Raw genomic sequence first — 56,962 nt, forward strand, 5'->3', positions numbered from 1 at the left:
CCCGACAGGGTGAGCAGGGCGAAACTGGCCAGCCAGGTTCCGGACAGCACCAGGAAATCCCAGGCCACACTCCAGCCCGAGCGGTCCGATGGCTGGTTGACCAGGCGCCCCACCTCATCGGCGGCGCGGTCGGCCCGCAAACGCCAGGCATCGATCAGGTTCTGGTTGAGATCGAGCTTGTCCTGGACTTCATCAATGCTCGAACTGATGGCCCCCAACAGCCCGCCCTCCACCAGCAGCTCCGGCTTCTGCGGGGCTGGTGCCGGGTCGGTTGCCGCAGGAGCGGCATCCAGCTCGCTGCTGCCCAGCAAGAGCAGCACCCCGAGCAGAATCGCGGTCTTGAAATTCAACACGACGCGGGGCTCCTTCAGCAGGGTCTGTAAGGAGCTGATCAAGAAATGGCCAGCAAGTTCGCATTTTTTTGCCCGGCCAAGTTCACCCCGGCATCACCGCCCCAGGGAAATACTTGATCAATACGCAAATATCTTGTGCTGATAGGGCTATTTTTCCGCACGAGTCAAAACCGGACACTGCGCGCCATTCAACTTCAACCGGAGTCGCAGTGATGCCCATTGCCTTGCTCGCGCTGACCCTCAGCGCATTCGCCATCGGAACGACCGAGTTCGTCATCGTTGGCCTGTTACCCACTATCGGCGCCGACCTTGGGGTCAGCCTGCCATCCGCCGGGCTGCTGGTCAGCCTCTACGCCCTGGGAGTGGCCATCGGCGCCCCGGTGCTCACCGCGCTGAGCGGCAAGGTTGCGCGCAAGCTCCTGCTGCTGTCGCTGATGGTGCTCTTCACCCTTGGCAACCTGTTGGCCTGGAAAGCCCCCAGCTATGAATCCCTGGTGCTGGCGCGCATCGTCACAGGCCTGGCCCACGGGGTGTTCTTCTCCATTGGCTCGACCATCGCCACCAGCCTGGTGTCCAAGGAAAAGGCCGCCAGTGCCATCGCCATCATGTTCACCGGGCTGACGGTGGCCCTGGTCACCGGTGTGCCCCTGGGCACCTTTATCGGCCAGCACTTTGGCTGGCGCGAAACCTTCCTCGCCGTTTCCGCCCTGGGGGTGATCGCCTTTGTCGGCAGCCTGCTGTACGTGCCGAAGAACATTGCCCACAGCCGCCCGGCCTCGTTGGTGCAGCAGTTGCAAGTACTGAAACAGCCACGCCTGCTGCTGGTGTATGCCATGACGGCGGTGGGCTACGGCGGTTCGTTCATCGCCTTCACCTTCCTGGCACCGATCCTCCAGGACATCTCCGGCTTCAGCGCCAGCACCGTCAGCCTGGTGCTCCTGATCTACGGTGTCTCGGTAGCGGCAGGCAATATCTGGGGCGGCAAGCTGGCCGACCGTCGCGGTCCGATCGGCGCGCTGAAGATCATCTTCACCCTCTTGGCCGGCGTATTGCTGTTACTCACCTTCACCGCCGGCAACCCGTGGCTGGCGCTGCTCACCGTGCTGGTATGGGGGGCAGTGGCCTTCGGCAACGTGCCTGGCTTGCAAGTCTATGTCGTGCGCCAGGCCGAGCATCACACGCCGCAAGCGGTGGACGTGGCCTCGGGCTTGAACATCGCGGCCTTCAACCTGGGGATCGCTGGCGGTGCCTGGCTGGGTGGCCTGATCGTCGCCCACCTGGGACTGATCCATACCGCCTGGATCGGCGCACTGGTGGTACTGGTGGCCCTGGCCCTCACCGCCCTGAGCGGGCGCCTGGATCGCCAGGACCCGGCATTCACCGCAACCGCCGACAACGCCCGGGGCCTGGCCAGTCACTGAGGCTGCAGGCCGGTCACTGGCCCCGGCTGGCGCCGAAGCGATTGCGGTATTCGCTGGGCGCCAGGCCGGTGATCTTCTTGAACAGACTGCGAAAGGTCGCCGGGTCCTGGTAACCCACGGTCCAGGCGATATGGTCGATAGTACCGTTGCTGAACTCGAGCATTTCCCGCGCCTTGCCCACCCGCAGGTGCTGGCAGTACTGGGTGGGCTTGAGGCCAGTGGCGGTGCGGAAACGCCGCAGCAGGGTGCGCTCTTCAAGTCCCGCCTCCCGGGCCATCGCCGCCAGCGAAACATCCACCGCACCGTTGGCCTGCAACCAGTGCTGCAGCTTGAGAATGGCGGCATCGCCATGGTTGAGGATCGGGGCGAAGTTGCTACCGCACTGGCTGGCGCTGTCGCTGTGCTCCATCACCAGAAAACGCGCCGTGGCCCTGGCCACACCCGGACCCAACAGGCGATCCACCAGGCGCAACCCCAACTCCGCCCAGGCCATCAGCCCGGCCGTAGTGATCAGGTCGCCATCGTCGACTATGGGTTGGTCAGCCTCCAGCCGCACCTGTGGATAACGCTCGGCAAAAGCCTTGGCCGAGGTCCAGTGGGTGGTGGCGCTGCGCCCGTCGAGCAGGCCGCTTTCGGCCAGCAGGATCGAGCCCACGCACACGCCGCCCAAGGTCGCCCCGGCGGCATGTTGCTGGCGCAGCCAGGTGGCCAGCCCCACGCCGGACTGGCTGGTGCAAAAGCCGCCCAGCGAAGGAGGAATCACGACCGCCAGCAGACTTCCAGGAGGATGCACCAGGCTATCGTAGACCCGTACCGGAGCGTGCTCGCCGTCGGCCTGCCAATGGCTGACCCGCAACCTCGGCAATGGTGCCTCGGCTTGTTCGGCGGCCACGCGATTGGCCACTTCGAACAGATCGGTCAAGCCATGCACCGCCGCCATTTGCACACCTGGATAAAGCAGTACGCCCAGTTCGGCGACCGTACCGTGAATGCCCACTGTCAGTTTTCCCCCTGTTTATGTCGGTGCGGCCAATCCTCGAAGCCACACGAGGTGCCGATACTGGCCTCCACATCGAACACTCACTTGGAGGCAACATCCATGGCCAGACAGGCGCTCATCGTAATCGATATCCAGAACGACTACTTCGCCGGCGGCAAATGGCCGCTGGTCGGGGTCGAGGCGGCGGCGGACAACGCCGCCCGGCTGATCCAGGCCTTCCGGCACAGGAGCACACCGGTGGTGCATATCCGCCACGAGTTCGGCTCCGACGACGCGGCCTTTTTCACCCCCGGCTCCGTGGGGGCGCAATTGCATGCCAAGGTCCGCAACCAGGGAGATGAACCGGTGGTGCTCAAGCATTTCGTCAACGCGTTTCGCGAGACCGAACTGCAAGCGATCCTCCAGCAAAGGGAAATCGAGGAACTGGTGATCGTCGGCAACATGAGCCACATGTGCGTGGAGGGGACCGCCCGGGCCGCCGCCGACCTTGGCTACCCGGTCCGGGTGATCCATGACGCCTGTGCCACCCTGGACCTGGAGTTCAATGGGCAACGAGTACCGGCGGCCCAGGTCCAGGGCGCCGTGATGTCGGCCCTGGCCTTTGCCTATGCCAGCGTCCAGTCCACCGAGGAATTCCTCGCAGCGAATTGAACCGGCACGTCCTGCCGCTCAACTTGCCACACGCTTCGAAGGTTGCCTGGTAGTCGACGGGCAACCTGGCTCGAACACTCTCCCAACGCTCCTTGAACCGTCACTGGTCTAAGGATGGTCTGAAGTAGCCATGTATTTCCCCGGCATACCACCTAGCGCAACTTTTAAACTCGCCAAATGATCAAAAAACAATCAATTCGACGAGTATTTCTTACGTTTTCGCCACCCGGACCCCACTCCGGTGGCCATTTCCCGCATTACAGGCGCACCTCTCCTGCATTCGTCAGTAAATGTCGGCGCGCCATCCACAGGTTCGACAGAGCGAACAGTGTCACCAGTTGCGCCGTGTTTTTGGCCAAGCCGCGAAAGCGCACCTTGGTGTAACCGAACTGGCGCTTGATTACCCGGAACGGATGCTCGACCTTGGCGCGCACCTGAGCCTTGGCCTTTTCAATCTTGCGCTTGGCTTTGTACAGCACGCTGCGCTTATCGAGTTTTTTGTAGGTGCTGCGGCGTGCCGCCACCTGCCAGATAACTTCACGTCCTTCATGCTCGGGCCGCTTTTCGACACCGGTGTAGCCTGCATCGGCGCAGACCACGTTTTCGTCGCCATGCAGCAATTTGTCCACCTGGGTGACATCCGCCACATTGGCCGCCGTGCCCACTACGCTGTGCACCAGACCCGATTCGTCATCGGCGCCGATGTGGGCCTTCATGCCAAAATAATACTGGTTTCCCTTCTTGGTCTGGTGCATTTCCGGGTCGCGCTTGCCGTCCTTGTTCTTGGTCGAACTGGGCGCATTGATCAGCGTTGCATCGACGATGGTGCCCTGGCGCAGCGACAGGCCGCGGTCGCCCAGATAGCCATTGATGACAGCGAGGATGCCGGCCGCCAGCTCGTGTTTCTCCAGCAAGCGGCGGAAGTTGAGAATGGTGGTTTCGTCGGGGATGCGCTCCAGGTTCAGCCCGGCAAACTGGCGCAGGATCGTGGTTTCGTACAGCGCTTCCTCCATCGCTGGATCGCTGTAGCCGAACCAGTTCTGCAGCAGATGCACACGCAGCATCGCCATCAACGGGTAGGCCGGACGGCCACCTTCACCTTTCGGATAATGTGGCTCGATCAAAGCAATCAAGCCCTTCCACGGCACCACCCGATCCATCTCGATCAGGAACAACTCCTTGCGGGTTTGCTTGCGCTTGCCAGCGTACTCGGCGTCGGCGAAGGTCATCTGCTTCATCGGGAAACTCGGTGGGTGGGGTCGCGGTATTTTGCCAAATCAGAAAGTCTTTTTCAGAGTTTCCCTAATGCTCATTGAACGCGCGATCAACTAACCGCAAACATTGCGAATGCTTCGCATTTATTTGAAGTGCAACTATAAACCAACATATTAGTTGGCAAATGTTTTCCAAAAAAATCAATCGAATAGCGTAAATACAAACAACAAACTCAATAGCCGACTAATAGTTAGTTAGGCCTGGCGGTTGCAGGAGCTGAGTGCAACACGGTCATTGAATTGAAACTGGAGCATCATGCCGCATAGCCATGGCCTTCTGCATCACCTCGTCCATAACTTCGATTGGGCATTTGAAGTCGAAGCGCTTACGCGGTCGCATGTTCAGTTGCAGCGCAATGGCGTCCAGCTCCTCCTGGCTATGTACCGACAGGTCTGTGCCCTTGGGCAAGTACTGGCGAATCAGGCCGTTGATGTTTTCGTTGCTGCCGCGCTGCCAGGGGCTGTGCGGGTCGCAGAAGTAGATCGCCACGCCGGTTCTTTGGGTGATCTCGGCGTGTCGCGCCATCTCCCGGCCCTGGTCGTAAGTCATGCTCTTGCGCATCTCCAGCGGCATGCTATTGAGCGCGGCGCTGAAGCCTTCCAGCGCCGAAGTCGCCGTCGCGTCGTTCATCTTCACCAACATCAGGTACCCACTGGTGCGTTCCACCAGCGTACCGACGGACGAGGCGTTGGCCTTACCCTTGATGAGGTCGCCTTCCCAATGCCCCGGCATCAGCCTGTCTTCAATCTCCGGCGGGCGCACATGAATACTGACCATCTCGGGGATCTGGCCGCGCCGATCCACGCCACCAGAGCGCGGCCGGCGCGTCGTCTTGCCTTGGCGCAGACAGATGATCAGCTCCTTACGCAGCTCACCCACTGGCAGGGCATAGATCGCGTTGTAGATCGTCTCGCGACAGACGTAGGCATCTCTGAGGCTAGGTATGTTCATGTGGCGCAGCTTGCCGGCAATCTGTTCGGGAGACAAACGCTCACGCAGCATATGAACCACCAGTTCGAAGCGCTCGCTCCCCGGCAGCAGCTTTCGGCTCGGTCGACAGACTTGGCGGCGGGCCTTCATCTGCTCCTGGGCCGCGCGGGCCGAGTAGCTGCCACAGACATCTCGATTGCGGCGCAGCTCTCGACTGATGGTCGAAGGAGACCTATTGATCAGGCGAGCAATCCTGCGCAGGCTGAAGCCCTGGGCGTGGCCGATTTGGATGGTGGCGCGTTCTTCAACGCTGAGTTCGGTATATGACATAGGGGCAGCACCGTACCGGAAAGGTCAGGTGTTGCACTCAGTTTTTGCCGCCGCCCCTTAATTCGCTATTTTAAAACTATCATTTGAATTCACTCCCCTCTGCCAAGCCAACAGGCCCAAGGCACTTGTAACACTGGTGATACACTTTCCCAACAGGCCAGAAAAGTGCATTACGAGCCAGGTAGCGTGGCTCACTTGCAAAACCCGATGCCTTGACTAACTTGATAGCTACTCGCCACTGAAGTGCTCTTCAGCCGCCAGAAAACCAATAAAAAAACAGTCGAGGGCTCAACTAACCGCACGCCTATCCGCCTTACTACGCTGACACCGACACGGAACTTGTCATATCAATCAAGAGGGATACTTGATGAAGCGCAGTGCGTTGCTTCGTGCCTTTTCGTTGAAGGGTACAGCCGAGAACTATTGGCTCTCGTTATTATTATTTACAGCACTGGTCATCAGCAGTTTCCTGCTGTTCGAACAACAGATCCAACAGTTGCTCGAACACTTGGCCAACTTCCTTCCCAGCGATCCCCTGCAACGCACCAGCCTGGCCTTGCTCCTGGTCACTTTGTTGGCACTGGATGTACTGCTGCCAGTGCCATCCAGCCTGGTGGCCTTGCTGGCCGTCGCCGCCCTGGGTGCCGTTGGAGGTTATCTGGTGATCTTCGTCGGCCTGTGCCTGGGTGCCATCCTGGGCTATTGGCTGGGGGCCGGGTACTTCCGCTTGCTGTCCAACTGGCTCGGCCTGCGGAGTTGGCAACCCGGGCAGCTGGCTTATCGCCTCAGCACCCTGTCGCTGATCTGCCTGCGTGGTGTTCCGGTCCTGGCGGAAACCTCGGTGCTGGCCGCCGGCATGCAGCGCTATCCACTGCGCCAGTTCCTGTTGGTCACCACCCTGGCCAATGCCGGTCTGGCCCTGGCCTACGCGGCCATCGGCAGTCTTTTGGTGGAACAGGACGCCCTGCTGGCAACCCTCCTGGCGAGCATGGTGCTACCGGGGTTGTTCCTCGGTGCCCGCAGCCTGCTCAAGCCTCGCGCCGCACGCCTCTGCGCCGACCAGACACAGGCACTGCAGGGGCGCTTCGAAGTCAGCTACCACTACCCGGTGCTGTTCACTGAGCACATTTTCCAAGTCGATAACCCCTGCCTGTATCACCAACTCCTGCAGCCCTCCGGGCAGGCCACGGTGCTGGTCTTCGCCGATGAGCAACTGCTGCTCTGCTGCCCACAATTGTCCCAACAGATCGACGACTACTTCGCCGCCCATGCTGGCGAGCTGCACCTGAAAGCAGCGCCGATCCCGGTTCCGGCGGGCGAGCTGAGCAAGACTCCCGAGGTGCTCCAGCAACTGTATGCACAGATGCTCGAACACGGCCTGGATCGCCACTGCCATGTCCTGGCCCTGGGGGGAGGCGCCGTGCTCGATGCCGTGGGTTATGCCTGTGCCACCTTCCACCGGGGCATGCGCCTGATCCGCATCCCCAGCACGGTCCTGGCGCAAAACGACGCGGGCATCGGGGTGAAGAACGGCATCAACGCCTTCGCCCAGAAGAACCTGCTGGGAGCCTTCTACCCAGCCACCGCCGTGATCAACGACTTCCAACTGCTGCGCAGCCTGGGGCAACGCGACCAGATTGCCGGCCTGGCCGAAGCGGTGAAGGTCGCGGTGATCAAGGACGTGGCCTTCTTCCAGTGGATGGAGCAACACGCCACCGCCCTGGCAAGCTTCGAACATGAGGCCAGCCGCTACGCCATCCACCGCTGCGCCGAGTTGCACCTGGGCCATATTACCGGGGCCGGCGACCCCTTCGAACGCGGTAATGGCCGCCCCCTGGACTACGGCCATTGGGCCGCCCACAAACTGGAGAATCTCAGCCAGCACCGGTTGCGCCACGGCGAGGCGGTAGCCGTGGGCATGGCCCTGGATGCGCTCTACGCCAACGCCATCGGCCTGCTGAGCGACGGTGAGGCCCAGCGCCTGCTGCGACTGCTCGAACGACTGGGCTTCAACCTGTGTCCTCCGGAACTGGGCCTGCGGGACACCCAGGGTCGCTCGCTGGTCCTGCAAGGGCTGGAGGAGTTCCGCCAGCACCTGGGAGGGCAACTATCGATCCCGATGCTCAAGCGCCTGGGGCAATCCATCGACCTGCACCAGATCGAGTTGCCAGTGATGGAGCAGGCGTTGCTGCGCCTGGCCAGTTTCGGCGGGCCGGATTTCATCTGGACCCAGGAGTGCGCGCGATGAGCCAGGCCTCGCTGAACACCTGGCTAACCCTGGGACGGGTCTCCAACTTGCCGACGGTGTGGACCAATGCCATCGCCGCCGCCCTGCTGGCCAGCAGCGCCACCACCCTGGCACCGCCCTCTCCGCTGGTCTGGACCCTGCTGCTGGTAGCACTCTCGGCGTTGTACCTGGCGGGCATGTTGCTCAACGACCTGCTGGACGCCGATTGGGATCGGCGCCATCAGAATCCACGCCCCATCGTGCTGGGCCTGGTCAGCCATGCCCAGGTACGCCTTGCCACCCTGGCCCTGCTGTTGCTGGCGAGCCTGTCGGTGCTCGGGCTCAGCCAGTTGATCAGCCAGCCCCACTGGTTGCTGGCCAGCGCCGGGTTGCTGTTGCTGTTCATCCTGGCCTACGACCTGCTGCACAAGAAGTACCCCCACAGCGTATGGCTGATGGGTGGCTGCCGCTCCGCCCTGTACCTGACCGCCGCCGCCAGCCTGGCCATGCCGCCCCAGCCGCTGTGGCTGTGCGCCGCCTTGTTGGGCACCTACATCGCCGGCCTGACCTACCTGGCCCGGCTCGAGCATCGCAACCAATTGCTCAGCCGCTTGCCGCTGCTGCTGATGCTCAGCCCACTGGCCCTGGCCGCCTATGCCGACAACGGCGCGTTCTGGCTGGTGCTGCTGCTCTGGCTGGGTTGGCTGGGCTGGCACTACCAGCGCCACCTGGCCAACCCGCGGGAACGGCAGATCCGCGCCTTCATCGGGGCAGGCCTGGCGGCCCTGCCGTTGTTCGACGCCCTGGTGCTGGCCCTGGCCAACCAACCGCTGGGCAGCCTGCTGTGCGTACTGGTGTTCTTCCTGCTTCCCCACCTTCAACGCTGGATCAAGCCGACATGACCATGGACGTCGCCGCCCCCTCGCCAACCCTCGTCATTCGCCATGAGGCCTTTGCCGAGCGCCGCCGGCTGCTGGAGCAGCCGTTGGACACCGATACCCGCGCCTGGTGGCAGCAGGCTCTGGAGCAACTGGCCGCCCAGCCATCGGCCAATACCCTGGTACTGCTCAGCAGCCAGTGCCGGCGCCGCCTTGGCGATATCCCTGTCAGCCCCGGCTGGAACCGCACCCAGCTGGCTCGCGCGGTACTGCTGGCCGAACTGCTGGAACACCAAGAGGTTGCCGGGCAACAGCCGCTGCTGCGCCAGCTGTTCCTGTGGGGCGACGATCAGGAAAAGTGCGTCCTGCTCAAGGTCCTGGACGACCTCGACAGCCAGGGCTGCTGCCTGGAGCTGGCTTTGCAGGCCGGGCGCACCAACAACCGCGAGGTGTTCGCCGCCATCGCCCTGGACAACCCCTTCGTCACGCACCACTACCAGGACCGGGCCTTCCACCAACTGCTGCTCAAGACCCTGGGCATGGGCCTGGACTGCGGCCGCATCGCCGGCCTGGAGCAGCGGCTCAGCGTCGACCTCAACCAACTGGCCCTGGAACACATGGAAGAGCACCTGGCAGCAGGGCGCAGCGTCAGCGACAGCCTGCCCCAGGCCATCGCCTTCGATTTGCTGAGCCAGGCCCAGCACCAGCGCCTGCGCGGGTTGTGCCAGCAACAACGCTTGCCGGCGCACTGGCTCGGGCATCTGCAACCCGGCACTTGAAACGCTCGCACCCGCGTTCAACGACATTCCACTACCACTAGCGCAAGGACTCACCATGGCGAAGTACTTCGATCCGCATATCCATATGGTCAGCCGTACCACCGACGACTACCAGAACATGGCCGCCGCCGGAATCACCGGCGTAATCGAGCCCGCCTTCTGGCAGGGCCAGGCGCGTACCAGCGTTGGCAGCTTCATCGATTACTTCGACACGCTGCTGGGCTGGGAGCGCTTTCGCGCCAGCATGTTCGGCATCCACCATTTCTGCACCATTGGCCTGAACCCCAAGGAAGCCAATGACCTGTCGGTGGCCAACGAGGTGCTGGAGATCCTGCCGCGCTATCTGGTCAAGGACGGCGTGGTGGCGGTTGGGGAAATCGGCTACGACGACATCACCCCGGAAGAGGACCGTTTCCTCGCCGCACAGCTAGAGCTGGCCAGGCAATTCAACCTGCCGGTACTGGTGCATACCCCGCACCGCGACAAGATCGGCGGCACCAAGCGCACCCTGGCGGTGATCCGCGAGGTAGGCATCGCCGAACACCTGGTGATCATCGATCACCTCAACGAACTGACCTTGCCACTGGTACTGGACAGCGACTGCTGGCGCGGACACTCCATCTACCCCAACACCAAGATGTCCGAGCAGCGCATGGTGGCCCTGCTGCAGCAGTACGGCACCGAGAAGATGGTGGTCAACAGCGCCGCCGACTGGGGCATCAGCGACCCGCTGAAGGTGCCCAAGACCGGGCAGGCGATGCTCGCGGCGGGCTTCAGCGAAGCCCAGGTGGAACAGGTGCTGTTCCATAACCCGGTGGACTTCTTCGCCCAGAGCGGACAGTTGGACAAGCAACTGGTAGGCACTGCGCTGCCCATCGACCAGCGCCGCCAGTGGCAGGACAACTCGGCCCTGCGCGGCCAGGAACCGGTGGTCAAATGAGTCCCCAGGCTGGCTGGAGCGCCGCACAACTGGGCTACTGCGGCAACGTGCACCCGGCCCGGGACGTAGCGGCACTGCGCGCCTCGATCCAGGAGCAGTTCCAGGCCGTGCGCCGCCAGCGTGGGCTGGCGGTCCAGGACAGCGGCCTGTGGATCAGTGCCCAGGCGGCCGCCGAGTTGCAGCAGCCGGAGGTCCGCGAGGACTTCCTCGATCTGCTGCACGATTGCGGGTTGCGCCTGACGTCCCTCAATGGCTTTCCCTATGGCCAGTTCCATGAGGGCGCGGTCAAGGCCGCGGTCTACCGACCAACCTGGGCCGAACCACAGCGCCTGGAATACAGCCTGCAATTGGCACATCTCTTGGCCGCGGCCCTGCCCCTGGACTGCCACCAGGGGGTGATCTCCAGCGTGCCCCTGGGGTATGCCGCCACCTGGGATTCGACCCAGCAGCGGCTGGCCGAGGAGCAGCTGCGCCAACTGACTGCACAGCTTGCCAGCCTGCACCAGCAGACCGGCAAGAAGATCCAGGTGTGCCTGGAGATGGAGCCGGATTGCGTGCTGGAGAATACCGCGCAGGCCATCGCCTTTTTCAAGCACTGGCGAGCCAGCGATCCCCACCACGGCTACCTGGCCTTGTGCTTCGATGTCTGCCACCAGGCCGTCATGTTCGAGGACTGTTTCCAGTCCCTGAAACAACTGCTGGAAGCCCGGGTCCCGGTGGGCAAGATCCAGCTGTCCAACGCCCTGATCTGCCAGTTGCCATTCGCCGACCGCCAGCGCCGCCGGCAGGTACTGCAAGCATTGGGCACCTTCGCCGAGGCCACCTACCTGCATCAGGTCAAGGCCCTGGATGCCCAGGGCCGGTTGCAGGCCTGGGACGACCTGCCCACGGCGCTGATGGCCGTGCAGGAGCACTGCGCCGAACTGCGGATCCACTTCCATGTGCCGCTGTTCAGCGAACAGTTCCTCCTGGACGAACTCAGCGGCAGCCAGCAGGCGTTGCTGCAAACCTTCGACTTCCTGGCCAGGCACCGGTACTTCCAGCCAGTGCTGGAGGTCGAGACCTATAGCTGGAACGTGCTACCCGGCAACCTGCGTCCGGACACCCAGCAAGCCCTGCTGCGGGGGATCGCCGCCGAGCTGCAGTGGGTCGAGGAACAGTTGCGCCAGCGCCATTTGCTGCGCACGCAGAACACCACCCTGGAGGCGTCTGCCCATGTCTACTAGGACCGTGCGCCAACCGTTGCTGCTGATCAACGTGGTCGGCCTGACCCCCAGCCTGCTGGGAGAGGCCACGCCGCGAATCAACGCCCTGCTGCAACGGGCGCAGATGGCCAGCCTGCTGCCGGTGTTCCCGGCCGTGACCTCAACGGTACAGGCCTCGATCCTCACTGGGTTGCCGCCTTCGCAACATGGCATCGTCGGCAATGGCTGGTACTTTCGCGACCAGGCCGAGGTGCGCTTCTGGCTGCAACCCAATGCCCTGGTCCAGGGTGAGAAAGTCTGGCAAACCCTGCAGCGAGAAATCCCCGGCCTGCGCTGCAGCCAGTTGTTCTGGTGGTTCAACATGTACGCCGGGGTGGACGCAGCGATCACTCCGCGCCCCCACTACCCGGCCGACGGTCGCAAGCTGTTCGGCCTGTACTCCTCCCCCGCGGACCTGCACCAGCGCATCGAACAGCAGATCGGCGAATTCCCCTTCCCGGGCTTCTGGGGACCGGCCGCCGGGATCGCCTCCAGCCGCTGGATCGTCGACTGCGCCATGGCCGAGTTCCAGATCACCCGCCCCGACCTGCAACTGGTCTACCTGCCGCACCTGGACTACAGCCTGCAACGGGTAGGCCCCGAACATCCGTCCATCGCCGATGAAGTACGGGCCATCGACCATGAGGTCGGGCGTTTGCTGGACTTCGCCCAGGCCCAGGATGCGGCAGTGATGCTGATCTCCGAATACGGCATCGAGGCGGTGCAGCAGTCGATCTCCATCAATCGGGTGCTGCGCGAGGAAGGCTTGCTGCAAGTGCGCCACTCCGTGGCCTGGGAGCTGCTGGACCCCGGCGCCAGCGCTGCCTTTGCCGTGGCCGACCACCAGGTCGCCCATGTGTATGTGCGCCGTCCCGAAGACGTGGCTCGGGTCAAGGCCCTGCTCCAGCGCCAGCACGGTATCGAGCAGGTCCTGGACAAGACCGAACAACGGGCCTGGCAGCTCGACCACCCGCGCAGCGGCGAGCTGGTGGCGGTGGCCGCAGCGGGGTTCTGGTTCGATTACTACTACTGGTTCGACGACCGCCTGGCCCCCGACTTCGCCCGCACCGTGGATATCCACCGCAAGCCGGGCTACGACCCGCTGGAGCTGTTCGTCGATCCGGCAATCCGTTTTCCCAAGCTGCGAGTGGCGCGCCGCCTGCTGCAGAAGAAGCTCGGCTTTCGCTACTACATGGACCTGATTCCCCTGGACACCGGACTGATTCGCGGCAGCCATGGACGCTTGCCGAGCCACGCGCAGGTCGGGCCCCTGTTGATCACCGATTGCGATTTACCACTGCCGGAGCAGTTACCGGCCACTGCGGTAAAGCACCTGCTCCTAGCGCATTTCCTAGGGCGCCTCTATGACGATACGGCTCAGGCCAAGGAGATTCCATGCGGCGAACCATCCCTATAGCAGTGCTCGGTATGTTGGGTTGCCTTGCGCAAACCCAGGCAGCGAGCGCCTTCGACTGCAACGACTTCCTCAACTTCTCAGGTGACACGGCGGGCACCTACAAGAGCTTCCAGCAGAACCCGGACGCCATGGCCTGGAACTGGTTTGTATGCCTCAACAAACCCAATCCGTCGAAGAGCTCGCAAGTGGTCTGGGAGTCCTTCAAGCCGTCCGATGAGGTGTACCTGAGCAACGGCGGGCCACCCCTGCCGTACAACATGCCTGCCACCGTCCCGATCCAGGTGACCCAGGCAGCCCAGGGCATCCCTGGAATGGACCCCAATGGGCTGTTCCTGAACCTGGGCGACGACCGCGACGGCAGCACCAACAACGGTGTCCAGCAGGTCGATGGCCTGGCTCTCCACATGGGCAACAAGGTGCCGCCGGCACAGAATGGCCAGCCGGTGCGCTTTCACTTGTTGATGGGCGAGCAGACCTACGACTACATCCTCAAACAGAAGGTCTACAACCGTAACGGCCTCTCCGAGCTGACCCACGAACTGAGGTTCCCCGACACCGCTTGGGAGCTGAAGACCTCCTGGTTGTGGATCGGTAGCGACGCCGCCTTCAAGCAGCAGTTGATCGACCAGGGTTACTACATTGCCCAGGGCTATTACATCGACAAGGACAACAACTATCACACGGGGTTTGCCGGGCTCAGCGGCATGCATGTGATCAACCGGCTGACCGAAGGCTGGGTTTGGACCACCTTCGAAAACCGCCACAACCCCGACTACACCGTGACCAACCAGCCCAAGCCCCAGCCGATGACCAACAGCACCGGTCCGACCGAGGCCGCCAGCAAGGTGAACCCGCAGTTCCAACAGCAGAATCCGACCCTGGCCAACTACGAGCTCATCGGTGTGCAGTACAACCCTGACCAGCCAGCGCCCAAGCTGCTGGCCAACTCGCAGTTGGAATCGGCGTTCCAGGACAGTTCGTCGTGCCTGGCCTGCCACAACACCGCGGCCTATTCGCCGAAGAGCAACAGGTTCTTCTCCTTCAACCTCGATCAAAACGGCGGAATCCTTTACCCCACCACCGTACTGCCGGAATCCAACTTCATCGGTTATCAGAAACTGGACTACGTCTGGTCGCTCAAACGCGCCCAGTGGAAACGCTAAGGAGAGCAGATCATGAGCGTCTTGAACTTTCCCCGGATCTACCTCAACGGGTTCATGTACTGGAACCCACCGACCTTCAACAACAACGATTTACTGCCGCTGTACGACGCGGTGCAGATGCAGATGAACTGGCGCTTCCTGAACAAGTACGGGATCAACGAGCTCAATGCCTCCGAGACATTGATGCCGTGGGCCATCACCCCACTGGCCTATGACCAGATCCCGGACTATGTGCTACAGGTGCCGACCAACGGCAAGAAAGGCAACTTCCCCATGTTTCCCGCCGAATGGGACCTGTTCGGCGACAACTCCTGCGGCACCATCAACTACCAGCAGGCCCGCTCGGTGATCATTGGCGGCGAGACCACGGTCAACAGCTACATCGACACTGATCCACTGGTGAACAAGACCTACCAATTGCTGGGCAATCCGTTCGGCAACCCGGCCCCCACTCCGGCACGCTTTGTCGATATAAGCCCCTGGCAGAACAACTTCACCGCGCTGTACTTCGACAAGATAGTGCTGGGCGATGCCGCCTGCGGCGTGACCCTGAAAAACGGCTGTCGCATGCTCAACCGCTTCCTGGACTTCAACTGGGCGGCGACATTCCACGGCCTGGTCTATGTAACGTGCACCTGGCAGTCCTGCTTTACCAAGGACCAGGTGGACTGGGTGATTGGCGGCTCACAGTTGCTGCAGAGCCTGCAGGATGAAATGAACAGTAATCCGGATGCCCAGGGGCTGATGCTCAGGTTCACCACTTACCTGACCGTCTATGACAAGAACGGTGTGTTCAATGACTACAAGGTGGTCGATAGCCACTCCCAGGCGCCCTGGGACATGTCCAGGCTGCAGATGCTGTACCAGATGGGCCTGGATAAGCCGACCGAGATCTTCTACAACCCGGCCCATAGCCGTACCTCCGGCATCCTGGGCCTGTGGCTGAAAAACGAGTTCCCCACTGCGCCAGCCGGCCAGCGCCTTGCGCCCAACAAGGATGTGAAGGTGCCGTACTGCAAGGTGAAACAGGGAGACATGGGGGGGACTCCCGACAATCCGGCCACGGTCAACCTGGGAGTACTCAGCGCCGAGCTGCATGGCAATACCCTGTCCCTGGACCTGGGCAATACCTTTCCGATCTACCCGACGCCCCATGACGGGGCGGTCGACCCTGACCCGCAACGGTTGAACACCGGCCTTCCGGTGGCGGGCAAATTCAACGTTGGCGACTATGAACTGGGCGTACTGGCCTCGGACGACAAAACGTTCACCCCCCTGGCCCGCTTCGGCTTCGAGCAGTATCAGCAGACGGCGTTCGACAAACGTTCCGGCCTGCTGGACCTGCCCCTGGACGCCGCGGCCCAGGCCAAGCTGCAACAGGGCAACCTGGCGCTGCGCCTGCAAGACACCGACACCATCGCCGCCAAGCAGCAGCTGTGGACCGCTGAAGTGATGGAAAGCGGCAGCTTCATCGATGTGGGTGACAGCCGCACGCTGAACATCATGGTGCAGAAAAATGGCCAGCCCGCACCGGCCGGGACCACCTTGTGGGTCGCTGAGTACAACAACGCCTACATGCTGACCACCAGCGACTATTACCTGGCGTTCAGCAACAAGGCGGACTTCTACCTGTTCAAAAACTATCCGGAGGACATGGGGCTGAACGAGTCGATCAAGCCGCAGTTCGTCGGAGCCCCACCGCAGGCCAATGTGCATCGGGTGGGCAGCGGCCGGACCCTGAACACCATCACCCGGAACCTTGCAAAGGCAGACCCACCGGGCATGGAGCCTGTCAGCTACCAGAGCTACCTGTCATGTGCGGCGGCGGTGAATCTGCGACCCTGCCTGGCGTTCGATCAGGCCCAGGACAAGATCGGCAAGATCAATGACGATCTGGGCAGTACCGTCAGCTACACCGTGACCAGCATCCAGACCAACGCCGCCGGCATCGCCCAACTCACGGTGAGGGCGGTGGCGGCAGGTTTCCCCACCGTGCGTTTCTTCATCCAGGAAAACTCGCAGAACCCACCGCCCATTCCGTTCAGCTTCTCCTACACCGACGCCTTCACCGACTTCCTGTCGCCATTGCGGGTGCTGCCGCAGGATCCGCTGATACTTGCGGACTTCATCAGGACCTGGAACCAGATGTGCAAGGAAACTAACGCCAGTACGCGGATCTGGAACGAGTTCATCTTCCCGAAAATCCTCCGGCCCTTCTATTACCTCTACCCGATCATGAACAAGTTCATGCCGCTCGATTCCCTGCTACGCATCGAGGGCGCCATTGGGCAGTTCATCACCCTGATCAGCAAGGAATACCAGGAGGCCAGCACCCTGGCCATGCCCATCACCCGGGACCTGCCACAGAGCCGTCGGCAGGTACTGGAGATCTGGGCCAAGGACCTGGTGAGTGCTGGTTACCCACCCATGCCGCTGGATATCAACAACTACTCACACAGTTGAGCAACCGCCCTGTAACGGCACGCCGGACGCCCCATGGCGCCCGGCTTTGGCCAAGGAGAGTCAGATGAACGCCAGTTTCCTCAAGCGCCTGCTGCTATCGGCCCTGCTGCTGTGCAGCAGCCAGGTACTGTGGGCCGACCAGAACAGCGACAACGTGTATTTCACCATGGGCGTGCACAACGACAAGGGGTGCACCATCGCCAACAACTATTGCGTCGCCAAGCGCAAGACCGGCGAGCCTAGCGATCCGTCGTTCCCGGCCACCTGGATCAGCGACTGGACCATGTACCGGGTCTTCAACAACTACAAGGACAATCCACCGCCCTACAGCAACCCGCCCAGTACCCTGAAGCCGGCCGACTACACCGTGTCCAAGGGCAGCACCTACTACGACATCAACTATGTGCCCAAGGACGGCGACGGCCAGGGCGCGATGATGGAGCACTACGAGAAGTATTGCCTGCCGATCTTCCCGATCAAGGACAACAACTACACCTGCTCCTTCGTCTCCCTGGGCAACAAGGCCTACTTCCTGACCTATCCCGAGGACCGTCCGAAGGACATGCCCGCCTGCTGCATGTTCTCGCCCATGAACCATCCGCCAGCCCAGGACTTCATCAGGCACCTGCCCTACGACGCCCGCCGCAGCCAGAACATCGGCGCCAGCGTGCAGGCCTATGCACTGGAGATCCCGGCCAAGAACAGTGCCCCCGTCCTGTTCGGCTATGCCTTCAACAAGCAGGCCACCAGCGACGGTTCCGGCCAGCCGGCGTTCCGCCACCCGCAGTCGTTCTATTTCTCCGGCGATGTCAGCGATGCCAATGCGCCGATCATCAGCCAGAACTACGTGAACTTCCGTGTCGCTAAGCCAGACCCGGCGACGACCTGGGACCAGGTGGCACAGATGTGCCCGAACAATCCCCCGCCCTGCAAGTTGTTCAACCCACCTTCCTCGCTGAGCAACGGCAAACGCGCCCAGTGGAACCAACTCACGCCCGAGGGCAAGTGACAGGAGCCTCCTCATGAAGAACTGGAGCCGTTGCACCGCCCTGTTGCTATTGGGTGCGGCCAGCTTGCCGGCCATTGCCCTGCAACCCACGGCAGCGACCTCGCAGACCGTCGGCCAATGCCCACCGCTCCCAATGGTCCCTGCGGCCGGAGCGTCGCAGCAGGCCTTCGATCAATACAGCTGGCAGATGTTCATCGCCTTGAACTGGCCGGCCCTGGCCGGGCAGCGCGGCTCCCCGGATTGCAACAAGCCCTTGGGCAGCGCTGGCGATACCGTGTGGCAGAGCTACAAGAGCATCGCCGAGACCTTCCTGCCCGAGGGCCAGGACCCAGGCCCCTGGGACACCCCGGCGAAAGCCCGGAGCCTGAGCCTGATCAACATCGCCGCGGTGAAGAACAATCAGGTGGTGCAATCGGACCTGCAGGCCGTGGGCGGCTGGCTGATCGACCAGCGCCAGAACCCGACCTACTACGACATCGCCACCAACCAGGTGTCCTACAGCTACATCGTCGACAACCAGTTCTACAACGCCGAAATCGTCGAGGCGGCCCAGAGCATCAAGTTCCCCAGCAACGCCACGGAGGTCAAGTCCAGCTGGCGCATCATGACCGCCAACGACGACACCAGCCGCTACCTGACGATGCAGGCCCAGGTCACGAAGTTCGACGACCAGGGCAAGCCCATTGGCGTGATGGACGCCAACCTGGGGCTGGTGGGGCTGCACATCATCACCAAGGTGGATGGCTTCCCGCAGTGGGTCTGGTCGACCTTCGAGCAGGTCGACAACGTGCCGCCCAAGGTCCAGCAAGGGAACCAGTGGGTGGATCAGCCGGCAGCCGGCGTCTTCTACTCCTACTACGATGCTTCGGCCCCGGCGGACAAGGTCAACCAGTCGCCCTGCAACTGGCAGCCGGTGAGCTCGGGCATGGTGTGCCAGCCCAAGCCCGGCGCCAGCTTCAAGACCCCGGACCCGCTGAACCGCTACACCCCGATCACCGCTGATACCCAGCAGGTCAACGGCCAGTTCCAGAGCAGCCCGCCTGTGCAGTCCAGCGTGTTCAAGCACTACCAGCTGATCACTACCCAACGGCCGCAGCAGCCCAACAACCCGGGTAACCCGCAGGGCTCACCGACGCCGTCGCTGTCGGCCAACGTCACCATGGAGGCCTATATCCAGCCCAGCAGCAGTTGCATGAACTGCCACACCATGGCGACGCCGCTGAACAGCCTCAGCAAGAGCGATTTCTCCTACGTGTTCCGTTTCGCCAAAGCCCCTGCAACCGCCAGCCACCAGGCCAAGGAATAGACCATGAGCATATTGAACGGACCCCGGCTGAACTTCTGGGGCGGCATTTCCACCGATGTCAGCGTGCCCAACAACTCACCGACGTTGCCCACCGGCGCGACCAGCACGATGGATCTGTTCGACCTCACGACCTCGATCATGTCCCCCGCCGCCAAGGACTACAGTGACGATCAGTTGTATGCGTTGATCAACGCCCCCGATCCCGAGATCGGTCCCCAGAGCCGCTACACCGCGGGCGGCTGGAATCACTACGGCGACCATGTGGTGAGCCTGCAGAATGCACGGATCAGCTCCCAGGGCACCCCGGGCAAGATCGAACCCAGCGGCGACCTGGTCGGCCAACCGGTGTACCTGCTCGGCTCCCTGGTCCCCGGCACCGGGCAAGGCCCCTACTCGGGGCCAATGATGGTCGACCTGGACCCGACGGCGACCACCACCACGCAGATTTTCGTCGGTGGCCTGCAGATCGGCGATGGCGACACGCCCCAACTGCTGATTCGCTGGGACAGCGTGTGCAGCAGCTTCGACGTCAACACCCGGGTACTGCTGCCGCGAACCATGGACTCGCCCGGCTCCTTCCATGGCAGCGGCACCTTCCAGCTGACGTTCCCCCTGAGCAGCATCGTCAGCTACAACCACGCCAGCCCCGGGCTCAAGGCGCTGATCGAGGATCCACGCGCCACCGGCCTGGTCCTGCGCTTCGTGATGTTCGAAATGTGCCCGACCTTGACCACCGCGCAACTGAACGCCGACTACGCGGCCAATCAGTTCAGCCCCAACCCGAGCATTGGCCGGGTCATCGGCACGCTGGCCACCGCCTATGCCAACGAGCCGCAGATCTGCCCGCCAGGCCGGCAACTGGTCAATGCCGATGAGAACATCGGCAGCGTCGCCTATGCCGAGGTCGCCAACGACCTGCTGAGCCTGGACATGGTCAACCTGATCCCCAAGCAGACCTTCAGGGCCCGACGCGACGACATCACCAGCCCCATAGGTCCCAATGTCAACTACGGCACCGTCACCATCGCGGCGGGCAACACTTCCCTGGCCATCTACCAGCCCGATGATCCAATGCTGCTCGACTACTACCTGTACGGGGGCATCATCGACGTGCCCCTGAACGCCACCTTGTTGCAGCAGGTCCAGAGCAATCCCTTGAACATCTCTGCCCCCGGGACGGCCGGCAGTGGAGCGCTGTCCGCCCCCGAGATTGCCTATCGGGTCTACACCGATCAGCGCAACAGCTACTTCGATCCCAACGACCGCAGCATCCAGGTCACCTTGCAAGCCCGCTATCTTGGCGGCCCGATGCCGGAGGACATTCAGATCGGCATCACGGCGGCGGCGACCAACACTTACCAGGGCAAGCGGTACTGGGATTTCCTGCAGTTCCCGAATTCGTTGACGGTTCCGGCTGGCCAGTCCTCGGTGAGCTTTAACATCAGTCCACAGAGCGGCTCCAGCGGCCTGGCCGGCTTCACCACGCTGACCTACATCATCAACAACGACACCACCTATCCGACCTACAGCAACTTTCGCAAATACTCGCGCACCGATTTCGGCATCCCGGCCGGCAGCCAGGTCACCTGGGACCAGGTGTACGAAAACGTACTGCGCTTCCATTACCTGGCCTTCCCGGCCATGTCGCGCTACATCCAGCTCAACCAGCCCGACGCGGTAATGGGGGCCAAGCAGGCGATCCTCGCGCGGATCTCTCCCGACTACCAGAACACCACGCTGTACATGTCGGTGGTGCGCTCGATGTCGCCGAGCCAGCGCGCGTTGCTCACCGCCTGGCTCAACGGCACCCCATGGCAGCCTTGAAGGAGAAGACGCCCATGCCCGTTGCCCTGCATATCCCCGCACAGCCGGAACAGCATCTGCGCCCCAGCCGCATCGTGGCCCAAGGCCTGCTCAACCCTCGTGGCGCCTGCCTGCAGAAAGATGGCAGCCTGCTGCTGGCCGAAGCCGGCTCGGGGTTGCCCGAGCAGCCCTTCAGCGGTCGAATCAGCCGTCTGCGCCCGAACCCGCAAGCTCCCGGCGAATACTTGCCACCCGAGATCCTGGCCCAGGGCTTTCGCTCGATGAACATGCAATCGCGCATGTTGCGCGATGAAATCATGGGCCTGTCGGACATCGCCCTCGGAGCCGGCCGCTGCCTGGCCAGCCAGACCGACTACGTCGCCGGCTCGAAGCTCATCGACCTGCAATACAGTCCGCCCGAGCCACTGTTCCACAGTCGCGGCAACCTCAACTCACTGTGTTATCACCCCGGCCGCCAGAGCTGGCTGTCGGTCAAGCCCGATACCAACCAACTGGTGGAGTTCGCCGGTGATGGCGAACAGGTACTGGCCCAATTGCCCGACCTGGACCAGGGCCAGGAAGCGGTGCCTGTGACCCTGGTGTACGAACCACAGACCGGGGCGGTACTGATCAGCCTGTTTTCCGGTGAACTGCGCCGCGATCCGGCACGCCAGGGGATCGAGTTCGCCGACAAGGCCGGCCAGGTGATCCGGGTATGGCCTGAAAACGGGCGGATCGAGGTGCTGGTACGCGGGCTGCAACTGCCCACCGGCCTGGCCCTAGACCCACAGGGACGGGTCCTGGTACTGGAGTTGTGCGACCGGTTGTTGCAGCCATTGCAGCCCGACTGGGCAGGCGAGGCCTTGCATGGCGGGTTCGCCCGTTTCAGTGGGCGCCTGCTGCGCTGCGACCTGCGACAGCGCAGCGTGCAGGTACTGGCCAGCGGCCTGGATACACCCTCCAACCTGTGTTGTGTCGAGGGCGCGGTGCTGGTCAGCGAAGGCATGGGACTGAGTGGGCGGGCGATTCCCACGCCGGACCAGCGGGTGGTCGCACTGGATGGGCGCCTGCGGCGGGTGGCGTTATAGGGGCCCGGTCGGGCACCCGGGCTGGCCAAAGCCGTAAGCTGGCTGTGCGCTACGGTCGTCTTCAGGGGACCGTAGCGCACAACGCATCAACAAACTCCAGCGGCGATGGTCATCGCCCGTCGGCGTCAATCCACGAACGCCTTGGGGTAGAGGTCGCTGTAGGCATTCCTGATCTGTTCATCACTCATGCCCAGCACCCGGACCAGTGCCCCACTGAACAGGCAGGGCATGACGGCCAGGATGATCAGCAAGCCGAGCAATGCCATGGCGGTGCTCGCGCCCAGCAGGCCGGAGAATGTGCCACCGACCAGGGCACCAAAGGGAATGACCATGCCGGAAATGAACGAGGTGGCCGCACCGATGCGGTTTCGATAGTGATCCGGCGTGGCCAGCATGCGCACCGTGGAAGTATTGACCGTGACCATGACCAGGCCCGTACCACCGATGAGCAACAAGGGCAGCGTCAGGCAGGCGAACCACCCTGGCTGCAGCTCGAAAAAATGCGTGAGCAGTCCACAGCCCGACATGCTGGCACCCAGCAGCAGGAATCCCGCGAAGACCACCACCGCCCGCCCCCAGCGTCGGTTGGCGCGCTTGACCAGTAGCAGGCTGCCCAGCAGCAGCCCAACGGCAAAGGCCCCTTCGGTCACCGCCAGCAGCCATGCAGCTTTCGGGTAGTGGCGATTGATCAGCACCGGGAGCAAAACCGCGAACCAGGGATACAGCGCAAAGTTGACGATGAACGCCAGCAGGCTCAGGTGCCATTCGGGCTTGATCCGGTACAGCGCGGTGAAACCCGCTCGGGTGCGCCAGTACCAGGTGGCGAGGTCGCGAGGTCGCGGTCCATCCGCATTACGCGGCGAAACCGGGCTGCGCACCAGCGCGGTCAGGATCAAGGCCAGGATCACGGCGACGGCATTGAGCCAGAGCGTGCCCAGTACACCGAGCGGCCCCAACAGGATGCCGGCGGCCAGCGGTCCGATCAGTGCCGAGGAGGCGCCGACGAGGCTTCTCAGGCGCACGGCATCCGTGATTCGTTCAGCGGCGACCAGGCCGGGGACCAGGCTCATCTGGACCGGCTCGCGAATACCGATGCTGATACCGGAAATCGCCAGGCAGATACCGATCGCCAAGGGCTGGTAGAGATCCAGCGTCCCCAGGCCTGCCAGCACCAGCGTCACGGCCGTGCTGACGGCGTAACAGCCAACCAGCAGGCGCTGGCGGTCATACTCATCGCCCAGCCAGCCGCACAAGGCCCGGGACAACACATCGGCGAAGGTGGCAATGGCAACGAAGGCAGAGAACAACAGCGGATCGCCCGTCTTGTCCAGGACCCACCAGGCAATCGCCAACTGGCCGCAACGGGCCCCCACGGCATTCAGCAAGGCCGCGAGCTGGAGCAAATAGAAGCTGCGCCCCAGGCCACTGAACGACGATGCGGTCATCGCGCCTGGCGTCCGAGGGCGATACCGGTGTCCAGGCCAATCGCCAGATGGTGGCCTGGCGGCCCACCCACGATGCCCCCAGGCAGCCGCTTGCAGCGCCTCATGTAAGGCCTCCATCCATAGTGTCTTGCTCAAGCCCCCGGAACACCTTGCCAGGTACCGCAGGTTGTATATCGGGCAGAAATGAAAACCCCCGCGAGGCGGGGGTTTCGTAGGAGACTTCAGTGAGAAGTTCCGGGGAGCGGCTTAGAACGGAATATCGTCATCGAAGCTGTCGAAGTCCGGTGCTGGCTGCGGCGCAGGCTGTTGTGGCGCTGGACGCTGTGGAGCCTGTTGCGGGCGTGGCGCCTGCTGGCGAGGTGCGGACTGCTGGTAGTTGTTGCCGCCGCCCTGTTGGTCGCCCTGTTGAGGACGGCCGCCCAGCAGCTGCATGGTGCCCTGCATGTCGACGATGATTTCAGTGGTGTAGCGCTTGATGCCGTCTTTTTCCCACTCGCGGGTCTGCAGCTTGCCTTCGATGTAGACCTGGGAACCCTTGCGCAGGTACTCGCCGGCGATCTCCGCGACCTTGCCGAACATCGACACGCGGTGCCATTCGGTGCGCTCGACCTTCTGGCCGGTTTGCTTGTCGGTCCACTGCTCGCTGGTGGCCAGGCTCAGGTTGGTCACCGCGTTACCGTTAGGCAGGTAGCGAACTTCGGGATCCTGGCCGCAAGTGCCGACCAATATGACTTTGTTAACCCCACGGGCCATAACGTTCTCCTAGGCTTCGCGCGGCGACGGAGCTGAATTGACCAGCTGCTCGAGGGTCGCGCGATCCAATAATTCGGTATCCAATTTGATGTAAATGGCAGCCTCTTCGGCCACCACCACGGCATCTGTTACTCCAACGACGGCCTTCAGGCGCTCGACCAGGCCGGCTTCGCGGATCGCTTCGGGCGATAACGGCAAGCGCAGGCTCGTCACATACGGAGGCTCGCGCATGGTAACAGCAAAGGTTAGCCAGAGTGCAGCCAGAGCTGCGCATCCGAGGAACACAACCGACAAACCGCCATGCTGGAACAACCAACCGCCGAGGATGCCGCCCAGCGCGGAACCCAGGAACTGGCTGGTGGAATACACCCCCATCGCCGTGCCCTTGCCGCCTGCCGGCGAAACCTTGCTGATCAGCGACGGCAGGGAGGCCTCCAACAGGTTGAAGGCGGTGAAGAACACCACCGTGCCGATCACCAGCGCCTGCAAGCTGTTGCCGAACTCCCAGAAGAATAGCTCGGTGAGCAGCAGCGTACTGACCGCGCCCAGCAGAACTCGTTTCATTTTGCGTTTCTTCTCGCCATAGATGATGAACGGGATCATGGCGAAGAAGGAAATCAGCAGCGCGGTCAGGTACACCCACCAGTGCTGGTCCTTGGGCAGGCCGGCTTTCTCCACCAGGGCCAGGGGCAAGGCGACGAAGCTCGACATCAGCATCGCGTGGAGCACGAAGATGCCCAGGTCCAGGCGCAGCAGGTCGGGGTGCTTGAGGGTAGGCAGCAAGGCCTGGCGGGCCACGCCGGACTCTCGATGCTGCAACGTACCGGTAGAGCGCGGAACCATGAAGGCGATGATCAGGATGCCCACCAGGGCCATGGCCCCCGTGGCCAGGAACAATCCAGAGAGACCGAAGCTACGGGTCAGCAGTGGACCGACCACCATCGCCACCGCGAAGGACAAGCCGATGGTCATGCCGATCATCGCCATGGCCTTGGTCCGGTGCTGCTCGCGCGTCAGGTCCGACAACAGCGCCATCACCGCAGCGGAAATGGCTCCCGCCCCCTGCAGGATACGTCCGGCAATCACGCCCCAGATCGAATCGGCGTTGGCCGCCAGCACGCTACCCAGGGCGAACACGATCAACCCGAGGTAAATGACCGGGCGCCGACCGATGCGGTCGGAAATGATCCCGAAGGGAATCTGGAACAGCGCCTGGGTCAGGCCGTAGGCGCCAATCGCCAACCCGATCAGGGCCGGGGTCGCTCCTGCGAGATCCATTCCATAGGTTGCCAGGACCGGCAGGACCATAAACATGCCAAGCATACGGAAGGCGAACACCAGGGCCAGACCGCTTGCTGCGCGGGTCTCGCTACCGCTCATGCGTTCGCTGTGGGGATCGTGCATGGAAAAACCTCGTGTGAACCGGCGGCGATTCTACCAGTCCCATCGATAGAGGGGATATATGGCGACGCTTTGCCGCGCAGCCCCTTCCAGTGATCGAAAAAGCACCGCCAATAGTGTGCATCCATCCAGTGTTTAGTTTTATACTCCTGCCTTTACGCCCGCCGATCGAGGCCTCTTTTGGACAAGATTCTGATTCGTGGGGCCCGTACCCACAACCTGAAGAACATCGACCTGACCCTGCCCCGGGACAAGTTGATCGTCATCACCGGGCTGTCTGGGTCCGGCAAGTCGTCCCTGGCCTTCGACACGCTCTATGCCGAGGGCCAGCGCCGCTATGTCGAGTCGCTATCGGCCTATGCCCGACAGTTCCTGTCGATGATGGAAAAGCCCGATGTAGACACCATCGAAGGGCTCTCTCCGGCGATTTCCATCGAGCAGAAATCCACCTCCCACAACCCTCGCTCCACTGTCGGCACCATCACCGAGATCTACGACTACCTGCGCCTGCTCTATGCCCGCGTCGGTACTCCACGTTGCCCGGACCACGACATCCCACTGGAGGCGCAGACCGTCAGCCAGATGGTCGATCTGGTATTGGCCCAGCCCGAGGGTAGCAAGCTGATGCTGCTGGCGCCGGTGATTCGCGAACGCAAGGGTGAGCATCTCTCGGTGTTCGAAGAACTGCGCGCCCAAGGCTTCGTTCGTGCACGGGTCGACGGCAAGTTGTTCGAGCTGGATGAAGTGCCGAAGCTGGATAAGCAGAAGAAGCACTCGATCGATGTCGTGGTCGATCGCTTCAAGGTCAGGGCCGACTTGCAGCAGCGCCTGGCCGAATCCTTCGAGACGGCGCTGGGCCTGGCCGACGGTATCGCCCTGGTGGCGCCGATGGATGATGAACCTGGGGAGGAGATGATCTTCTCTGCGCGCTTTGCCTGCCCGATCTGCGGTCACGCCATCAGCGAGCTGGAACCCAAGCTGTTCTCCTTCAACAACCCTGCCGGCGCCTGCCCGACCTGCGATGGCCTGGGGGTCAAGCAGTTCTTCGACGTCAAGCGCCTGGTCAATGGCGAGCTGACCCTGGCCGAAGGCGCGATCCGAGGCTGGGACAGGCGCAACGTCTATTACTTCCAGATGCTCGGGTCACTGGCCGCCCACTACGGCTTCAGCCTGGAAGTGCCGTTCAACCAGCTACCGGCCGACCAGCAGAAGGTCGTCCTCAACGGCAGCGGCACGCAGAATGTCGACTTCAAGTACCTGAACGACCGGGGCGACATCGTCAAGCGCTCCCATCCGTTCGAAGGCATAGTGCCGAACCTGGAGCGCCGCTATCGGGAAACCGAGTCGGCTACCGTGCGCGAGGAGTTGGCCAAGTTCCTCAGCACCCAGCCTTGCCCGGATTGCCGCGGGACTCGCCTGCGGCGTGAGTCGCGACATGTCTGGGTCGGGGAGAAAACCCTGCCGGCGGTCACCAGCCTGCCCATCGGCGACGCCACCGATTACTTCGCCACCCTCAAGCTCACCGGGCGCCGTGGCGAGATCGCCGACAAGATCCTCAAGGAAATTAGCGAGCGCCTGCAGTTCCTGGTCAATGTCGGGCTCGACTACCTGACCCTGGACCGCAGTGCCGACACCCTCTCCGGCGGCGAGGCCCAGCGGATTCGCCTGGCCAGCCAGATCGGTGCCGGCCTGGTAGGGGTGATGTACATCCTCGACGAGCCTTCCATCGGCCTGCACCAGCGAGACAACGATCGCCTGCTGGGAACGCTCAAGCACCTGCGTGACATCGGCAACACCGTGATCGTGGTCGAGCACGACGAGGATGCCATCCGACTTGCCGACTACGTGGTGGATATCGGCCCGGGCGCCGGGGTGCATGGCGGCCAGATCGTCGCCGAAGGTACTGCCGCCGAAGTCATGGAGCACCCCGATTCCCTGACCGGCAAGTACCTGTCGGGCCGGGTGAAGATCGTGGTCCCGGCCAAGCGCACGCCACGCAACAAGAAGCTGTCCCTGACCCTCAAGGGTGCGCGCGGCAACAACCTGCGCAATGTCGACCTGGAGATTCCGATCGGCTTGCTGACCTGCGTCACCGGGGTCTCGGGCTCGGGTAAATCGACGTTGATCAACAACACCCTGTTCCCGTTGAGTGCCACTGCGCTGAACGGCGCCACCACCTTGGAGGCGGCTGCACACGACAGCATCAATGGGTTGCAGCACCTGGACAAGGTGGTGGACATCGACCAAAGCCCGATCGGTCGTACGCCTCGCTCCAACCCAGCCACCTATACCGGGCTCTTCACGCCTATTCGCGAGCTGTTCGCCGGGGTACCGGAATCGCGCTCCCGTGGTTATGGCCCGGGGCGCTTCTCCTTCAACGTCAAGGGTGGCCGTTGCGAAGCTTGCCAGGGCGACGGCCTGATCAAGGTGGAGATGCACTTCCTGCCGGACATCTACGTGCCTTGCGACGTCTGCAAGAGCAAGCGCTACAACCGCGAAACCCTGGAGATCAAGTACAAGGGCAAGAGCATCCACGAGGTCCTGGAAATGACCATCGAGGAAGCGCGTGAGTTCTTCGATCCGGTACCGGCCCTGGCGCGTAAGCTGCAGACGCTGATGGATGTGGGCCTGTCCTACATCAAGCTCGGCCAATCGGCCACGACCTTGTCCGGCGGTGAGGCACAACGGGTCAAGCTGTCCCGCGAGCTGTCCAAGCGAGACACTGGCAAGACCCTGTATATCCTCGATGAGCCGACCACCGGCCTGCATTTTGCGGATATCCAGCAGTTGCTGGACGTCCTGCATCGCCTGCGCGACCACGGCAACACCGTGGTGGTGATCGAGCACAACCTGGATGTGATCAAGACCGCCGACTGGCTGGTGGACCTCGGGCCAGAAGGCGGCTCCAAAGGCGGCCAGATCATTGCGGTAGGGACACCGGAACAAGTGGCTGAGATGCCTCAGTCGCACACCGGGCATTATCTCAAGCCATTGCTGATCCGCGATCGGGCCTGACGGCCATGAAAAAGCCCCTGGTACCGTATGGCGCCAGGGGCTTTTTTGTTTCTGGCATCCGCTGGGGATTCGCCAATGCGGCCTGCGATCAGAACTGCGATTGCAGGTAGTTCTCAAGGCCGATGGACTTGATCAGGCCCAGCTGCTTCTCCAGCCAGTACGTATGGTCTTCCTCGGTGTCCGCCAGCTGGACCCGCAGGATGTCACGGCTGATGTAGTCTTTGTGTAGCTCGCACAGCTCAATGCCCTTGCACAGTGCGGCACGCACCTTGTATTCCAGGCGCAGGTCACTGGCCAACATGTCAGGCACCGTGGTGCCAGTATCCAGATCATCAGGGCGCATGCGCGGCGTACCTTCAAGCATCAGGATACGTCGAATCAAGGCATCGGCGTGTTGCGCCTCTTCCTCCATCTCGTGGTTGATCCGCTCATAGAGCTTGGTGAAGCCCCAATCTTCGTACATCCGCGAGTGAATGAAATATTGGTCACGTGCTGCCAGTTCGCCCGTCAGCAACGTGTTGAGGTAATCGATTACGTCCGGGTGACCTTGCATCGCCCTACATCTCCCTGCTTGAAAGTGGATAGTTTGAACCAAGCTGACTCGCAGGTCACTTAAAAACAGCATGAAAAGTGAAGATTATCTGAGAAAAGCAGTACAAATAACGCAAAAACCGCCCAAATGAGGGCGGTTCTGCTTCTTATTTAGACTTAGTTGATCGATACACCCAAGGCCTTGGCGATACCTTCGCCATAAGCTGGGTCCGCCTTGACGAAGTGCTGCAACTGGCGCTGCACCACATCGGCGGTCACCCCGGCCATGGCGCCGGCGATATTGCTGATCAGCAGGGTCTTTTGTTCATCGTTCATCAGGCGAAACAGGGCTCCGGCATGGCTGTAGTAATCGCTGTCTTCACGATGGTCATAGCGATCGGCTGCGCCACTGAGGGCCAAGGCCGGCTCGGCGTAGCGTGGCGCCTGCTTTGGTGCATCGCTGTAGCTGTTGGGTTCATAGTTCGGAGCTGCACCACCATTGGCACCAAAGGCCATCGCACCGTCTCGCTGATAGCTGTTCACGGGGCTCAGCGGGGCGTTCACCGGCAATTGCTGGTGATTGGTACCAACGCGGTAGCGATGAGCATCGGCATAGGCAAATACCCGGCCCTGCAGCATACGGTCAGGCGACAGGCCAACGCCCGGAACCATATTGCTTGGACCAAATGCCGCCTGCTCGACCTCGGCGAAATAGTTCAGTGGGTTGCGGTTCAATTCCAGCTCACCAACCTCGATCAGTGGGAACTCTTTTTGCGACCAGGTCTTGGTCACATCGAAGGGGTTCTCGTAATGCGCTGCTGCCTGAGCCTCGGTCATGACCTGAATGCAAACGCTCCACTTGGGGAAGTCGCCACGCTCGATGGCACTGAACAGATCGCGCTGGGCATAGTCCGGATCGGTACCAGCCAGACGAGCAGCCTCTGCCGGAGCCAGGTTCTTGATCCCTTGCTTGGTCTTGTAGTGCCATTTGACCCAGTGCCGCTCGCCCTTGGCATTGATCAGGCTGTAGGTGTGGCTGCCGAAGCCGTGCATATGACGGTAGCCATCTGGAATACCCCGATCAGAGAAGAGGATGGTGACCTGGTGCAGGGCTTCTGGCGAATGCGACCAGAAGTCCCACATTGCCTGGGCGCTCTTCAGGTTGCTTTGAGGGAGACGCTTCTGGGTGTGGATAAAATCCGGAAACTTCAGCGGGTCGCGAATGAAGAACACCGGTGTGTTATTACCGACGATGTCCCAGTTGCCTTCCTCGGTATAGAACTTGAGAGCAAAGCCACGAGGATCGCGCTCGGTATCAGCCGAGCCCCGTTCACCACCCACAGTAGAGAAGCGCAAGAAGGTAGGAGTCTTTTTACCCACTGACTCGAACAGCTTGGCACTGGTGTACTGCGTGATGTCTCGGGAAACCGTGAAGGTGCCATAGGCACCCGAGCCCTTGGCGTGCACACGGCGCTCAGGAATGTTTTCGCGGTTGAAATGGGCAAGCTTTTCGATCAGGTGGAAATCATCGAGAAGCAGCGGGCCACGTGGGCCGGCAGAGCGGGAATTCTGGTTGTCAGCGACAGGAGCGCCACTTGCGGTCGTAAGAATTTTGGTCTGGCTCATGCTCAATATTCCTCTGTCAGTCTGGGAACTGCCGGCTAATCGGCTGACAAAGAGTATTGACCATCAACATTACAACATCCAATGCATTACATTTCAAAACTCAATAGAAATTAGCAATGGATATAGAAACAAAAAACCGGGCACTAGGCCCGGTTCTTTGTTTCAGACTGACGTCTTACTCAGCGGATACAGCTTCGCCGCCGACAGCACGATCAACCAGTTCAACGTACGCCATAGGAGCGTTGTCACCAGCGCGGAAACCGCACTTGAGGATGCGCAGGTAGCCACCCTCACGGGTAGCGTAACGCTTGCCCAGGTCGTTGAAGAGCTTGCCAACGATAGCTTTCGAACGAGTACGGTCGAAAGCCAGACGACGGTTAGCAACGCTGTCTGTCTTGGCCAGAGTGATCAGCGGCTCGGCAACGCGGCGCAGTTCTTTGGCTTTTGGCAGAGTAGTTTTGATCAGCTCGTGCTCGAACAGCGACACCGCCATGTTCTGGAACATGGCCTTGCGGTGCGAGCTGGTGCGGCTCAGGTGACGCCCACTTTTACGATGACGCATGGTTCATTCCTTACCAAACACAACGTTCGGTGATTACGACGATCAGGCAGTCGCCTTGTCGTCCTTCTTAAGACTTGCAGGCGGCCAGTTATCGAGGCGCATGCCGAGGGACAGACCGCGGGAGGCCAGAACATCCTTGATTTCAGTCAGGGATTTCTTGCCCAGGTTCGGAGTCTTCAACAGTTCTACTTCGGTACGCTGAATCAGGTCGCCGATGTAGTAAATGTTTTCCGCCTTAAGGCAGTTAGCCGAACGTACAGTCAGTTCCAGATCGTCAACCGGGCGAAGAAGGATCGGATCGATCTCGTCTTCCTGCTCGACTACCACTGGCTCACTGTCACCTTTGAGGTCGACGAACGCAGCCAACTGCTGTTGCAGGATGGTTGCAGCACGACGGATAGCCTCTTCAGGATCCAGGGTACCGTTGGTTTCCAGATCAATAACCAGCTTGTCCAGGTTGGTACGCTGCTCGACACGGGCGTTTTCCACCACGTAGGCGATACGGCGAACCGGGCTGAACGAAGAGTCAAGCTGCAAGCGACCAATGCTGCGGCTTTCGTCTTCATCGCTTTGACGCGAGTCGGCCGGCTCATAACCACGACCACGAGCTACTACGAGCTTCATGTTCAGAGCGCCGTTAGACGCCAGGTTAGCGATTACGTGATCGGGGTTAACGATCTCGACATCATGATCCAGCTGAATATCGGCAGCGGTAACCACCCCCGAACCCTTCTTCGACAAGGTCAGCGTAACTTCGTCACGGCCGTGCAGCTTGATAGCCAGACCTTTAAGGTTCAACAGGATTTCAATTACGTCTTCCTGTACACCTTCGATGGCGCTGTACTCGTGGAGCACACCGTCAATCTCGGCCTCGACTACTGCACAGCCGGGCATTGAGGACAACAGGATGCGGCGCAGCGCGTTGCCCAGGGTGTGGCCAAAACCACGCTCGAGAGGCTCGAGGGTGATCTTGGCGCGGGTTGGACTGACAACCTGCACATCAATATGGCGGGGTGTCAGGAACTCATTTACCGAAATCTGCATGGATGCACCTATTTTCTAGCCCTTACTTGGAGTAGAGCTCGACAATCAGGCTTTCGTTGATGTCGGCGGACAGATCACTGCGAGCTGGAACGTTCTTGAAAACGCCCGACTTCTTCTCAGTGTCTACTTCTACCCATTCTACGCGGCCACGTTGGGCACACAGATCGAGAGCTTGGACAATGCGAAGTTGGTTTTTTGCTTTCTCGCGAACAGCAACCACGTCACCAGCACGAACCTGGTAGGACGGAACGTTAACGGTCTGACCGTTTACGCTGATCGACTTGTGCGATACCAGCTGACGGGATTCGGCACGAGTAGAACCGAAGCCCATGCGGTACACAACGTTGTCCAGACGGCATTCAAGCAGTTGCAACAGGTTTTCGCCGGTTGCGCCTTTCTTGCCAGCTGCTTGCTTGTAGTAGCCGCTGAATTGACGCTCCAGAACGCCGTAGATACGACGAACTTTTTGCTTTTCACGCAGCTGGGTACCGTAGTCGGATTGACGACCACGACGCTGGCCGTGGATGCCAGGAGCTGCTTCGATGTTGCACTTGGATTCGATAGCGCGCACGCCGCTCTTCAGGAAGAGATCGGTGCCTTCGCGACGAGCCAGTTTGCATTTTGGACCAATGTAACGAGCCATTCTTTACAATCTCCTGGATTACACGCGGCGCTTCTTCGGCGGACGGCACCCGTTGTGCGGGATTGGCGTCACGTCGGTGATGCTGGCGATCTTGTAGCCACAGCCGTTCAAAGCGCGGACTGCGGATTCACGACCTGGACCTGGACCCTTGACGTTAACGTCGAGGTTCTTCAGGCCATATTCCAGCGCAGCTTGGCCAGCACGCTCAGCAGCTACTTGAGCAGCGAACGGGGTGGACTTACGAGAACCGCGGAAACCCGAACCACCGGAGGTTGCCCAGGAAAGAGCGTTACCTTGACGGTCGGTGATGGTCACGATGGTGTTGTTGAAAGACGCGTGGATATGGGCGATGCCATCAACCACTGTCTTTTTGATTTTCTTACGAGGACGAGCAGCAGGTTTTGCCATGACTAAATTCCTGTCGATTCGCTGGTGCGATTACTTGCGGATCGGCTTACGCGGACCTTTGCGAGTACGCGCGTTGGTCTTGGTACGCTGACCGCGTACTGGCAGACCACGACGATGGCGCAGACCGCGGTAGCAGCCCAGATCCATCAAGCGCTTGATTTTCATGTTGTTTTCGCGACGCAGATCACCTTCAGTGGTGAACTTCGCCACTTCGCCACGCAGCTGTTCAATTTGCTCGTCGCTCAGATCCTTGATCTTCGCAGCTGGGTTTACCCCAGTCACTGCACAGATTTTGTGTGCAGTAGTGCGACCAACACCATAGATGTAGGTCAGCGAGATAACAGTATGCTTGTTATCTGGAATGTTAACGCCTGCAATACGGGCCATTCAGTGGGACTCCAATTGACAGCTACCTACGCCCCGGAAGCCAAGAAATAGGGCGCGAGATAATATCGCTGTAATAACAAATAATCAACCCGGCAGCGCACTAGCTGCCGGGCTTGAAGCACAATCACACTCAGCCTTGGCGCTGCTTGTGACGTGGTTCCGCGCTGCAAATTACTCGAACAACACCTTCGCGGCGAATAATCTTGCAGTTACGGCACAGCTTTTTCACCGATGCACGAACTTTCATCACCAACTCCTCGAACCTTATGGATTAACGCAGCATGCCGCTGCCGTAACCCTTCAGGTTGGCTTTCTTCATCAGGGATTCGTACTGGTGGGAAACGAGGTGCGATTGTACTTGCGACATGAAGTCCATAACAACCACGACCACGATCAGCAACGAGGTCCCGCCAAGGTAGAACGGAACGTTTGCAGCAACCACCAGGAACTGTGGCAACAGGCAGACGGCCGTCATATATAGAGCACCGAACATGGTCAAGCGGGTCAGAACGCCATCAATGTAGCGCGCCGACTGCTCACCTGGACGGATACCCGGAATAAAGGCACCGGACTTCTTCAGGTTTTCCGCTACGTCTTTCGGATTGAACATCAACGCCGTATAGAAGAAGCAGAAGAAAATAATCCCTGCACTAAACAGCAGAATATTCAACGGCTGACCAGGAGCGATCGACTGCGAGATGTCCTGCAACCAGCCCATACCTTCAGACTGACCGAACCAGGCACCCAACGAAGCCGGAAACAGCAAAATGCTGCTCGCGAAAATAGCAGGAATAACACCGGCCATATTCACTTTCAGCGGCAAGTGGCTGGTCTGCGCAGCAAACACCTTACGGCCCTGCTGACGCTTGGCGTAGTGAACAGCAATACGACGCTGGCCACGCTCAATGAACACCACAAAACCGATAATCGCTACTGCCAGCAAACCGATCGCAACCAGGGCAAAGATATTGATATCACCCTGACGTGCAGACTCGAAAGACTGCCCGATCGCTCTCGGAAGACCGGCGACGATACCTGCGAAAATCAACATCGAGATACCGTTGCCAACACCACGCTCAGTAATCTGCTCACCCAGCCACATCATGAACATCGCACCAGCCACAAAAGTGGATACCGCGACGAAATGGAAGCCAAAGTCACCAGTGAACGCAACGCCCTGCCCTGCCAGACCAACGGACATGCCGATGGCCTGAACCAGAGCTAGGACGACAGTGCCGTAGCGGGTGTACTGGCTAATCTTACGACGGCCAGATTCACCTTCCTTCTTCAACTGCTCCAGCTGTGGGCTGACAGCGGTCATGAGCTGCATGATGATCGATGCCGAAATGTACGGCATGATCCCCAATGCAAAAATACTCATGCGCTCCAGCGCACCGCCGGAAAACATGTTGAACAAGCTAAGAATGGTCCCCTCACTCTGTCGAAACAGGTCTGCGAGTCGATCAGGGTTGATACCTGGAACCGGGATGTGTGCGCCAATCCGATAGACGATAATCGCCATGAACAGAAAACGCAGACGAGCCCAGAGTTCAGACATACCGCCTTTGCCGAGCGCAGAGAGAGCACCTTGCTTAGCCATTTATTCCTCGAACTTGCCGCCAGCTGCTTCGATAGCCGCACGCGCACCTTTGGTGGCTGCGATGCCCTTGATGGTCACAGCGCGAGTAACTTCGCCGGACAGCATGATTTTCACACGCTGAACGTTCTGGTTAATCACGTTGGCATCTTTCAGGGACTGCACGGTAACGATGTCGCCTTCCACTTTAGCCAGCTCGGACAGACGCACTTCTGCGCGATCCATGGCTTTCAGGGAAACGAAACCGAACTTCGGCAGGCGACGATGCAGCGGCTGTTGACCGCCTTCAAAGCCTGGAGCAATGGTGCCACCGGAGCGGGAAGTTTGACCTTTGTGACCACGGCCACCAGTCTTACCCAAACCACTACCGATACCACGGCCCGGACGATGCTTTTCGCGACGGGAACCCGGCGCTGGACTCAGATCATTGAGTTTCATCGATTAACCCTCGACACGCAGCATGTAGTAAGCCTTGTTGATCATCCCGCGGTTCTCGGGAGTATCCTGGACTTCTACAGTGTGACCGATGCGACGCAGGCCCAGACCCTTAACGCACAGCTTGTGGTTAGGGATACGGCCGGTCATGCTTTTGATCAGCGTTACTTTAACGGTAGCCATGATCAGATGATCTCCTGGACGCTTTTGCCACGCTTGGCGGCAATGGATTCAGGGGACTGCATTGCTTTCAAACCCTTGAAAGTGGCGTGAACCACGTTTACTGGGTTAGTCGAGCCGTAGCACTTGGCCAGAACGTTCTGAACGCCAGCAACTTCGAGAACAGCACGCATAGCGCCGCCAGCGATGATACCGGTACCTTCAGAAGCAGGCTGCATGTACACCTTCGAAGCGCCATGAGCGGACTTCATTGCGTACTGCAGAGTAGTGCCATCCAGATCAACCTGGATCATGTTGCGACGAGCAGCTTCCATTGCCTTCTGGATCGCAGCAGGCACTTCACGCGACTTGCCACGGCCGAAGCCAACACGGCCCTTACCATCACCAACCACGGTCAACGCGGTGAAAGTGAAGATACGGCCGCCTTTAACGGTTTTGGCTACGCGGTTAACTTGAACCAGCTTCTCGATGTAGCCTTCGTCGCGCTTTTGGTCGTTATTGGACATAACTTAGAACTCCAGCCCAGCTTCACGAGCAGCCTCAGCCAGCGCCTTGACGCGGCCGTGGTACTTGAAGCCAGAGCGGTCGAAAGCCACCTGCGAGACGCCAGCGGCTTTTGCACGCGTAGCGACCAGCTGGCCAACCTTAGTGGCCGCGTCGATGTTGCCGGTGGCACCATCACGCAGTTCTTTATCCAAAGTCGAGGCACTTGCCAGGACTTTGTTGCCGTCGGCCGAAATGACCTGGGCGTAGATGTGCTGCGAAGAGCGGAACACGCAGAGGCGCACGACTTCGAGTTCGTGCATTTTCAGGCGTGCTTTGCGAGCGCGACGCAGTCGAGTAACTTTTTTGTCGGTCATTTGCTATGCCCTACTTCTTCTTGGCTTCTTTACGACGGACGACTTCGTCCGCGTAGCGCACACCTTTACCTTTGTAAGGCTCTGGTGGACGGAAGTCGCGGATCTCAGCGGCCACTTGACCTACCAGCTGCTTATCGATGCCCTTGATCAGGATATCGGTCTGGCTAGGAGTCTCAGCGGTAATGCCTGCCGGCAGTTCGTAATCCACTGGATGCGAGAAGCCGAGGGCCAGGTTCAGCACTGTGCCTTTTGCTTGTGCCTTGTAACCAACACCGACCAGCTGGAGCTTACGCTCGAAGCCTTGGCTTACGCCTTGGACCATGTTGTTTACCAGTGCACGGGTAGTACCGGCCATTGCGCGAGTTTGTTGGTCGCCGTTGCGAGCAGCGAAACGCAGCTCACCAGCTTCCTGAACAATTTCAACGGAGGCGTGTACGTTCAGTTCGAGAGTACCCTTGGCACCCTTCACCGAAAGCTGTTGGCCGGCGAATTTTACTTCGACGCCAGCTGGCAGCTTAACGGGGTTCTTAGCGACGCGAGACATGCTTATCCCCCCTTAGAACACAGTGCAAAGAACTTCGCCGCCGACACCGGCAGCGCGCGCAGCACGATCAGTCATCACACCTTTGTTGGTGGAGACGATAGACACGCCAAGGCCGCCACGTACTTTCGGCAGCTCTTCAACGGACTTGTACTGACGCAGGCCTGGACGGCTAACGCGCTTCACTTCCTCGATGACCGGACGGCCTTCGAAGTACTTCAGCTCGATGGACAGCAGAGGTTTGATTTCACTGCTGATCTGATAACCCGCGATGTAACCTTCGTCCTTCAGGACTTTTGCTACAGCCACCTTCAGCGTGGAAGACGGCATGCTTACGACGGACTTTTCAGCCATCTGGGCATTACGGATTCGAGTTAGCATGTCCGCTAACGGGTCCTGCATACTCATGGGCTAGATGCTCCTGATACAAAAAGAATTAGCCTTGCGGCTACAACTATCGCCGAGAAATCCCGGGCAAAAAACACGGGCTCAGGCGAGCCGGTCATTCTAGACACACCCCAGAAATGAATCAAGCCCCATAAGGGGCTTGATTCACACTCAAGACCACCGGCGATCGGGTTCTCTCGACCCCGACCACGGCGGCTTTGATGTCATTACCAGCTGGCTTTGACCAGACCTGGTACGTCACCACGCATGGCAGCTTCACGCAGCTTGTTACGGCCCAGGCCGAACTTGCGGTAAACGCCGTGCGGACGACCGGTCAGGCGGCAGCGGTTACGCATGCGCGATGCGCTAGCGTCACGTGGCTGCTTCTGCAGAGCGACAGTAGCTTCCCAACGGGCTTCTGGACTTGCGTTCAGATCCACGATGATAGCTTTCAGCGCTGCACGCTTGGCGGCGTACTTGGCAACGGTGAGCTGACGCTTCAGCTCACGGTTCTTCATGCTCTTCTTGGCCATTTTCCTACTCCAATCAGTTGCGGAACGGGAATTTGAAAGCACGCAGCAGAGCGCGGCCTTCGTCATCGTTCTTGGCAGTGGTGGTCAGGGTAATGTCCAGACCGCGGAGAGCATCGATCTTGTCGTAATCGATTTCCGGGAAAATGATCTGCTCTTTCACGCCCATGCTGTAGTTGCCACGACCGTCGAAGGACTTGGCATTCAGGCCGCGGAAGTCGCGAACCCGAGGCAGGGAGATCGACAGCAGACGATCCAGGAACTCGTACATACGCTCACGACGCAGGGTCACTTTGACACCGATCGGCCAGCCTTCGCGGACTTTAAAGCCAGCGATGGATTTACGAGCGTGAGTCACAACGACTTTCTGGCCGGTGATCTTTTCCAGGTCAGCAACAGCGTGTTCGATGACTTTTTTGTCGCCGATCGCTTCGCCCAGACCCATGTTCAAGGTGATCTTGGTAACGCGCGGAACTTCCATCACGTTCGAAAGCTTAAGTTCTTCCTTAAGTTTCGGAGCGATTTCCTTCCGGTAAATCTCTTGTAGTCGTGCCATGGTCTTCTACCTAGCAGTGTTCAAGCATCAACCGCTTTTTGGGTCGACTTGAAGACACGAATTTTTTTGCCATCTTCTACTTTGAAACCAACGCGGTCAGCCTTGTTGGTTTCGCTGTTGAAAATAGCGACGTTGGAAGCGTGCAGTGGCGCTTCTTTCTCGACGATACCGCCCTGTACGCCCGACATCGGGTTAGGCTTGGTATGGCGCTTGACCAGGTTCAGGCCACCAACGACCAGACGGTCGTCAGCCAGAACCTTAAGCACTTTACCGCGCTTACCTTTGTCTTTGCCGGCGATCACGATGATCTCGTCGTCACGACGAATCTTTTGCATGTCGGATCTCCTTACAGCACTTCTGGGGCGAGCGAGACGATCTTCATGAACTTCTCAGTACGAAGTTCACGGGTCACTGGCCCAAAGATACGGGTGCCGATCGGTTCTTGCTTGTTGTTCAGCAGAACAGCAGCGTTGCCATCAAAGCGGATGATCGAGCCATCTGCACGGCGAACGCCGTGACGGGTGCGGACTACAACAGCAGTCATCACTTGGCCTTTTTTCACCTTACCGCGAGGAATTGCTTCCTTGACGGTAACCTTGATGATGTCACCGATACCAGCGTAACGACGATGGGAGCCACCCAGCACCTTGATGCACATAACGCGGCGAGCGCCGCTGTTATCGGCCACATCGAGCATGGATTGAGTCTGAATCATATAATTTCTCCGACCCCTAGCCCTTAGACTTCCACAGCGCGTTCGAGAACATCAACCAGGGCCCAGGACTTGGTCTTGGCCATCGGACGAGTTTCACGAATAGTGACCTTGTCGCCGATGTGGCACTGGTTGGTTTCGTCGTGCGCGTGCAGCTTAGTCGAACGCTTAACGTATTTACCGTAGATAGGGTGCTTAACGCGACGCTCGATCAGAACGGTGATGGTCTTGTCCATCTTGTCGCTGACAACACGGCCAGTCAGCGTACGGACAGTTTTTTCGGCTTCAGCCATGATTACTTACCTGCCTGCTGGTTGAGCACAGTCTTCACGCGAGCGATGTCACGCTTAACTTGCGAGAGCAGATGAGACTGCCCCAACTGGCCAGTTGCTTTCTGCATACGCAGATTGAACTGGTCGCGCAGCAGGCCGAGCAGTTGCTCGTTCAGCTGCTGTGCGGATTTTTCACGAAGTTCATTCGCTTTCATCACATCACCGTCCGCTTAACAAAGGAGGTGGCGAGCGGCAGCTTTGCAGCAGCCAGGGCGAAAGCCTCACGCGCCAGCTCTTCAGAAACACCCTCGATTTCATACAGGACTTTGCCTGGCTGAATCTGGGCAACCCAGTATTCGACGTTACCCTTACCTTTACCCATCCGAACTTCGAGTGGCTTCTTGGAAATAGGCTTGTCCGGGAATACACGGATCCAGATCTTACCGCCACGTTTTACGTGACGGGTCAGGGCACGACGTGCCGACTCGATCTGACGAGCGGTGAGACGACCACGAGCAACAGACTTCAGCGCGAACTCGCCGAAGCTGACTTTGCTACCGCGCAGTGCCAGACCACGGTTGTGGCCGGTCATTTGCTTGCGGAACTTCGTACGCTTTGGTTGCAACATTTGGCGTACCCCTTACTTAGCAGCTTTTTTACGAGGCGCTGGTGCTTGTGGCTTCAGCTCTTCTTGGCGACCACCAATTACTTCGCCTTTGAAGATCCAAACCTTCACACCGATCACACCGTAGGTGGTGTGAGCTTCGTAGGTGGCATAGTCGATATCGGCACGCAGGGTGTGCAGTGGCACACGACCTTCGCGATACCATTCAGTACGTGCGATTTCAGCACCGCCGAGACGACCGCTCACTTGGATTTTGATGCCTTTGGCACCAATGCGCATGGCGTTCTGTACGGCGCGCTTCATAGCGCGACGGAACATTACACGACGCTCCAGCTGCTGAGCTACGCTCTGGGCAACCAGCATACCGTCGAGTTCCGGCTTGCGGATCTCTTCGATATTGATGTGCACAGGCACACCCATTTGCTTGGTCAGGTCCTGACGCAGTTTTTCAACATCTTCACCTTTCTTGCCGATCACGATGCCGGGACGAGCGGTGTGGATGGTGATGCGTGCAGTTTGAGCCGGACGATGAATATCGATACGGCTTACGGACGCGCTTTTTAGTTTGTCTTGGAGATACTCACGCACATTCAGATCTGCGAGCAAATAGTCCGCATAAGTCCGACCGTCTGCGTACCAGACGGAGGTGTGCTCCTTGACGATTCCCAGGCGAATGCCAATGGGATGTACTTTCTGACCCATCTCTTCGACTCCGTTACTTGTCAGCAACCTTGACAGTGATATGGCAAGACCGCTTGACGATGCGATCAGCACGGCCTTTGGCACGTGGCATGATGCGCTTCAGCGAACGCCCTTCGTTGACGAAAACGGTGGAGACCTTCAGGTCATCAACGTCTGCGCCTTCGTTATGCTCGGCGTTGGCTACGGCCGACTCCAGCACTTTCTTCATGATCTCGGCGGCTTTCTTACTGCTGAAAGCCAGCAGGTTGAGCGCATCGCCCACCTTCTTCCCGCGGATCTGGTCGGCGACCAAGCGGGCTTTCTGGGCGGAGATTCGAGCGCCCGACAACTTAGCGGCTACTTCCATCGTTCCTTACCCCTTAACGCTTGGCTTTCTTGTCAGCCACGTGCCCGCGATATGTACGGGTACCGGCGAACTCGCCCAGTTTGTGGCCGACCATGTCTTCGTTCACGAGAACTGGAACATGCTGACGACCGTTATGCACAGCAATGGTCAGACCGACCATTTGTGGCAGGATCATGGAACGGCGCGACCAGGTCTTAACTGGTTTGCGATCGTTCTTTTCCGCCGCCACTTCGATCTTCTTCAGTAGGTGAAGATCAATAAAAGGACCTTTTTTCAGAGAACGTGGCACTGTCGTATCCCTCTATTTACTTGCGACGACGGACGATCATTTTGTCGGTACGCTTATTACCACGAGTCTTCGCGCCCTTAGTCGGGAAGCCCCATGGCGATACCGGATGACGACCACCGGAGGTACGACCTTCACCACCACCATGTGGGTGGTCAACCGGGTTCATGGCAACACCACGAACGGTTGGGCGAACGCCACGCCAGCGTTTGGCACCAGCTTTACCCAGCGAACGCAGGCTGTGCTCGGAGTTCGAGACTTCGCCCAGGGTCGCGCGGCACTCAGCCAGCACTTTACGCATTTCACCAGAGCGCAGACGCAGGGTCACATAGACACCCTCGCGAGCGACCAGCTGAGCCGAAGCACCAGCGGAACGAGCGATTTGCGCGCCTTTACCCGGCTTCAGCTCGATGCCGTGTACGGTGCTACCAACTGGAATGTTACGCAGCTGCAGAGCGTTGCCCGGCTTGATCGGTGCCAGAGCACCTGCGATCAGCTGGTCGCCAGCGCTCACGCCTTTAGGGGCGATGATGTAGCGACGCTCGCCATCTGCATAGCACAGCAGGGCGATGTGAGCAGTACGGTTTGGATCGTATTCGATACGCTCGACGGTGGCAGCGATGCCATCCTTATCGTTGCGACGGAAGTCGACCAGACGGTAATGCTGCTTATGACCACCACCAACGTGACGAGTAGTGATACGGCCATTGTTGTTACGACCACCAGACTTCGATTTTTTCTCGATCAGCGGTGCGTGAGGAGCGCCTTTATGCAGCTCCTGGTTGACCACCTTGACCACAAAACGGCGGCCAGGGGAAGTCGGTTTGCATTTAACGATTGCCATGATGCGCCCCTTCCTTACTCAGCACTGCTGCTGAAATCGAGATCTTGGCCTGGCTGAAGGGAGATAACTGCCTTCTTCCAGTCATTACGCTTGCCCAGACCGCGAGCGGTACGCTTGCTCTTACCCAGAACATTCAGGGTAGTAACGCGTTCCACTTTCACGCTGAACAGGCTTTCGACGGCCTTCTTGATTTCCAGCTTGGTTGCATCGGTAGCAACCTTGAAAACGAACTGGCCTTTCTTGTCTGCCAGAACCGTAGCCTTCTCGGAAACGTGCGGGCCAAGCAGAACTTTAAATACGCGTTCCTGGTTCATCCCAGCAGCTCCTCGAATTTCTTCACGGCCGACACAGTGATCAACACTTTGTCGTATGCGATCAGACTAACTGGATCGGAACCTTGCACATCACGAACATCAACGTGCGGCAGGTTGCGAGCAGCCAGGTACAGGTTCTGATCAACAGCGTCAGACACGATCAGAACGTCGGTCAGACTCATGCCGTTCAGTTTGCCCAGCAGATCTTTGGTTTTTGGAGTTTCAACAGCGAAATCCTGAACCACGACCAGACGATCAGTACGCACCAGCTCAGCAAGGATGGAACGCATTGCTGCGCGATACATCTTCTTGTTCAGCTTCTGGGAGTGATCCTGTGGACGAGCTGCGAAAGTGGTACCGCCGCCACGCCAGATTGGGCTACGGATAGTACCGGCACGAGCACGGCCAGTACCTTTCTGACGCCATGGGCGCTTGCCGCCACCGGAAACGTCGGAACGGGTCTTTTGCTGCTTGCTACCCTGACGGCCGCCGGCCATGTAGGCCACGACTGCTTGGTGAACCAGCGTCTCGTTGAATTCGCCGCCAAATGTCAGTTCGGAAACTTCGATCGCTTGAGCGTCATTTACATTTAATTGCATGTCAGCTTCCCCTTAACCGCGAGCCTTGGCAGCCGGACGCACAACCAGATTGCCGCCAGTAGCGCCAGGAACGGCACCCTTGACCAACAACAGATTGCGTTCAGCGTCGACGCGCACTACTTCCAGGGACTGTACGGTCACGCGCTCAGCGCCCATATGACCGGACATTTTCTTGCCCTTGAATACACGACCAGGAGTCTGGCACTGGCCAATAGAACCCGGGACGCGGTGGGAAACGGAGTTACCGTGGGTGTTATCTTGACCGCGGAAATTCCAACGCTTGATGGTACCGGCGAAGCCTTTACCTTTCGACTGACCGGTAACATCTACCAGTTGGCCAGCAGCGAAGATTTCTGCATTGATCAGATCGCCAGCTTGGTACTCGCCTTCTTCAAGACGGAATTCCCAAACGCCACGACCGGCAGCAACGTTCGCTTTAGCGAAGTGACCTGCTTGAGCAGCAGTCACGCGCGAAGCACGACGCTCACCTACAGTGACTTGCACTGCACGATAGCCATCGGTTTCTTCAGTTTTGAACTGGGTGACGCGATTCGGCTCGATCTCAATGACCGTGACCGGAATGGAGACACCTTCTTCGGTGAAAATACGGGTCATACCGCATTTACGACCGACTACACCAATAGTCATGTTGTAAACCTCATGAGTGTACGGGGCTTTCACCCGCTATGGCCGCCCATTTCAGAGCGTTACACGACTAAGACCGAGTCTTAGCCGAGGCTGATCTGCACTTCCACACCTGCCGCAAGATCAAGCTTCATAAGAGCATCAACGGTTTTATCCGTTGGCTGGACGATGTCCAGTACACGCTTATGAGTACGGATCTCGTACTGGTCGCGCGCGTCTTTGTTGACGTGCGGAGAAACCAGAACGGTGAACCGCTCTTTACGAGTAGGCAGTGGAATTGGACCACGCACTTGAGCACCAGTACGTTTCGCGGTTTCCACGATTTCCTGGGTGGATTGGTCGATCAGGCGATGGTCAAAAGCCTTCAACCTGATACGGATTTGCTGATTTTGCATTGGATTTCAGACTCCAGGCTGCTATTCCCACCGGGCGCAATACGCCCGTTAAAAGGAGGCGCAATTCTATAGACGGCCCCACAGAGTGTCAACCCAATAAAAAAGCCCCCGCAAGCGGGGGCTTCTTTATGAGTCGTCGATTACTCGATGACTTTGGCTACGACGCCAGCGCCGACGGTACGACCGCCTTCACGGATAGCGAAACGCAGACCATCTTCCATCGCGATGGTTTTGATCAGAGTGACAGTCATCTGGATGTTGTCACCTGGCATTACCATTTCAACGCCTTCTGGCAGTTCGCAGTTACCGGTCACGTCAGTAGTACGGAAGTAGAACTGTGGACGGTAGCCTTTGAAGAACGGAGTATGACGGCCGCCTTCTTCTTTGCTCAGAACGTAAACTTCAGCGGTGAACTTGGTGTGCGGCTTAACGGTGCCTGGCTTAACCAGAACCTGGCCACGCTCAACGTCGTCACGCTTGGTGCCACGCAGCAGAACGCCGCAGTTCTCACCAGCACGACCTTCGTCCAGCAGCTTACGGAACATCTCAACGCCGGTGCAGGTAGTTTTCTGAGTATCGCGCAGACCAACGATCTCAACTTCTTCCTGGATGCGAACGATACCACGCTCAACACGGCCAGTTACCACGGTGCCACGACCGGAGATCGAGAACACGTCTTCGATTGGCATCAGGAACGGCTTGTCGATAGCACGCTCTGGCTCTGGGATGTAGGTGTCCAGAGTTTCTACCAGACGCTTAACAGCGGTGGTACCCATTTCGTTGTCGTCTTGGCCGTTCAGAGCCATCAGAGCCGAACCGATGATGATCGGAGTGTCGTCACCTGGGAAGTCGTAAGTGCTCAGCAGGTCGCGCACTTCCATCTCAACCAGTTCCAGCAGCTCAGCGTCGTCAACCATGTCAGCCTTGTTCAGGAAGACAACGATGTACGGAACGCCTACCTGACGGGACAGCAGGATGTGCTCACGAGTTTGTGGCATCGGACCATCGGCAGCCGAGCAAACCAGGATCGCGCCGTCCATCTGGGCAGCACCAGTGATCATGTTTTTTACGTAGTCGGCGTGACCTGGGCAGTCAACGTGCGCGTAGTGACGAATGTTCGAATCGTACTCTACGTGTGCAGTGTTGATGGTGATACCACGAGCCTTTTCTTCTGGGGCGCTGTCGATCTTGTCGAAGTCAACACGAGCCGAACCGAAAACTTCGGAGCAAACGCGAGTCAGAGCAGCGGTCAGAGTGGTTTTACCGTGGTCAACGTGACCGATGGTGCCAACGTTGACGTGCGGTTTGTTACGTTCAAATTTTTCTTTAGCCACGACAATTAACTCCTAGCCTAAAGGGGAGGCTGAATCAGCCTTGTTTTTTAACGAGAGCTTCGACGATGTTCGACGGAGCTTCGGCGTATTTGGAGAATTCCATGGAGTAGCTCGCGCGACCCTGAGACATGGAACGAACGTCGGTTGCATAACCGAACATCTCACCCAGTGGCACTTCGGCACGAATCACCTTGCCGGACACCGAGTCATCCATACCCTGGATCAGACCACGACGACGGTTCAGGTCACCCATCACGTCACCCATGTAGTCCTCTGGGGTTACTACTTCAACCTTCATGATCGGCTCAAGCACAACACCGCCACCCTTCTGGGCCAGCTGCTTGGTCGCCATGGAGGCCGCTACCTTGAACGCCATCTCGTTGGAGTCGACGTCGTGGTAGGAACCATCAAACACGGTAGCCTTCAGGCCGATCAGCGGATAACCGGCAACGACGCCGTTCTTCATCTGCTCTTCGATACCCTTCTGGATAGCCGGGATGTATTCCTTAGGAACCACACCACCAACAACTTCGTTGGTGAAGACCAGACCTTCGGTAATGTTGCCGTTCGCATCGACGTCTGGCTCCGAGAAACGGATCCAGCAGTGACCGAACTGGCCGCGACCGCCGGACTGACGAACGAACTTGCCTTCGATCTCAACGTTGCTCTTGCTGATCTTCTCGCGGTACGAAACCTGCGGCTTGCCGATGTTGGCCTCGACGTTGAACTCGCGCTTCATGCGGTCAACGAGGATGTCCAGGTGCAGCTCACCCATACCCGAGATGATGGTTTGACCAGTCTCTTCGTCAGTCTTGACGCGGAACGACGGGTCTTCCTGAGCCAGCTTGCCCAGTGCAATACCCATCTTCTCCTGGTCCTGCTTGGTTTTCGGCTCTACGGCTACCGAAATCACAGGCTCAGGGAAGTCCATACGCTCAAGGATGATCTGCTTATCGAGATCGCACAGAGTGTCACCGGTGGTGACGTCCTTCATGCCGATCAGAGCAGCGATATCGCCTGCACGTACTTCCTTGATCTCTTCGCGCTGGTTGGCGTGCATCTGCACCATACGACCAACGCGCTCTTTCTTGCCCTTGACCGAGTTGATCACGGAGTCGCCCGAGCTCAGGAAGCCCGAGTAAACGCGCACGAAAGTCAGAGTACCAACGAACGGGTCAGTGGCAATCTTGAACGCCAGAGCAGAGAACGGTTCAGCATCGTCTGCGTGACGCTCGTCGTAATCCGCGTCAACCAGCTCGTCCTTCGGCTTCTCAATGAGGTCCGGATGGATACCTTTGATCGCAGGGATCTCGGTAGGAGCAGGCAGGAAGTCGATGACAGCGTCGAGAACCAGGGGAACACCCTTGTTCTTGAACGAAGAACCGCAGACAGCAGGAACGATCTCGCTGGCCAGGGTACGAGCACGCAGACCGGCCTTGATTTCTTCGGCGGTCAGGTCACCTTCTTCAAGGTACTTGTTCATCAGCTCTTCGTTGGCTTCGGCAGCAGCTTCAACCATGTTGGAGCGCCACTCGTTGGCCAGGTCCAGCATATCGGCAGGAATTTCTTCCTCGCGATAGGTAGTACCCTTGTCGTCGTCGTTCCAGTAGATCGCCTTCATCTTGATCAGGTCGACCTGACCCTGGAAGTTATCTTCCGAGCCAATAGCCAACTGAACCGGAACCGGGGTGTGACCCAGGCGGTTCTTGATCTGGCCAACTACACGCAGGAAGTTGGCACCGGCGCGGTCCATCTTGTTCACGTAAACAACACGTGGAACACCGTACTTGTTGGCTTGACGCCATACGGTTTCAGACTGAGGCTCAACACCGGAAGTACCACAGAACACAACGACCGCGCCGTCGAGTACGCGCAGAGAGCGCTCTACTTCAATGGTGAAGTCTACGTGACCAGGGGTATCGATAACGTTTACACGATAGTTATCGTATTGGCCGCGCGACCCTTTCCAGAAGGTAGTAACAGCAGCGGAGGTAATGGTAATACCACGCTCCTGCTCCTGCACCATCCAGTCTGTAGTAGCCGCGCCGTCATGCACCTCACCCATCTTGTGGCTGAGACCTGTGTAAAACAGGATCCGCTCGGTAGTGGTAGTCTTGCCCGCGTCAACGTGGGCACAGATACCGATGTTACGGTAGCGGTTGATTGCTGTAGTACGAGCCATAAAGCCCTCGCAAATTGAATGATGCCGATATTAGAAGCGGTAGTGCGAGAAAGCCTTGTTGGCTTCAGCCATACGGTGAACGTCTTCACGCTTCTTAACTGCAGCACCTTTGCCTTCGGCAGCGTCCAGCAGTTCGCCAGCCAAACGCAGAGCCATAGACTTCTCGCCGCGCTTGCGCGCGAAGTCTACCAACCAGCGCATTGCCAGAGCGTTACGACGGGACGGACGAACTTCGACCGGAACCTGGTAAGTAGCACCGCCTACACGGCGCGACTTCACTTCGACCAGCGGAGCGATGGCGTCGAGAGCTTTCTCGAAGATTTCCAGGGGATCGCTGTTCTTGCGTTCTTTAACTTTTTCCAGCGCGCCATAAACGATACGCTCGGCAACGGCTTTCTTGCCGCTTTCCATTACGTGGTTCATGAACTTGGCGAGGATCTGGCTTCCGTATTTCGGATCGTCCAGAATCTCACGCTTGGCTGCTACGCGACGTCTTGGCATTGATAAGCCCTCAAACGGTCTTCAGGTTAGCTCGGGACAGCTACCAACAAAGGAGACGTGCCCGACCTTACTCTTATCGACTCAATATAAATAAAATCTGCAAAACGACCGATTACTTCGGACGTTTGGTACCGTACTTCGAACGACCCTGGTTACGACCTTTAACGCCGGAGGTATCCAGAGAGCCGCGAACGGTGTGGTAACGAACACCTGGCAAGTCTTTTACACGGCCGCCGCGAATCAGTACGACGCTGTGCTCTTGCAGGTTGTGGCCTTCACCACCGATGTACGAGGAAACCTCGAAACCGTTGGTCAGACGCACACGGCATACTTTACGCAGTGCCGAGTTAGGTTTTTTCGGCGTAGTGGTGTACACGCGAGTGCACACGCCACGACGCTGCGGGCAGTTCTGCAGCGCAGGCACGTCGGATTTCTCGACGATACGCTTACGCGGCTGACGTACCAGCTGGTTGATAGTTGCCATCTACTAGCTCCACTGTTGTCTTTCGACATAAACAAAATGGCGAAGCATACACTCCACCAATTTTAGGGGTACAAGAGTCTAAAGAGGATCTTACCCCCAGTCAAGACAAGGCCCCGAACTCCCCGATCAGTGAACCTCAACAAGAATGTCGAGGTTCTCAGTCGGAGAAATCGGGGCCTAGTCTCAATCTATTACTGGCATCAGCTACCGCTGGAGTTCAGCGCTTCTGTCAGTGCTGCTTCGACTTCACTTGCACTTACGCGCAGAGGTTTGTCGGCATCACGACGACGCTTACGCTCGCTGTGGTAAGCCAAACCAGTACCGGCCGGAATCAAGCGACCCACGACCACGTTTTCTTTCAAGCCGCGCAGATAGTCACGCTTGCCAGTTACCGCTGCTTCAGTCAGTACACGCGTGGTCTCTTGGAAAGAGGCCGCCGAGATGAACGACTCGGTAGACAAGGACGCCTTGGTAATACCCAGCAACACGCGGGTGAACTTGGCGATGAACTTGTCTTCGGTGCTCAGGCGCTCGTTTTCTACCAGTACCTGAGTCAGCTCCATCTGGTCGCCCTTGATGAAGCTGGAATCGCCAGATTCAGCGATCTCAACTTTACGCAACATCTGACGCAGAATCGTCTCGATGTGCTTATCGTTGATCTTCACGCCTTGCAGACGGTAAACGTCCTGGATCTCGTTAACGATGTACTTGGCCAGCGCACTGACACCCAACAGACGCAGGATATCGTGCGGATCGCTTGGACCGTCGGAGATAACTTCGCCGCGGTTCACTTGTTCGCCTTCGAAGACGTTCAGGTGGCGCCACTTTGGAATCAGCTCTTCATACGGATCGCTACCGTCGTTCGGGGTAATGACCAAGCGGCGCTTGCCCTTGGTTTCTTTACCGAACGCGATGGTACCGCTGACTTCTGCCAGGATCGACGCCTCTTTCGGACGACGAGCCTCGAACAAGTCGGCAACACGCGGCAGACCACCGGTGATGTCACGGGTCTTCGAGGTTTCTTGCGGGATACGAGCGATAACATCACCGATCGCAATCTGCGCACCGTCGGCAACACCAACCAGGGCGTTGGCCGGCAGGAAGTACTGGGCCGGTACGTCGGTACCTGGCAGCAGCAGATCCTTGCCATCCATGCCAACCATCTTCACAGCAGGACGAATGTCCTTACCGGCAGCTGGGCGGTCTTTGACATCGAGCACTTCGATGTTGGTCATACCGGTCAATTCGTCGGTCTGACGCTTGATCGTGATGCCTTCTTCCATGCCCACGTAGGTCACGGTACCTTTCATTTCGGTAACGATTGGGTGGGTGTGCGGGTCCCACTTGGCCACGATGGCACCAGCGTCGACCTTGTCACCTTCCTTCACCGAAATCACGGCGCCGTAAGGCAGCTTGTAGCGCTCACGCTCGCGACCGAAGTCGTCGGCGATCGCCAGTTCACCGGAACGGGATACCGCAACCAGGTGACCGTCGACACGCTCTACGTGCTTCAGGTTATGCAGGCGCACAGTACCGCCGTTCTTCACCTGGACGCTGTCGGCCGCCGAGGTCCGGCTTGCCGCACCACCGATGTGGAACGTACGCATGGTCAGCTGGGTACCCGGCTCACCGATGGACTGGGCAGCAATAACGCCGACCGCCTCACCGATGTTCACCAGGTGACCACGGGCCAGGTCGCGACCGTAGCACTTGGCGCAGATACCGTAACGGGTTTCGCAGCTGATCGGCGAACGTACAACCACTTCGTCGATGCTGTTGAGTTCGATGAACTCGACCCACTTCTCGTCTACCAGGGTGCCGGCAGGAACGATGACGTCCTCGGTACCTGGCTTGAATACGTCACGGGCGATAACACGACCCAATACGCGCTCACCCAGAGGCTCTACTACGTCACCGCCTTCAATGTGCGGAGTCATCAGCAGACCGTGTTCGGTGCCGCAATCGATCTCGGTTACAACCAGGTCTTGCGCTACGTCTACCAGACGACGAGTCAGGTAACCGGAGTTCGCAGTTTTCAACGCGGTATCCGCCAGACCTTTACGAGCACCGTGAGTCGAGATGAAGTACTGGAGTACGCTCAAACCTTCACGGAAGTTCGCAGTAATCGGCGTTTCGATGATGGAGCCGTCTGGCTTGGCCATCAAACCACGCATACCGGCCAGCTGACGGATCTGTGCTGCGGAACCCCGCGCACCCGAGTCGGCCATCATGTACATCGAGTTGAAGGACTCTTGGTCGACTTCGTCGCCATTGCGGTCGATGACCTTCTCTTTCGAGAGGTTGGCCATCATCGCCTTGGATACTTCGTCGTTGGCCTTCGACCAAAGGTCGATCACTTTGTTGTACTTCTCGCCCTGGGTTACCAGGCCGGAGGCGTACTGGCTCTCGATCTCTTTCACTTCGTCGGTGGCAGCACCGATGATGCGGGCTTTTTCATCCGGGATAACGAAGTCGTTAACACCGATGGAAACGCCGGAAATGGTCGAATAAGCAAAACCGGTGTACATCAACTGGTCAGCGAAGATAACGGTCTCTTTCAGACCAACCACGCGGTAGCACTGGTTGATCAGCTTGGAGATCGCCTTCTTCTTCATCGGCAGGTTGACGACGTCGAACGACAGGCCCTTCGGCACAACCTGGAACAGCAGCGCACGGCCGACAGTGGTGTCGACGATACGGGTGGCGCTCACGCTGCCGCCATCACGATCGTTGACGGTTTCGCTGATACGAACCTTGATCTTGGCGTGCAGAGCAGCTTCGCCGGCGCGGAATACGCGGTCGACTTCCTGCAGGTCCGCGAACACACGACCTTCGCCCTTGGCGTTGATCGCTTCACGAGTCATGTAGTACAGACCCAGTACAACGTCCTGCGACGGAACGATGATTGGCTCACCGTTGGCTGGCGACAGGATGTTGTTGGTCGACATCATCAACGCACGCGCTTCCAGCTGGGCTTCCAGCGTCAGCGGTACGTGCACGGCCATTTGGTCGCCGTCGAAGTCGGCGTTGTACGCAGCACAGACCAGAGGGTGCAGCTGGATAGCCTTACCTTCGATCAGTACCGGTTCAAACGCCTGGATGCCCAGACGGTGAAGGGTCGGTGCACGGTTGAGCAGCACGGGGTGTTCGCGAATCACTTCAGCAAGAACGTCCCAAACTTCCGGCAGCTCGCGCTCGACCATCTTCTTGGCGGCTTTGATGGTGGTGGCCAGGCCACGCATTTCCAACTTACCGAAGATGAACGGCTTGAACAGCTCGAGAGCCATCTTCTTCGGCAGACCGCACTGGTGCAGACGCAGGGTCGGGCCTACGGTAATTACCGAACGACCAGAGTAGTCAACACGCTTACCGAGCAAGTTCTGACGGAAACGACCTTGCTTACCCTTGATCATGTCAGCCAGGGATTTCAGAGGACGCTTGTTCGAACCGGTGATAGCACGGCCACGACGGCCGTTGTCGAGCAAGGCGTCGACAGCTTCCTGCAACATACGCTTTTCGTTGCGCACGATGATGTCCGGAGCGGACAGGTCCAGCAGGCGCTTCAAACGGTTGTTACGGTTGATCACTCGACGATACAGATCGTTGAGGTCGGAAGTCGCGAAACGACCGCCATCCAGCGGAACCAGTGGACGCAGATCTGGCGGCAGAACCGGCAGAACGGTCAGCACCATCCACTCTGGCAAGTTGCCGGAACCCTGGAAGGCTTCCATCAACTTCAGGCGCTTGGACAGCTTCTTGATCTTGGTTTCCGAGTTGGTTTGCGGAATCTCTTCACGCAGACGGCCAATCTCGTGCTCCAGGTCGATAGCGTGCAGCAGCTCGCGGACAGCCTCGGCCCCCATACGGGCGTCGAAATCATCACCGAACTCTTCCAGCGCTTCGAAGTACTGCTCGTCGTTCAGCAGCTGGCCCTTTTCCAGGGTGGTCATGCCTGGATCGATAACGACATAGCTCTCGAAGTAGAGAACGCGTTCGATATCACGCAGGGTCATGTCCATCAGCAGGCCGATGCGGGACGGCAGCGATTTCAGGAACCAGATGTGGGCAACCGGCGAAGCCAGTTCGATGTGCGCCATGCGCTCACGACGAACCTTGGCCAGTGCGACTTCAACGCCGCACTTCTCGCAGATCACGCCGCGATGCTTCAAGCGCTTGTACTTACCACACAGGCACTCGTAATCCTTTACTGGGCCAAAGATCTTGGCGCAGAACAGGCCGTCACGCTCAGGCTTGAACGTACGGTAGTTGATGGTTTCCGGCTTTTTAACTTCACCGAACGACCACGAACGGATCATCTCAGGCGAGGCCAATCCGATACGGATGGCGTCGAACTCTTCGACTTGACCCTGGTTTTTCAGCAAATTCAGTAGGTCTTTCAAGGCCTTTCCTCCTGGCGGAGCAGGAAGCGGGCAATACCTGCCCCGCTCCCCTTCGCGTCACGTGTTATTCGGTTTCCAGATCGATATCGATGCCGAGGGAACGAATTTCCTTGATCAACACGTTGAAGGACTCGGGCATGCCCGGCTCCATACGGTGATCGCCATCCACGATGTTCTTGTACATCTTGGTACGGCCGTTCACGTCGTCCGACTTCACTGTGAGCATTTCTTGCAGAGTGTATGCAGCACCGTATGCTTCCAGTGCCCAGACCTCCATCTCCCCGAAACGCTGACCACCGAACTGCGCCTTACCACCCAGCGGCTGCTGGGTAACCAGGCTGTACGAACCGGTAGAACGGGCGTGCATCTTGTCGTCTACCAAGTGGTTCAGTTTCAGCATGTACATGTAGCCAACGGTAACTGGACGCTCGAACTTGTTGCCGGTACGACCGTCGGTCAGCTGCATCTGGCCGCTTTCTGGCAGGTCCGCCAGTTTGAGCATGGCCTTGATTTCGCTTTCCTTGGCACCGTCGAACACCGGAGTGGCCATTGGCACACCGCCGCGCAGGTTGTTCGCCAGGTCCAGGATCTCCTGGTCGGAGAAGCTGTCCAGATCTTCGTTACGACCGCCGATCTGGTTGTAGATCTCGTCCAGGAAGGTACGCAGTTCAGCAACCTTGCGCTGCTCTTCGACCATACGGTTGATCTTCTCGCCCAGACCTTTGGCCGCCAGGCCCAGGTGAGTTTCGAGAATCTGGCCAACGTTCATACGCGAAGGTACGCCCAGCGGGTTGAGGACCACATCGACCGGGGTGCCATTGGCATCGTGCGGCATGTCTTCAACCGGCATGATCACGGAGACCACACCCTTGTTACCGTGACGACCGGCCATCTTGTCGCCCGGCTGGATGCGGCGACGGATTGCCAGGTAGACCTTGACGATTTTCAGCACGCCTGGAGCCAGGTCATCGCCCTGCTGCAGCTTGCGCTTCTTGTCTTCGAACTTGTCGTCCAGCAGGCGACGGCGATCAACGATATAGGCCTGGGCCTTCTCGAGCTGCTCGTTCAGAGCATCTTCAGCCATGCGCAGCTTGAACCACTGCCCATGCTCAAGACCATCGAGCACTTCGTCGGTGATTTCCTGACCTTTCTTCAGGCCGGCACCGCCTTCCACCTTATGACCGACCAGAGCGGAACGCAGACGTTCGAAGGTTGCACCTTCAACGATACGGAACTCTTCGTTCAGATCCTTGCGGATCTCGTCCAACTGGCTCTTCTCGATCGACAGGGCACGCGAATCACGCTCCACGCCGTCACGGGTGAATACCTGTACGTCGATGACAGTACCTTTGGTGCCGGTTGGCACGCGCAGGGAGGTGTCCTTAACGTCGCTGGCCTTCTCACCGAAGATCGCACGCAGCAGCTTTTCTTCCGGAGTCAGCTGGGTTTCGCCTTTTGGCGTGACCTTGCCGACCAGGATGTCGCCAGCACCAACTTCAGCACCTACGTAAACGATACCGGCTTCGTCCAGCTTGTTCAGTGCAGCTTCACCCACGTTCGGGATGTCCGCAGTGATTTCCTCTGGGCCAAGCTTGGTGTCACGCGCCACACAGGTCAGTTCCTGGATGTGGATGGTGGTGAAGCGGTCTTCCTGAACCACACGCTCGGAGAGGCAGATGGAGTCTTCGAAGTTGAAGCCGTTCCACGCCATGAACGCGATGCGCATGTTCTGACCCAGTGCCAGTTCACCCATGTCGGTGGACGGGCCGTCGGCCATGATGTCGCCACGCTGGACCTTGTCACCCTTGCTCACCAGCGGACGCTGGTTGATACAGGTGTTCTGGTTCGAGCGGGTGTATTTGGTCAGGTTGTAGATGTCGACACCAGCTTCGCCGGTTTCAACTTCATCATCAGCAACCCGAACAACGATACGGCTGGCATCGACGGAGTCGATCACACCACCACGGCGAGCCACGACGCACACGCCGGAGTCACGAGCAACGTTGCGCTCCATGCCGGTACCCACCAGCGGCTTATCGGCACGCAGAGTTGGTACAGCCTGACGCTGCATGTTGGAACCCATCAACGCGCGGTTGGCGTCGTCGTGCTCGAGGAACGGAATCAGCGACGCTGCAACCGACACTACCTGCTTCGGCGAAACGTCCATCAAGGTGACGTCTTCCGGCGCCTTGACGGTGAATTCGTTCAGATGACGTACAGCTACCAGCTCGTCGATCAGCTGACCCTTGTCGTTCATGGTCGCCGAAGCCTGGGCGATCACGTGGTCAGCTTCTTCGATGGCGGACAGGAACACGATCTCATCGGTTACCAGGCCTTCTTTCACCACACGATACGGGCTCTCCAGGAAACCGTACTGGTTGGTGCGAGCGTAGGCAGCCAAGGAGTTGATCAGACCAATGTTCGGACCTTCAGGCGTTTCAATCGGGCATACACGGCCGTAGTGAGTCGGGTGTACGTCACGAACTTCGAAGCCTGCGCGCTCACGAGTCAGACCACCTGGGCCCAGTGCAGACACACGGCGCTTGTGGGTAATCTCGGACAGCGGGTTGTTCTGGTCCATGAACTGGGACAGCTGGCTGGAGCCAAAGAACTCCTTCACTGCCGCAGCCACGGGCTTGGCGTTGATCAGGTCCTGCGGCATCAAGCCTTCGCTTTCAGCCATCGACAGACGTTCCTTGACCGCGCGCTCTACACGCACCAGGCCCACACGGAACTGGTTCTCGGCCATCTCGCCTACGCAACGTACGCGACGGTTACCCAGGTGGTCGATGTCATCGACGATGCCCTTACCGTTACGGATGTCGACCAGGGTCTTCAGAACAGCAACGATGTCTTCTTTGCACAGCACGCCCGAACCTTCGATCTCGGTACGACCGATACGACGGTTGAACTTCATCCGGCCAACGGCGGACAAGTCATAGCGCTCTGGGCTGAAGAACAAGTTGTTGAACAGGGTCTCGGCAGCATCCTTGGTTGGCGGCTCGCCAGGACGCATCATGCGATAGATCTCGACCAGAGCTTCCAGTTGGTTGCTAGTGGAGTCGATCTTCAGCGTGTCGGAAACGAATGGACCACAGTCAATGTCGTTGGTGTACAGAGTTTCAATGCGAACAACCTGGGCC

Annotated in this window: 58 protein-coding genes (2 of these 58 only partly in view); 15 read left to right on the forward strand and 43 right to left on the reverse strand. The window is 59.2% G+C overall.

Annotated features, from left to right (window positions below; all coding sequences use genetic code 11):
• Positions 1–353 carry the beginning of a mechanosensitive ion channel family protein gene (locus ATY02_RS32990; RefSeq protein ID WP_068579096.1) on the reverse strand. The gene continues 1,753 nt to the left of window position 1, outside the view, so the window shows 353 of its 2,106 coding nt (coding positions 1–353); its start codon is at positions 351–353; the stop codon falls past the left edge of the window.
• A gap of 212 nt (positions 354–565) precedes the next feature.
• Here ATY02_RS32990 and ATY02_RS32995 point away from each other — a divergent pair, with 212 nt between their 5' ends.
• The gene (locus ATY02_RS32995) at positions 566–1,774 is read left to right on the forward strand and encodes an MFS transporter (protein WP_068579098.1); all 1,209 of its coding nucleotides are present in this window, start codon (positions 566–568) and stop codon (positions 1,772–1,774) included.
• Between the two features lie 13 nt (positions 1,775–1,787).
• Here ATY02_RS32995 and ATY02_RS33000 read toward each other — a convergent pair whose 3' ends face one another.
• The gene (locus ATY02_RS33000) at positions 1,788–2,714 is read right to left on the reverse strand and encodes a GlxA family transcriptional regulator (protein ID WP_416220701.1); all 927 of its coding nucleotides are present in this window, start codon (positions 2,712–2,714) and stop codon (positions 1,788–1,790) included.
• A gap of 159 nt (positions 2,715–2,873) precedes the next feature.
• Here ATY02_RS33000 and ATY02_RS33005 point away from each other — a divergent pair, with 159 nt between their 5' ends.
• Positions 2,874–3,425 (forward strand): cysteine hydrolase family protein, encoded by a 552-nt coding sequence (locus tag ATY02_RS33005; protein WP_068579103.1) that lies wholly within the window; start codon positions 2,874–2,876, stop codon positions 3,423–3,425.
• Positions 3,426–3,682: 257 nt separating this feature from the next.
• Here ATY02_RS33005 and ATY02_RS33010 read toward each other — a convergent pair whose 3' ends face one another.
• Both ATY02_RS33010 and ATY02_RS33015 read right to left on the reverse strand, forming a co-directional pair.
• Positions 3,683–4,663, reverse strand: a complete 981-nt coding sequence (locus ATY02_RS33010) for an IS5-like element IS1384 family transposase (protein ID WP_010466230.1) — start codon at positions 4,661–4,663, stop codon at positions 3,683–3,685.
• Between the two features lie 268 nt (positions 4,664–4,931).
• On the reverse strand, positions 4,932–5,960 hold the full coding sequence (locus ATY02_RS33015) for an IS30-like element ISPsp8 family transposase (RefSeq protein WP_058182715.1): 1,029 nt from the start codon (positions 5,958–5,960) through the stop codon (positions 4,932–4,934).
• 367 nt (positions 5,961–6,327) lie between these two features.
• On the opposite strand from ATY02_RS33015, the gene ATY02_RS33020 reads away from it, so the two are divergent.
• The 12 genes from ATY02_RS33020 (at position 6,328) to ATY02_RS33075 (ending at position 22,277) form a co-directional block, all read left to right on the forward strand.
• Entirely contained in the window at positions 6,328–8,208 is a 1,881-nt protein-coding gene (locus ATY02_RS33020) for a 3-dehydroquinate synthase (protein ID WP_068577515.1), read from the forward strand.
• The gene (locus ATY02_RS33025) at positions 8,205–9,089 is read left to right on the forward strand and encodes a UbiA family prenyltransferase (RefSeq protein WP_068577517.1); all 885 of its coding nucleotides are present in this window, start codon (positions 8,205–8,207) and stop codon (positions 9,087–9,089) included. Before ATY02_RS33020 ends, ATY02_RS33025 begins: the two co-directional genes overlap by 4 nt.
• The gene (locus tag ATY02_RS33030; protein ID WP_068577519.1) at positions 9,086–9,844 is read left to right on the forward strand and encodes an EboA domain-containing protein; all 759 of its coding nucleotides are present in this window, start codon (positions 9,086–9,088) and stop codon (positions 9,842–9,844) included. Before ATY02_RS33025 ends, ATY02_RS33030 begins: the two co-directional genes overlap by 4 nt.
• A 55-nt stretch (positions 9,845–9,899) precedes the next feature.
• Positions 9,900–10,784, forward strand: coding sequence for a TatD family hydrolase (locus ATY02_RS33035; RefSeq protein ID WP_068577521.1), 885 nt, complete (start codon positions 9,900–9,902; stop codon positions 10,782–10,784).
• The gene (gene eboE, locus ATY02_RS33040) at positions 10,781–12,010 is read left to right on the forward strand and encodes a metabolite traffic protein EboE (RefSeq protein WP_068577522.1); all 1,230 of its coding nucleotides are present in this window, start codon (positions 10,781–10,783) and stop codon (positions 12,008–12,010) included. Before ATY02_RS33035 ends, eboE begins: the two co-directional genes overlap by 4 nt.
• Entirely contained in the window at positions 12,000–13,445 is a 1,446-nt protein-coding gene (locus ATY02_RS33045) for an alkaline phosphatase family protein (protein WP_068577524.1), read from the forward strand. Before eboE ends, ATY02_RS33045 begins: the two co-directional genes overlap by 11 nt.
• Positions 13,424–14,608 (forward strand): hypothetical protein, encoded by a 1,185-nt coding sequence (locus ATY02_RS33050; RefSeq protein WP_068577526.1) that lies wholly within the window; start codon positions 13,424–13,426, stop codon positions 14,606–14,608. Before ATY02_RS33045 ends, ATY02_RS33050 begins: the two co-directional genes overlap by 22 nt.
• A 12-nt stretch (positions 14,609–14,620) precedes the next feature.
• Complete coding sequence (locus ATY02_RS33055) at positions 14,621–17,071, forward strand: hypothetical protein (RefSeq protein ID WP_068577527.1); 2,451 nt, start codon at positions 14,621–14,623, stop codon at positions 17,069–17,071.
• 64 nt (positions 17,072–17,135) lie between these two features.
• Complete coding sequence (locus ATY02_RS33060; RefSeq protein ID WP_068577529.1) at positions 17,136–18,080, forward strand: hypothetical protein; 945 nt, start codon at positions 17,136–17,138, stop codon at positions 18,078–18,080.
• 13 nt (positions 18,081–18,093) lie between these two features.
• Positions 18,094–19,386 carry a hypothetical protein gene (locus tag ATY02_RS33065; RefSeq protein WP_068577531.1) on the forward strand — a complete coding sequence of 431 codons (1,293 nt, stop codon included), beginning with the start codon at positions 18,094–18,096 and terminating at the stop codon, positions 19,384–19,386.
• Positions 19,387–19,389: 3 nt separating this feature from the next.
• Positions 19,390–21,210, forward strand: coding sequence for a hypothetical protein (locus ATY02_RS33070; RefSeq protein ID WP_068577533.1), 1,821 nt, complete (start codon positions 19,390–19,392; stop codon positions 21,208–21,210).
• A 14-nt stretch (positions 21,211–21,224) separates the two neighbouring features.
• Positions 21,225–22,277 (forward strand): hypothetical protein, encoded by a 1,053-nt coding sequence (locus tag ATY02_RS33075; RefSeq protein WP_068577535.1) that lies wholly within the window; start codon positions 21,225–21,227, stop codon positions 22,275–22,277.
• A gap of 125 nt (positions 22,278–22,402) precedes the next feature.
• Here ATY02_RS33075 and ATY02_RS33080 read toward each other — a convergent pair whose 3' ends face one another.
• The 3 genes from ATY02_RS33080 to ATY02_RS33090 all read right to left on the reverse strand — a co-directional run bounded on the left by ATY02_RS33080 (position 22,403) and on the right by ATY02_RS33090 (position 25,879).
• Entirely contained in the window at positions 22,403–23,722 is a 1,320-nt protein-coding gene (locus ATY02_RS33080) for an MFS transporter (RefSeq protein WP_068577537.1), read from the reverse strand.
• Between the two features lie 246 nt (positions 23,723–23,968).
• Positions 23,969–24,475, reverse strand: coding sequence for a single-stranded DNA-binding protein (locus ATY02_RS33085; protein WP_022641321.1), 507 nt, complete (start codon positions 24,473–24,475; stop codon positions 23,969–23,971).
• A gap of 9 nt (positions 24,476–24,484) precedes the next feature.
• Entirely contained in the window at positions 24,485–25,879 is a 1,395-nt protein-coding gene (locus ATY02_RS33090) for an MFS transporter (protein WP_068577539.1), read from the reverse strand.
• A gap of 177 nt (positions 25,880–26,056) precedes the next feature.
• Between ATY02_RS33090 and uvrA the strand changes: the two genes are divergently transcribed.
• Complete coding sequence (gene uvrA, locus ATY02_RS33095) at positions 26,057–28,891, forward strand: excinuclease ABC subunit UvrA (RefSeq protein WP_068577541.1); 2,835 nt, start codon at positions 26,057–26,059, stop codon at positions 28,889–28,891.
• Between the two features lie 88 nt (positions 28,892–28,979).
• Here the strand turns inward: uvrA and bfr are convergent, their stop codons facing one another.
• The 36 genes from bfr to rpoB form a co-directional block, all read right to left on the reverse strand.
• Complete coding sequence (gene bfr / locus ATY02_RS33100; RefSeq protein ID WP_022641324.1) at positions 28,980–29,444, reverse strand: bacterioferritin; 465 nt, start codon at positions 29,442–29,444, stop codon at positions 28,980–28,982.
• A 155-nt stretch (positions 29,445–29,599) separates the two neighbouring features.
• A complete protein-coding gene (locus ATY02_RS33105; RefSeq protein ID WP_068577543.1) occupies positions 29,600–31,048 on the reverse strand; it encodes a catalase in 1,449 nt (482 codons plus the stop codon).
• 175 nt (positions 31,049–31,223) lie between these two features.
• Positions 31,224–31,610 (reverse strand): 50S ribosomal protein L17, encoded by a 387-nt coding sequence (rplQ, locus tag ATY02_RS33110; RefSeq protein ID WP_007955635.1) that lies wholly within the window; start codon positions 31,608–31,610, stop codon positions 31,224–31,226.
• A gap of 42 nt (positions 31,611–31,652) precedes the next feature.
• Complete coding sequence (locus tag ATY02_RS33115) at positions 31,653–32,654, reverse strand: DNA-directed RNA polymerase subunit alpha (protein WP_007970428.1); 1,002 nt, start codon at positions 32,652–32,654, stop codon at positions 31,653–31,655.
• A gap of 22 nt (positions 32,655–32,676) precedes the next feature.
• Complete coding sequence (gene rpsD, locus ATY02_RS33120) at positions 32,677–33,297, reverse strand: 30S ribosomal protein S4 (protein ID WP_011063772.1); 621 nt, start codon at positions 33,295–33,297, stop codon at positions 32,677–32,679.
• 18 nt (positions 33,298–33,315) lie between these two features.
• Positions 33,316–33,705: a 30S ribosomal protein S11 gene (gene rpsK / locus ATY02_RS33125; RefSeq protein WP_007924177.1), complete on the reverse strand. Its 390-nt coding sequence runs from the start codon at positions 33,703–33,705 to the stop codon at positions 33,316–33,318.
• Between the two features lie 30 nt (positions 33,706–33,735).
• Positions 33,736–34,092 carry a 30S ribosomal protein S13 gene (rpsM, locus tag ATY02_RS33130; protein ID WP_022641369.1) on the reverse strand — a complete coding sequence of 119 codons (357 nt, stop codon included), beginning with the start codon at positions 34,090–34,092 and terminating at the stop codon, positions 33,736–33,738.
• Between the two features lie 130 nt (positions 34,093–34,222).
• The gene (gene rpmJ, locus ATY02_RS33135) at positions 34,223–34,339 is read right to left on the reverse strand and encodes a 50S ribosomal protein L36 (protein ID WP_002555468.1); all 117 of its coding nucleotides are present in this window, start codon (positions 34,337–34,339) and stop codon (positions 34,223–34,225) included.
• A 24-nt stretch (positions 34,340–34,363) separates the two neighbouring features.
• Positions 34,364–35,692: a preprotein translocase subunit SecY gene (gene secY / locus ATY02_RS33140; RefSeq protein WP_068577545.1), complete on the reverse strand. Its 1,329-nt coding sequence runs from the start codon at positions 35,690–35,692 to the stop codon at positions 34,364–34,366.
• Positions 35,693–36,127 carry a 50S ribosomal protein L15 gene (rplO, locus tag ATY02_RS33145; protein WP_007924183.1) on the reverse strand — a complete coding sequence of 145 codons (435 nt, stop codon included), beginning with the start codon at positions 36,125–36,127 and terminating at the stop codon, positions 35,693–35,695.
• Between the two features lie 3 nt (positions 36,128–36,130).
• Positions 36,131–36,307, reverse strand: coding sequence for a 50S ribosomal protein L30 (gene rpmD, locus ATY02_RS33150; RefSeq protein ID WP_003176408.1), 177 nt, complete (start codon positions 36,305–36,307; stop codon positions 36,131–36,133).
• A 2-nt stretch (positions 36,308–36,309) separates the two neighbouring features.
• Positions 36,310–36,810, reverse strand: coding sequence for a 30S ribosomal protein S5 (gene rpsE, locus ATY02_RS33155; protein ID WP_022641371.1), 501 nt, complete (start codon positions 36,808–36,810; stop codon positions 36,310–36,312).
• A 3-nt stretch (positions 36,811–36,813) separates the two neighbouring features.
• Positions 36,814–37,164: a 50S ribosomal protein L18 gene (rplR, locus tag ATY02_RS33160; protein WP_022641372.1), complete on the reverse strand. Its 351-nt coding sequence runs from the start codon at positions 37,162–37,164 to the stop codon at positions 36,814–36,816.
• Between the two features lie 10 nt (positions 37,165–37,174).
• Positions 37,175–37,708, reverse strand: coding sequence for a 50S ribosomal protein L6 (gene rplF, locus ATY02_RS33165; RefSeq protein WP_068577548.1), 534 nt, complete (start codon positions 37,706–37,708; stop codon positions 37,175–37,177).
• 12 nt (positions 37,709–37,720) lie between these two features.
• Positions 37,721–38,113 carry a 30S ribosomal protein S8 gene (gene rpsH / locus ATY02_RS33170; RefSeq protein ID WP_011063773.1) on the reverse strand — a complete coding sequence of 131 codons (393 nt, stop codon included), beginning with the start codon at positions 38,111–38,113 and terminating at the stop codon, positions 37,721–37,723.
• Positions 38,114–38,319: 206 nt separating this feature from the next.
• Positions 38,320–38,625, reverse strand: a complete 306-nt coding sequence (rpsN, locus tag ATY02_RS33175) for a 30S ribosomal protein S14 (RefSeq protein ID WP_022641375.1) — start codon at positions 38,623–38,625, stop codon at positions 38,320–38,322.
• A 13-nt stretch (positions 38,626–38,638) separates the two neighbouring features.
• Positions 38,639–39,178: a 50S ribosomal protein L5 gene (rplE, locus tag ATY02_RS33180; RefSeq protein WP_022641376.1), complete on the reverse strand. Its 540-nt coding sequence runs from the start codon at positions 39,176–39,178 to the stop codon at positions 38,639–38,641.
• Between the two features lie 20 nt (positions 39,179–39,198).
• Positions 39,199–39,513 (reverse strand): 50S ribosomal protein L24, encoded by a 315-nt coding sequence (rplX, locus tag ATY02_RS33185; RefSeq protein ID WP_010443924.1) that lies wholly within the window; start codon positions 39,511–39,513, stop codon positions 39,199–39,201.
• An 11-nt stretch (positions 39,514–39,524) separates the two neighbouring features.
• The gene (rplN, locus tag ATY02_RS33190) at positions 39,525–39,893 is read right to left on the reverse strand and encodes a 50S ribosomal protein L14 (RefSeq protein WP_002555479.1); all 369 of its coding nucleotides are present in this window, start codon (positions 39,891–39,893) and stop codon (positions 39,525–39,527) included.
• 23 nt (positions 39,894–39,916) lie between these two features.
• Entirely contained in the window at positions 39,917–40,183 is a 267-nt protein-coding gene (gene rpsQ / locus ATY02_RS33195) for a 30S ribosomal protein S17 (protein WP_003194644.1), read from the reverse strand.
• Positions 40,184–40,185: 2 nt separating this feature from the next.
• A complete protein-coding gene (gene rpmC / locus ATY02_RS33200; RefSeq protein WP_002555481.1) occupies positions 40,186–40,377 on the reverse strand; it encodes a 50S ribosomal protein L29 in 192 nt (63 codons plus the stop codon).
• Positions 40,377–40,790: a 50S ribosomal protein L16 gene (gene rplP, locus ATY02_RS33205; protein ID WP_003228729.1), complete on the reverse strand. Its 414-nt coding sequence runs from the start codon at positions 40,788–40,790 to the stop codon at positions 40,377–40,379. Before rplP ends, rpmC begins: the two co-directional genes overlap by 1 nt.
• A 12-nt stretch (positions 40,791–40,802) precedes the next feature.
• On the reverse strand, positions 40,803–41,489 hold the full coding sequence (rpsC, locus tag ATY02_RS33210) for a 30S ribosomal protein S3 (protein ID WP_007924192.1): 687 nt from the start codon (positions 41,487–41,489) through the stop codon (positions 40,803–40,805).
• 13 nt (positions 41,490–41,502) lie between these two features.
• Positions 41,503–41,835 (reverse strand): 50S ribosomal protein L22, encoded by a 333-nt coding sequence (gene rplV / locus ATY02_RS33215; protein WP_003304070.1) that lies wholly within the window; start codon positions 41,833–41,835, stop codon positions 41,503–41,505.
• A 13-nt stretch (positions 41,836–41,848) separates the two neighbouring features.
• Entirely contained in the window at positions 41,849–42,124 is a 276-nt protein-coding gene (gene rpsS / locus ATY02_RS33220) for a 30S ribosomal protein S19 (RefSeq protein WP_002555486.1), read from the reverse strand.
• Between the two features lie 16 nt (positions 42,125–42,140).
• Positions 42,141–42,965, reverse strand: coding sequence for a 50S ribosomal protein L2 (gene rplB, locus ATY02_RS33225; protein ID WP_058436290.1), 825 nt, complete (start codon positions 42,963–42,965; stop codon positions 42,141–42,143).
• Positions 42,966–42,979: 14 nt separating this feature from the next.
• Positions 42,980–43,279 (reverse strand): 50S ribosomal protein L23, encoded by a 300-nt coding sequence (rplW, locus tag ATY02_RS33230; protein WP_002555488.1) that lies wholly within the window; start codon positions 43,277–43,279, stop codon positions 42,980–42,982.
• Positions 43,276–43,878 (reverse strand): 50S ribosomal protein L4, encoded by a 603-nt coding sequence (gene rplD / locus ATY02_RS33235; RefSeq protein ID WP_068577550.1) that lies wholly within the window; start codon positions 43,876–43,878, stop codon positions 43,276–43,278. The genes rplW and rplD overlap by 4 nt, the downstream gene beginning before the upstream one ends.
• A 12-nt stretch (positions 43,879–43,890) precedes the next feature.
• Positions 43,891–44,526, reverse strand: a complete 636-nt coding sequence (rplC, locus tag ATY02_RS33240; protein ID WP_007924205.1) for a 50S ribosomal protein L3 — start codon at positions 44,524–44,526, stop codon at positions 43,891–43,893.
• Positions 44,527–44,606: 80 nt separating this feature from the next.
• Positions 44,607–44,918 carry a 30S ribosomal protein S10 gene (rpsJ, locus tag ATY02_RS33245; protein ID WP_003186070.1) on the reverse strand — a complete coding sequence of 104 codons (312 nt, stop codon included), beginning with the start codon at positions 44,916–44,918 and terminating at the stop codon, positions 44,607–44,609.
• A 140-nt stretch (positions 44,919–45,058) separates the two neighbouring features.
• Positions 45,059–46,252: an elongation factor Tu gene (gene tuf / locus ATY02_RS33250; RefSeq protein WP_011063776.1), complete on the reverse strand. Its 1,194-nt coding sequence runs from the start codon at positions 46,250–46,252 to the stop codon at positions 45,059–45,061.
• Positions 46,253–46,286: 34 nt separating this feature from the next.
• Complete coding sequence (gene fusA, locus ATY02_RS33255; RefSeq protein WP_068577551.1) at positions 46,287–48,434, reverse strand: elongation factor G; 2,148 nt, start codon at positions 48,432–48,434, stop codon at positions 46,287–46,289.
• A 30-nt stretch (positions 48,435–48,464) separates the two neighbouring features.
• Positions 48,465–48,935, reverse strand: coding sequence for a 30S ribosomal protein S7 (gene rpsG, locus ATY02_RS33260; protein WP_007925959.1), 471 nt, complete (start codon positions 48,933–48,935; stop codon positions 48,465–48,467).
• Positions 48,936–49,047: 112 nt separating this feature from the next.
• Positions 49,048–49,419: a 30S ribosomal protein S12 gene (gene rpsL / locus ATY02_RS33265; RefSeq protein WP_003186084.1), complete on the reverse strand. Its 372-nt coding sequence runs from the start codon at positions 49,417–49,419 to the stop codon at positions 49,048–49,050.
• A gap of 200 nt (positions 49,420–49,619) precedes the next feature.
• Positions 49,620–53,819: a DNA-directed RNA polymerase subunit beta' gene (rpoC, locus tag ATY02_RS33270; RefSeq protein WP_068577553.1), complete on the reverse strand. Its 4,200-nt coding sequence runs from the start codon at positions 53,817–53,819 to the stop codon at positions 49,620–49,622.
• 64 nt (positions 53,820–53,883) lie between these two features.
• Positions 53,884–56,962 carry the 3' portion of a DNA-directed RNA polymerase subunit beta gene (rpoB, locus tag ATY02_RS33275; RefSeq protein ID WP_068577555.1) on the reverse strand. 995 nt of this gene lie beyond the right edge of the window, so only the last 3,079 of its 4,074 coding nucleotides appear in the window; its start codon lies beyond the right edge, outside the window — the gene reads right to left on this strand; the stop codon is at positions 53,884–53,886.

The organism is Pseudomonas sp. BIOMIG1BAC (assembly GCF_001705995.2).
Lineage (GTDB): Bacteria > Pseudomonadota > Gammaproteobacteria > Pseudomonadales > Pseudomonadaceae > Aquipseudomonas > Aquipseudomonas sessilinigenes.

What these genes read in the sequence shown, in the direction of transcription:
- ATY02_RS32995 (WP_068579098.1), top strand. Translation starts at nt 566, where the DNA reads ATGCCCATTGCCTTGCTCGCGCTGACCCTCAGCGCATTCGCCATCGGA.
- ATY02_RS33000 (WP_416220701.1), bottom strand. Translation starts at nt 2,714, where the DNA reads ATGGCGGCGGTGCATGGCTTGACCGATCTGTTCGAAGTGGCCAATCGC.
- ATY02_RS33005 (WP_068579103.1), top strand. Translation starts at nt 2,874, where the DNA reads ATGGCCAGACAGGCGCTCATCGTAATCGATATCCAGAACGACTACTTC.
- ATY02_RS33010 (WP_010466230.1), bottom strand. Translation starts at nt 4,663, where the DNA reads ATGAAGCAGATGACCTTCGCCGACGCCGAGTACGCTGGCAAGCGCAAG.
- ATY02_RS33015 (WP_058182715.1), bottom strand. Translation starts at nt 5,960, where the DNA reads ATGTCATATACCGAACTCAGCGTTGAAGAACGCGCCACCATCCAAATC.
- ATY02_RS33020 (WP_068577515.1), top strand. Translation starts at nt 6,328, where the DNA reads ATGAAGCGCAGTGCGTTGCTTCGTGCCTTTTCGTTGAAGGGTACAGCC.
- ATY02_RS33025 (WP_068577517.1), top strand. Translation starts at nt 8,205, where the DNA reads ATGAGCCAGGCCTCGCTGAACACCTGGCTAACCCTGGGACGGGTCTCC.
- ATY02_RS33030 (WP_068577519.1), top strand. Translation starts at nt 9,086, where the DNA reads ATGACCATGGACGTCGCCGCCCCCTCGCCAACCCTCGTCATTCGCCAT.
- ATY02_RS33035 (WP_068577521.1), top strand. Translation starts at nt 9,900, where the DNA reads ATGGCGAAGTACTTCGATCCGCATATCCATATGGTCAGCCGTACCACC.
- eboE (WP_068577522.1), top strand. Translation starts at nt 10,781, where the DNA reads ATGAGTCCCCAGGCTGGCTGGAGCGCCGCACAACTGGGCTACTGCGGC.
- ATY02_RS33045 (WP_068577524.1), top strand. Translation starts at nt 12,000, where the DNA reads ATGTCTACTAGGACCGTGCGCCAACCGTTGCTGCTGATCAACGTGGTC.
- ATY02_RS33050 (WP_068577526.1), top strand. Translation starts at nt 13,424, where the DNA reads ATGCGGCGAACCATCCCTATAGCAGTGCTCGGTATGTTGGGTTGCCTT.
- ATY02_RS33055 (WP_068577527.1), top strand. Translation starts at nt 14,621, where the DNA reads ATGAGCGTCTTGAACTTTCCCCGGATCTACCTCAACGGGTTCATGTAC.
- ATY02_RS33060 (WP_068577529.1), top strand. Translation starts at nt 17,136, where the DNA reads ATGAACGCCAGTTTCCTCAAGCGCCTGCTGCTATCGGCCCTGCTGCTG.
- ATY02_RS33065 (WP_068577531.1), top strand. Translation starts at nt 18,094, where the DNA reads ATGAAGAACTGGAGCCGTTGCACCGCCCTGTTGCTATTGGGTGCGGCC.
- ATY02_RS33070 (WP_068577533.1), top strand. Translation starts at nt 19,390, where the DNA reads ATGAGCATATTGAACGGACCCCGGCTGAACTTCTGGGGCGGCATTTCC.
- ATY02_RS33075 (WP_068577535.1), top strand. Translation starts at nt 21,225, where the DNA reads ATGCCCGTTGCCCTGCATATCCCCGCACAGCCGGAACAGCATCTGCGC.
- ATY02_RS33080 (WP_068577537.1), bottom strand. Translation starts at nt 23,722, where the DNA reads ATGACCGCATCGTCGTTCAGTGGCCTGGGGCGCAGCTTCTATTTGCTC.
- ATY02_RS33085 (WP_022641321.1), bottom strand. Translation starts at nt 24,475, where the DNA reads ATGGCCCGTGGGGTTAACAAAGTCATATTGGTCGGCACTTGCGGCCAG.
- ATY02_RS33090 (WP_068577539.1), bottom strand. Translation starts at nt 25,879, where the DNA reads ATGCACGATCCCCACAGCGAACGCATGAGCGGTAGCGAGACCCGCGCA.
- bfr (WP_022641324.1), bottom strand. Translation starts at nt 29,444, where the DNA reads ATGCAAGGTCACCCGGACGTAATCGATTACCTCAACACGTTGCTGACG.
- ATY02_RS33105 (WP_068577543.1), bottom strand. Translation starts at nt 31,048, where the DNA reads ATGAGCCAGACCAAAATTCTTACGACCGCAAGTGGCGCTCCTGTCGCT.
- rplQ (WP_007955635.1), bottom strand. Translation starts at nt 31,610, where the DNA reads ATGCGTCATCGTAAAAGTGGGCGTCACCTGAGCCGCACCAGCTCGCAC.
- ATY02_RS33115 (WP_007970428.1), bottom strand. Translation starts at nt 32,654, where the DNA reads ATGCAGATTTCGGTAAATGAGTTCCTGACACCCCGCCATATTGATGTG.
- rpsD (WP_011063772.1), bottom strand. Translation starts at nt 33,297, where the DNA reads ATGGCTCGTTACATTGGTCCAAAATGCAAACTGGCTCGTCGCGAAGGC.
- rpsK (WP_007924177.1), bottom strand. Translation starts at nt 33,705, where the DNA reads ATGGCAAAACCTGCTGCTCGTCCTCGTAAGAAAATCAAAAAGACAGTG.
- rpsM (WP_022641369.1), bottom strand. Translation starts at nt 34,092, where the DNA reads ATGGCCCGTATTGCAGGCGTTAACATTCCAGATAACAAGCATACTGTT.
- rpmJ (WP_002555468.1), bottom strand. Translation starts at nt 34,339, where the DNA reads ATGAAAGTTCGTGCATCGGTGAAAAAGCTGTGCCGTAACTGCAAGATT.
- secY (WP_068577545.1), bottom strand. Translation starts at nt 35,692, where the DNA reads ATGGCTAAGCAAGGTGCTCTCTCTGCGCTCGGCAAAGGCGGTATGTCT.
- rplO (WP_007924183.1), bottom strand. Translation starts at nt 36,127, where the DNA reads ATGAAACTCAATGATCTGAGTCCAGCGCCGGGTTCCCGTCGCGAAAAG.
- rpmD (WP_003176408.1), bottom strand. Translation starts at nt 36,307, where the DNA reads ATGGCTACCGTTAAAGTAACGCTGATCAAAAGCATGACCGGCCGTATC.
- rpsE (WP_022641371.1), bottom strand. Translation starts at nt 36,810, where the DNA reads ATGTCCAATAACGACCAAAAGCGCGACGAAGGCTACATCGAGAAGCTG.
- rplR (WP_022641372.1), bottom strand. Translation starts at nt 37,164, where the DNA reads ATGACCGACAAAAAAGTTACTCGACTGCGTCGCGCTCGCAAAGCACGC.
- rplF (WP_068577548.1), bottom strand. Translation starts at nt 37,708, where the DNA reads ATGTCTCGCGTCGCTAAGAACCCCGTTAAGCTGCCAGCTGGCGTCGAA.
- rpsH (WP_011063773.1), bottom strand. Translation starts at nt 38,113, where the DNA reads ATGAGTATGCAGGACCCGTTAGCGGACATGCTAACTCGAATCCGTAAT.
- rpsN (WP_022641375.1), bottom strand. Translation starts at nt 38,625, where the DNA reads ATGGCCAAGAAGAGCATGAAGAACCGTGAGCTGAAGCGTCAGCTCACC.
- rplE (WP_022641376.1), bottom strand. Translation starts at nt 39,178, where the DNA reads ATGGCACGACTACAAGAGATTTACCGGAAGGAAATCGCTCCGAAACTT.
- rplX (WP_010443924.1), bottom strand. Translation starts at nt 39,513, where the DNA reads ATGCAAAAGATTCGTCGTGACGACGAGATCATCGTGATCGCCGGCAAA.
- rplN (WP_002555479.1), bottom strand. Translation starts at nt 39,893, where the DNA reads ATGATTCAGACTCAATCCATGCTCGATGTGGCCGATAACAGCGGCGCT.
- rpsQ (WP_003194644.1), bottom strand. Translation starts at nt 40,183, where the DNA reads ATGGCTGAAGCCGAAAAAACTGTCCGTACGCTGACTGGCCGTGTTGTC.
- rpmC (WP_002555481.1), bottom strand. Translation starts at nt 40,377, where the DNA reads ATGAAAGCGAATGAACTTCGTGAAAAATCCGCACAGCAGCTGAACGAG.
- rplP (WP_003228729.1), bottom strand. Translation starts at nt 40,790, where the DNA reads ATGTTGCAACCAAAGCGTACGAAGTTCCGCAAGCAAATGACCGGCCAC.
- rpsC (WP_007924192.1), bottom strand. Translation starts at nt 41,489, where the DNA reads ATGGGTCAGAAAGTACATCCCATTGGCATTCGCCTGGGAATCGTCAAG.
- rplV (WP_003304070.1), bottom strand. Translation starts at nt 41,835, where the DNA reads ATGGAAGTAGCCGCTAAGTTGTCGGGCGCTCGAATCTCCGCCCAGAAA.
- rplB (WP_058436290.1), bottom strand. Translation starts at nt 42,965, where the DNA reads ATGGCAATCGTTAAATGCAAACCGACTTCCCCTGGCCGCCGTTTTGTG.
- rplW (WP_002555488.1), bottom strand. Translation starts at nt 43,279, where the DNA reads ATGAACCAGGAACGCGTATTTAAAGTTCTGCTTGGCCCGCACGTTTCC.
- rplD (WP_068577550.1), bottom strand. Translation starts at nt 43,878, where the DNA reads ATGCAATTAAATGTAAATGACGCTCAAGCGATCGAAGTTTCCGAACTG.
- rplC (WP_007924205.1), bottom strand. Translation starts at nt 44,526, where the DNA reads ATGACTATTGGTGTAGTCGGTCGTAAATGCGGTATGACCCGTATTTTC.
- rpsJ (WP_003186070.1), bottom strand. Translation starts at nt 44,918, where the DNA reads ATGCAAAATCAGCAAATCCGTATCAGGTTGAAGGCTTTTGACCATCGC.
- fusA (WP_068577551.1), bottom strand. Translation starts at nt 48,434, where the DNA reads ATGGCTCGTACTACAGCAATCAACCGCTACCGTAACATCGGTATCTGT.
- rpsG (WP_007925959.1), bottom strand. Translation starts at nt 48,935, where the DNA reads ATGCCAAGACGTCGCGTAGCAGCCAAGCGTGAGATTCTGGACGATCCG.
- rpsL (WP_003186084.1), bottom strand. Translation starts at nt 49,419, where the DNA reads ATGGCAACTATCAACCAGCTGGTACGTCAGCCGCGTAAGCGTATCGTC.